Below are 57,671 nucleotides of genomic sequence, written 5' to 3'. Positions count from 1 at the left end.
GGTAGCTGGCGTATTGCCCCGTACTACCACCTGTTCGGTAGCGACGAGCTGTCCCAGCGTTCACCGGTCTTCCAGACCCGTATGCCGCAGCCGTACATCAAGCTTAACCCGGCTGATGCCGCGAAGCTTGGCGTTAACGCGGGTGCAAACATCGCCTTTAGCTATGACGGCCAGACCATCAGCCTGCCGCTGATTATTTCTGAAAGTCTGACAGCAGGGCAGGTGGGTCTGCCGATGGGTATGCCAGGCATCGCGCCGGTTCTGGCGGGTGCGCGTCTTGATAATCTGCAGGAGGCAAAAGCATGAGTTGGTTAACGCCGGATCTTATCGACATCCTGCTGAGCATTCTGAAAGCGATTGTTATCCTGCTGGTGGTGGTCACCTGCGGCGCGTTCATGAGCTTTGGTGAACGTCGTCTGCTCGGTCTGTTCCAGAACCGTTACGGACCGAACCGCGTGGGCTGGGGTGGTTCACTCCAGCTGGTCGCGGACATGATCAAGATGTTCTTTAAAGAGGACTGGATCCCGCGCTTCTCTGACCGCGTGATCTTTACTCTGGCACCGATGATCGCCTTCACCTCGCTGCTGCTGGCATTTGCTATCGTTCCGGTCAGCCCGACCTGGGTGGTCGCTGACCTGAACATCGGCATTCTGTTCTTCCTGATGATGGCAGGCCTCGCGGTTTACGCGGTGCTGTTCGCAGGCTGGTCCAGTAACAACAAATACTCGCTGCTGGGTGCGATGCGTGCTTCCGCGCAGACGCTGAGCTACGAAGTGTTCCTGGGTCTCTCCCTGATGGGCGTGGTGGCGCAGGCTGGTTCATTCAACATGACCGACATCGTCAACAACCAGGCCGACATCTGGAACGTTATTCCGCAGTTCTTTGGGTTTATTACCTTTGCCATCGCGGGCGTGGCAGTGTGTCACCGTCACCCGTTTGACCAGCCAGAAGCCGAACAGGAACTGGCCGACGGTTACCACATCGAATATTCCGGTATGAAATTCGGTCTGTTCTTCGTGGGCGAGTACATCGGTATCGTCACCATTTCCGCGTTGATGGTAACGCTGTTCTTCGGTGGCTGGCATGGCCCGTTCTTACCGCCGTTCATCTGGTTCGCGCTGAAAACCGCGTTCTTCATGATGATGTTCATTTTGATTCGCGCAGCGTTACCGCGTCCGCGTTATGACCAGGTAATGTCCTTCGGCTGGAAAGTGTGCCTGCCGCTGACGCTCGTCAACTTGTTGGTAACGGCCGCTGTCATTCTCTGGCAGCAGCCATAAGGGGCAATAGACCATGACCTTAAAAGAATTACTGGTAGGCTTCGGTACCCAGGTACGCAGTATCTGGATGATCGGCCTGCACGCGTTTGCCAAACGCGAAACCCGGATGTACCCGGAAGAGCCGGTATATCTGCCGCCGCGCTACCGTGGCCGTATCGTGCTGACGCGCGACCCGGACGGTTCCGAGCGCTGCGTTGCCTGTAACCTGTGTGCGGTAGCGTGTCCGGTAGGCTGTATCTCTCTGCAGAAAGCCGAGACGGTAGACGGCCGCTGGTACCCTGAGTTCTTCCGCATCAACTTCTCACGCTGCATTTTCTGCGGTCTGTGTGAAGAAGCGTGCCCAACCACGGCGATTCAGCTGACTCCAGACTTCGAGCTGGGTGAGTACAAGCGTCAGGACCTGGTGTACGAGAAAGAGGATCTGCTGATTTCCGGTCCGGGCAAATACCCGGAATATAACTTCTACCGGATGGCGGGTATGGCAATCGACGGCAAAGATAAGGGTGAAGCAGAGAACGAAGCTAAGCCTATCGACGTCAAGAGCCTGTTACCGTAAGGAGAGGGCAATGGAATTCGCTTTTTATATCTGTGGCCTTATCGCCATCCTGGCTACGCTGCGAGTGATCACGCACACCAATCCGGTGCATGCGCTGCTGTACTTAATCATCTCGCTGCTGGCCATTTCCGGGGTGTTCTTCGCACTGGGCGCGCACTTCGCCGGTGCGCTGGAAATCATCGTCTACGCCGGGGCCATCATGGTGCTCTTCGTGTTCGTGGTGATGATGCTGAACCTGGGCGGCTCTGAAATTGAGCAGGAACGTCAGTGGTTAAAACCGCAGGTGTGGATCGGCCCGGCAATTTTGTCGGCCATCATGCTGGTGGTGATCGTTTACGCCATTCTGGGTGTTAACGATCAGGGCATCGACGGCACGCCGATTGGCGCGAAAGAGGTAGGTATCACGCTCTTTGGCCCATACGTTCTGGCGGTTGAACTGGCCTCAATGCTGCTGCTGGCAGGTCTGGTTGTGGCTTTCCACGTTGGCCGCGAAGAGCGTGCTGGCGAGGTGCTGAGCAACCGCACTGACGACCGCGCGAAAAGAAAAACGGAGGAGCGCGCATGATCCCCTTAACACATGGACTGATCCTCGCTGCGATTTTATTCGTTCTGGGTCTGACCGGTCTGGTTATCCGCCGCAATCTGCTGTTTATGCTGATCGGGCTGGAAATCATGATTAACGCCTCCGCGCTGGCCTTCGTGGTCGCCGGAAGCTACTGGGGCCAGACCGATGGTCAGGTGATGTACATTCTCGCCATCAGCCTCGCGGCTGCCGAAGCGAGTATTGGCCTGGCGCTGTTGCTGCAGCTCCATCGTCGCCGCCAGAATCTGAACATCGATTCAGTAAGTGAGTTGCGTGGATGAACATGCTTGCCTTAACCATTATTTTTCCGCTGATTGGCTTCGTGCTGCTGGCGTTTTCTCGCGGCCGCTGGTCTGAGAATCTGTCTGCGACCGTCGGCATGGGCTCTGTTGGCCTGGCCGCGCTGGTGACAGCGTATGCGGGTATCGACTTCTTTAACAACGGGCGTCAGCCTTTCAGCGTACCGCTGTGGACCTGGATGTCGGTCGGTGATTTCAACATCGGCTTCAACCTGGTGCTGGATGGTCTCTCGCTCACCATGCTCTCCGTGGTCACCGGCGTTGGCTTCCTGATCCACATGTTCGCCTCCTGGTATATGCGCGGTGAAGAGGGTTACTCCCGCTTCTTCGCCTACACCAACCTGTTTATCGCCAGCATGGTGGTTCTGGTGCTGGCCGATAACCTGCTGCTGATGTATCTGGGCTGGGAAGGCGTAGGTCTGTGTTCTTACCTGCTGATCGGTTTCTACTATACCGATCCGAAGAATGGCGCAGCGGCCATGAAAGCGTTCGTCGTGACCCGCGTGGGTGACGTCTTCCTCGCTTTCGCGCTGTTCATTCTTTACAACGAACTGGGCACGCTGAACTTCCGCGAAATGGTGGAACTGGCGCCGGCGCACTTCGCGGCAGGCAACAACATGCTGTGGTGGGCAACGCTGATGCTGCTGGGTGGTGCCGTGGGTAAATCCGCGCAGCTGCCGTTGCAGACGTGGCTGGCCGACGCGATGGCGGGTCCAACCCCTGTCTCCGCGCTGATCCACGCTGCGACCATGGTTACCGCCGGTGTTTACCTGATTGCGCGTACCCATGGCCTGTTCCTGATGACCCCGGAAATTCTGCATCTGGTGGGTATCGTCGGTGCGGTCACGCTGGTGCTGGCAGGCTTTGCCGCGCTGGTGCAGACCGATATCAAGCGCGTTCTCGCGTATTCCACCATGAGCCAGATTGGTTACATGTTCCTGGCGCTGGGCGTTCAGGCGTGGGACGCGGCCATTTTCCACCTGATGACGCACGCGTTCTTTAAAGCGCTGCTATTCCTCTCATCCGGTTCCGTGATTCTGGCCTGCCACCACGAGCAGAACATCTTCAAGATGGGCGGACTGCGTAAGTCCATTCCGCTGGTTTATGTCTGCTTCCTGGTGGGCGGCGCGGCGCTGGCGGCACTGCCGCTGATCACCGCGGGCTTCTTCAGTAAGGACGAAATCCTTGCGGGTGCCATGGCGAATGGTCATATCAATCTGATGGTTGCGGGTCTGGTCGGCGCGTTCATGACCTCCCTGTATACCTTCCGTATGATTTTCATCGTATTCCACGGTAAAGAACAAATTCACGCTCACGCAGGGAAGGGGATTACCCATCACCTGCCGCTGATTGTGCTGCTGGTACTGTCCACCTTCGTTGGCGCGATGATTGTGCCACCGCTGCAGGGCGTACTGCCGGACACCACCGAGCTTGAGCACGGTCGCGTTCTGACGCTTGAAATCACCTCCGGTGTGGTCGCTATCGCGGGCATCCTGATCGCTGCATGGCTGTGGCTGGGCAAACGTACGCTGGTCACTGCCGTGGCCAACAGTGCGCCGGGCCGCCTGCTGGGCACCTGGTGGTACAACGCGTGGGGCTTCGACTGGCTGTACGACATGATCTTCGTTAAGCCGTTCCTGGGCATCGCGTGGCTGCTGAAGCGCGACCCGCTGAACAGCCTGATGAATATCCCGGCGATCCTTTCCCGCTTTGCAGGTAAAGGCCTGCTGTACAGCGAGAACGGTTACCTGCGCTGGTATGTGGCGTCCATGAGCATCGGTGCGGTTGTCGTGCTGGCGCTGCTGATGGTGTTGCGTTGATCGTTAAGTGAATTTTATTCGAATTCGTTGAAAATCAGGCCCCTGCTGGGGGCCTTAAAAAGGAATGTAAATCGCCATGTTACTACCCTGGCTAATATTAATTCCCTTCATCGGCGGCTTCCTGTGCTGGCAGACTGAACGCTTTGGCGTGAAGATGCCGCGCTGGATCGCGCTGATCACCATGGGATTGACGCTCGCGCTTGGCCTGCAACTGTGGTTGCAGGGCGGTTACTCACTGACCCAGTCTGCGGGCATTCCGCAGTGGCAGTCTGAGTTCATCCTGCCGTGGATCCCGCGTTTCGGCATTACGATCCACCTGGCGATTGACGGTCTCTCACTGCTGATGGTGGTCCTGACCGGTCTGCTCGGCGTTCTGGCGGTACTTTGCTCCTGGCGAGAAATCGAAAAATACCAGGGCTTCTTCCACCTGAACCTGATGTGGATCCTGGGCGGCGTAATCGGCGTGTTCCTTGCCATCGACATGTTCCTGTTCTTCTTCTTCTGGGAGATGATGCTGGTGCCGATGTACTTCCTGATCGCGCTGTGGGGCCACAAGGCGTCCGACGGTAAAACGCGTATCACGGCGGCAACCAAGTTCTTCATCTATACCCAGGCGAGTGGTCTGGTGATGTTGATTGCCATTCTGGCGCTGGTGTTTGTTCACCACAATGCGACCGGCACCTGGACCTTCAACTACGAAGACCTGCTGAAGACCCCAATGTCACACGGCGTGGAATATCTGCTGATGCTGGGCTTCTTCATCGCGTTCGCGGTGAAAATGCCGGTCGTTCCGCTGCACGGCTGGCTGCCAGACGCACACTCTCAGGCGCCAACGGCGGGTTCCGTTGACCTGGCGGGCATCTTGCTGAAAACGGCGGCCTACGGCCTGCTGCGTTTCGCTCTGCCGCTGTTCCCGAACGCCTCCGCAGAGTTCGCACCGATTGCCATGTGGCTGGGTGTGATCGGTATCTTCTACGGTGCCTGGATGGCTTTCACCCAGTACGACATCAAGCGACTGATTGCCTACACCTCCGTTTCCCACATGGGCTTCGTGCTGATTGCTATCTACACCGGCAGCCAGCTGGCGTACCAGGGCGCGGTGATCCAGATGATTGCGCACGGTCTGTCTGCAGCCGGCCTCTTCATCCTGTGCGGTCAGCTGTACGAACGTCTGCATACCCGCGACATGCGTATGATGGGCGGTCTGTGGAGCAAAATTAAGTGGCTGCCAGCGCTTTCCATGTTCTTCGCGGTGGCTACCCTGGGGATGCCGGGTACCGGTAACTTCGTCGGCGAATTTATGATTCTGTTCGGCAGCTTCAAAGTGGTACCGGTGATTACCGTGATCTCCACGTTTGGTCTGGTGTTCGCTTCCGTATACTCGCTGGCGATGCTGCACCGCGCTTACTTCGGTAAAGCGAAGAGCGAAATTGCTGCACAAGAACTGCCGGGGATGTCGCTGCGTGAGCTGTTCATCATCCTGCTGCTGGTCGTACTGCTGGTGCTGCTGGGCTTCTTCCCGCAGCCGATTCTGGATACCTCGCACAGCGCGATGGGTAACATCCAGCAGTGGTTTGTTAATTCTGCTTCTACTACAAGGCCGTAATTCGCCATGACAATAACTCCACAACAACTGATCGCGCTGCTACCGCTGCTGATCGTCGGATTGACGGTGGTGGTTGTGATGCTCTCCATTGCGTGGCGACGCAATCACTTCCTGAATGCCACGCTGTCGGTCATCGGCCTGAACGCCGCGTTAGTCTCTCTCTGGTTTGTTGGTCAGGGTGGGGCGATGGACGTCACCCCGCTGATGCGCGTTGACGGTTACGCCATGCTGTATACCGGACTGGTGCTGCTGGCAAGCCTGGCAACCTGTACCTTTGCGTACCCGTGGCTCGAAGGCTACAACGACAATAAAGAAGAGTTTTACCTGCTGGTTCTGATTGCCGCGCTGGGCGGCATTCTGCTGGCGAATGCGAACCACCTGGCCGCGCTGTTCCTCGGCATTGAGCTGATATCTCTGCCGCTGTTCGGCCTGATTGGTTACGCCTTCCGTCAGAAGCGCTCCCTGGAAGCAAGCATCAAGTACACTATTCTGTCTGCTGCTGCATCCTCGTTCCTGCTGTTTGGTATTGCGCTGCTGTACGCACAGTCCGGTAATCTCTCCTTCATGGCGCTCGGCAAGAGCCTCGGCGACGGCATGCTGCATGAGCCGCTGCTGCTGGCGGGTCTGGGCATGATGATTGTTGGCCTTGGCTTCAAACTCTCTCTGGTGCCGTTCCACCTGTGGACGCCAGACGTATACCAGGGCGCTCCGGCTCCGGTGTCGACCTTCCTGGCGACGGCGAGCAAAATCGCTATCTTCGGTGTGGTCATGCGTCTGTTCCTGTACGCGCCGGTAGGTGACAGCGAAGCGGTTCGCGTGGTGCTGGGCATTATCGCGTTCGTCTCCATCATCTTCGGTAACCTGATGGCGCTGAGCCAGACCAACATCAAGCGTCTGCTGGGCTACTCGTCTATTTCTCATCTGGGCTACCTGATGGTGGCGCTGATTGCGCTGCAGAGCGGCGAGATGTCGATGGAAACCGTGGGCGTGTATCTGGCCGGTTACCTGTTCAGCAGTCTCGGCGCCTTCGGCGTGGTGAGCCTGATGTCCAGCCCGTACCGTGGTCCGGATGCCGATTCACTGTTCTCCTACCGTGGTCTGTTCTGGCACCGTCCGATCCTGTCTGCGGTGATGACCGTGATGATGCTCTCTCTGGCAGGTATCCCGATGACGCTTGGCTTTATCGGTAAATTCTACGTGCTGGCCGTCGGTGTGCAGGCGCACCTGTGGTGGCTGACCGCGGGCGTGGTGATCGGTTCCGCGATTGGTCTCTACTACTACCTCCGCGTGGCCGTGAGCCTGTACCTGAGTGCGCCTCAGCAGCTCAACCGTGATGCCCCAACCAACTGGCAGTACAGCGCCGGTGGTATCGTAGTGCTTATCTCGGCGCTGCTGGTGCTGATCTTCGGTATCTATCCGCAGCCGCTGATTGATATCGTGCAGCGAGCGATGCCGCTGATGTAAAACAAAAAACCCGCCTCGGCGGGTTTTTTTATGGTTTTCGCCCTCTCCCTGTGGGAGAGGGACCGGGTGAGGGCACCAGCCCGCACCAGACTTAAGCCAGCTGCTTCCTGCTTATAAGCGGCCCGTCAATCTTCTTCATCGAGCGGTCCAGCACTTCCTCAATCACCGACGACAGCTCGTTTAGCTCAAACTTCGCCACATACCCGTCCGCTTTCACCTTACGAATATGGTCTTCGTTGGCGTTACCGGAAAGGGAAGAGTGGATCACCACCGGAATGTCCTTTAATACCGGGTCGGTTTTGATTTTGCGCGTCAGCGTAAAGCCGTCCATCTCCGGCATTTCAAGATCGGTCAGCACAAGCGCGATCTTATCGGTGATGGGAACTCCCTCGGCCTGCGCCTGAGCGGCCAGTACGCCAATTTTCTCCCACGCATCTTTGCCGGTGATATGCAGCTGCGCGGGGATCTCCATCGCCTGCAGACCTTTCTCCAGCATCGAGCGCGCTACCTTGGAATCTTCCGCAACGATGGCGACAGCGCCCGGCTTAATATGGAATTTGGTGGTCTTCAGATTCGTGGCGTGCAGATCGTGATTGGCCGGAGTGATGTCGTACAGGATCTGCTCAACGTCCAGCACCATCGCCAGATCGTTGGTATCCGTTTTCTCATCCAGGCAGGCGATGCTGGTGATGTAGCGACCGCTGACTGCGGTTTCCGCCGCGTGCACCTGCTTCCAGTCCAGACGCATGATGTTCTCAACCGACTCCACGGCAAACGCCTGCACGCTGCGCGCGTATTCGGTGATCAGCAGGATATTCAGCCCGGTGGTGGGCTTACAGCCCGCCACGGCGGCCAGGTCGATCACCGGGATCACCTGATCGCGAATATTCACCATTCCCATCAGCGGTGACTTCATCCCGGCAGGTTTCGTGAACTCCGGCATCGGCACAATTTCACGCAGCTTAAAAACGTTAATGCCAAACAGCTCGGATTTATTTTCGTTAAGAGAAGTGCCAAGACGGAACAGCAACAGTTCAAAACGGTTCGACAGGGTCAGATTCGCCCTGTCATCAATATCTTTCTGGAAATTATCCATTCTACCCTCGAGAGAAATGCTGACCTTTTAATCGTTATCGGCATCCTGAGGGAAAAATGAAGGACTAAACGCTGACCTGAGCGAAATCTTCGGCCAGCTCACATTCCGGGAACAGCGCGCGGCACTCTGCCAGCAGCTTTTCACAGCCCCGCGCGTCGTAGCGCGAGCTGACATGGGTGACGATGAGTCTCCCGACGCCCGCGTCACGGGCAAGCTGCGCCGCCTGACGTGTAGAGCTATGGCCCCGGCCATTGGCTTTTTCTTCCATCGCTGTTTCAAGCGTTGCTTCATGCACCATCACATCCACGCCCTGGGCAAGCTGAAGCGCTGCCGGGCACGGGGCCGTGTCGCCAAATATCGCCAGCTTTTTGCCGGGCTGCGGTGCGGCGAGATAATCCTGGCCGTTGATGACGCGCCCGTCCTCCAGCGTGACGGTCTCACCGTGCTTCAGGCGCTGGAACAGCGGCCCGGGTTTGACGCCATCGGCCATCAGCGCGGCGGCGTCCAGCGCGCCGGGTTTGTCATGCGCGTCAATGCGATAGCCATAGCACTCGACAGGGTGACTGAGCGGCTGAGCGCTCACCTTATAATCGTCGTCATCGAAAACCAGGCCTTCGCTAATTTCAACGACCTCCAGCGGATAATCCGTCCATGACCCGCTAAGGCGCAGCGTGGTTTCAACAAATTCACGAATACCCGCAGGCCCGTAAATCGTCAGCGGGTTGGCGTTACCGGCCATCGAGCGGCTGCACAGCAGGCCGGGAAGGCCAAACAGATGGTCACCATGCAGATGGGTGATAAAAATTTTATCCAGCTTGCCGGGGTGATAAGCGGTGTGTAACAGCTGATGCTGCGTCCCTTCACCACAGTCAAATAGCCACAGCCCGCCGCGGGTGGGATGTTTAAGATCCAGAAGGATCGCCGTCACGTTCCGTGAGCGGGTTGGCACGCCAGCGGACGTACCCAGAAAAATCAGTTCCATAACGCAATCAGCCCTTTGCCGAACGGGGAGGGGTTTAGTATAACGTGATGAACCCCAGGAAGGAGACTGACATGATCCAGTGGCAAGATTTACACCATAGTGACCTCACCGTTCATTCACTTTACGCCCTGCTGAAACTGCGCTGCGAAGTTTTTGTGGTTGAACAGACCTGCCCGTATCAGGACATCGACGGCGATGATCTCGTTGGCGAGAACCGCCATATACTCGGCTGGCGGAATAACGAGCTGGTGGCGTATGCGAGGATTCTGAAAAGCGAAGACGATTTTGAGCCTGTCGTCATTGGCCGCGTCATCATCAGCGGTAAGGCGCGCGGCGAAAAGCTGGGCTATCAGCTGATGGAAAAAACGCTGGATGCGTGCCGGAAACAGTGGCCTGACAAGGCGTTATACCTGGGCGCGCAGGCACACCTGCAGTCCTTCTACGGCCACTTTGGTTTCGTGCCGGTCACCGATGTGTACGATGAAGATGGCATTCCCCACGTCGGCATGGCGCGAGAAGCGAAGCAGGCGTAATAGCGAGTCGTTGGCTATAGTTAGCGGACTGGTGTACTAACATGGAGAAAAATATGTCATTTCAATCCTGGGATACCCGTATCGACGACGACCTGGCTTTACTGAGCGAAACGCTGGAAGAGGTGTTACGTTCCTCGGGCGACCCTGCCGATCAGAAATATATTGAGCTAAAAGCCCGCGCCGAGCAGGCGCTGCATGAAGTGAAAAACCGCGTCAGCCATGCGTCTGATACCTACTACTACCGCGCCAAAAAAGCAGTGTATCGTGCCGATGATTACGTGCATGAAAAACCATGGCAGGGTATTGGCGTGGGGGCTGCCGTAGGGCTGGTACTGGGGCTGCTGCTGGCCCGTCGCTAAACCGCTTAACCACTCCCTATACGTGGGTACTGCTATTTATCGTCAGTACCCCGTATAATACGAGGTTTTAACAGGGAGAGGTTCGCGTGAATTCGATTTTTCTCGCGCTGGAGCAATTGCGTACCCAGCTTTCGCAAGCGTTACCCGCAACACCCGGCTTACGTCATTTCGACGTCTCTTTCCCGTTAAACGACGCCTTCGACCCTCTCGCCTGGCTTGGGGCTCAGCAGTGCTATCCGCAGTTTTACTGGCAACAGCGTAACGGCGATGAAGAGCTGGCTGCGCTGGGGGCTGTTACACAATTTTCCTCTCTGGCGTTAGCCACGCAGTTTTTGCGCGAGCAAAACGCGGCACAAGATACCCGTATCTGCGGCCTGAACGCTTTTAATCCGGAGCAGGGGAGCCTCTTTTTACCGCGGCTGCTCTGGCGACGTACCGCCGGCAACGCCACGCTGCGCCTGCAGCTGTGGAGCAATTATTCTCTTCAGGAAGATGCCCGCGCCGCGCTGGATTTTTTACAGCAGCTCCGTCCTGCAAGGCCTATCCGCCCGCTGTCCGTTCAGGTAGAGCACGAAACCCATCTGCCGCAGCAGGCCGAATGGCTGACGCTTATCCGCAGGGCGACAGAGACCATTGCGTGCGGTGAATTTGAAAAAGTGGTTCTCGCCCGGGCAACCGATATTCGTTTTACACAGCGCGTAAACCCCGTCGCGCTGATGGCAGCCAGCCGGGCCCTGAATTTACATTGCTACCATTTCTGCATGATTTTCGACGCCAGCAACGCGTTTCTCGGCTCGACCCCCGAGCGTCTGTGGCGGCGGCGCGGCACGCTGCTGCGTACGGAAGCGCTGGCGGGCACCGTCGCCAGCCATAGCGATGATAGCCAGGCGCAGCGTCTCGGCGAGTGGCTGCTGAACGATGATAAAAACCAGCGTGAAAATATGCTGGTCGTGGAGGATATTTGCCAGCGTCTTCAGCACTCCACGCAGACGCTCGAGGTACTGCCCCCCCAGTTGGTACGTCTGCGTAAAGTGCAGCATTTGCGCCGCTGTATCTGGACCGAGCTTAAACAGGCTGATGACGAGCAGTGTCTGCTCATGTTGCAGCCGACCGCGGCCGTTGCCGGATTACCCCGACAGCCTGCGCGCGAGTTTATTCAGAAGGTTGAACCCTTTAACCGCGAATGGTACGCCGGTTCGGCCGGGTATTTATCCCCCGAGCAGAGTGAGTTCTGCGTGGCGCTGCGCTCCGCGCGCGTTCAGGAGGACTCCCTGCGGCTCTACGCCGGCGCCGGTATCGTCAGCGGGTCTGACCCGGAGCAGGAGTGGCAGGAGATTGAAAACAAAGCCGCCGGATTGCGCTCTCTGCTCCTAAGGGATTAATACAGATTCGCGCAATCCCGATTCATATCAAAATTCCATTTTTTTCTATTATTTATACTGTGTCGCATTCTTGATACCGGACAATCTCATGTCAGTAAGTTCTTTTAACCGACGCTGGGCGGCGGTGATCCTTGAAGCCCTGACGCGCCACGGCGTCAGGCACGTGTGTATTGCACCGGGTTCTCGCTCAACGCCGCTGACGCTGGCGGCAGCCGAAAACCGGGCGTTAATTCACCACACCCACTTTGATGAGCGCGGCCTCGGCCATCTTGCGCTGGGTCTGGCGAAAGTCAGCAAAGAACCCGTGGCGGTGATTGTCACTTCCGGTACCGCCGTGGCGAACCTCTATCCGGCGCTGATTGAAGCCGGGTTAACCGGTGAAAAATTGATCTTACTGACGGCCGATCGTCCCCCTGAGCTTATCGACTGCGGCGCCAATCAGGCCATTCGCCAGCCGGGACTCTTTTCTTCGCATCCTTCGCAGACGATTTCGCTGCCCCGTCCCACCCTGGATATTCCGGCAAGCTGGCTGGTCTCCACCGTCGATCACGCCATGGAGACGTTGCGTCGCGGAGCGTTGCATATCAACTGCCCGTTTGCCGAGCCGCTGTACGGTGAGCTGGACGACACGGGTCTTGACTGGCAGCAGACCCTCGGCGACTGGTGGGAGAGTGAAAAACCGTGGCTGCGCGAGCAGACGCACCTTGAGAGCGCGAAACAGCGCGACTGGTTCTTCTGGCGGCAGAAGCGCGGCGTGGTTATCGCCGGGCGCATTAGCGCCTCTGAAGGCAAGCTGGTTGCCGAATGGGCGCAAACCCTGGGCTGGCCGCTGATAGGCGACGTGCTTTCCCAGACCGGTCAGCCGCTGCCGTGCGCCGATCTCTGGCTGGGTAATGCCAAAGCGGTCACCGAACTGGCGCAGGCGCAGATTGTGGTCCAGCTTGGATCTAGCTTGACCGGCAAACGGTTACTGCAGTGGCAGGCGACCTGCACACCGGACGAGTACTGGCTGGTGGACGCGCTGGAAGGGCGGCTTGACCCGGCGCACCACCGCGGTCGTCGTCTCGTCAGCTCTATCGACGCCTGGCTGGCGCTCCATCCCGCTGAAAAACGCAAGCCCTGGGCGGTGGCCATTCCGGACCTTTCGCGCCAGGCGTGGGAACTAACCAAAGCGCACTGTGAAGCGTTTAGCGAAGCCGGGCTGGCGCACCGTATTCGCCAGTACCTGCCCGAGCAGGGGCAGCTGTTTGTCGGCAACAGCCTGGTCGTGCGGCTGATTGACGCTTTTTCGAAGCTGCCCGCGGGCTACCCGGTATACAGCAACCGTGGTGCCAGCGGCATCGACGGGCTGATCTCCACGGCGGCGGGCGTGCAGCGCGCCAGCGCGAAATCGACGCTGGCGATCGTGGGCGATCTCTCCGCGCTCTACGATCTCAACGCGCTGGCGCTGCTGCGTCAGGCGTCAGCCCCGTTTGTGCTGATTGTGGTCAACAACAACGGTGGGCAGATTTTCTCCCTGCTGCCTACGCCCCAGAGCGAGCGCGAGCGTTTCTATCTGATGCCGCAGAACGTGCAGTTCGAACACGCCGCGGCGATGTTTAGCCTGAAATACCATCGCCCGGAAAGCTGGGAACAGCTGGACGCGGCGTTAAACAGCGCATGGAAACAGCCGGGCGCGACGCTGATTGAGCTTGTGGTGAACGATGCTGACGGTGCGCAGGCCCTGCAAAGCCTGCTGGCGCAGGTGAGCCAGCTGTGATCCTTTCGGGCGTGCTGCAGGCCGGAAAACCAGGCTATCCCTGGCTGGTCTTTTTGCACGGTTTTTCGGGTGACTGTCGCGAGTGGCAGAGGGTCGGTGAAGGACTTAGCGATTATCCCAGGCTATATCTGGATCTGCCGGGGCACGGTGGATCCCGGAATCTGGGTGTGAAGGGGTTTGACGAGATGAGCGCGTTGCTCACCCGAACCCTGCTTAGTTACAACATACTTAAATTCTGGCTTGTCGGGTACTCCCTCGGCGGCCGCATTGCGATGTTCCATGCCTGCCAGCAGCCGAAGGGGCTGCAGGGCGTGGTGGTGGAGGGAGGGCATCCGGGCCTGCAGGATGCCGATGCGCGAAATGCGCGGCTGGCATCCGACCGCCGCTGGGCAACGCGTTTTCGTACCGAACCGCTGGAGAAAGTGTTCGCTGACTGGTACCAACAGCCCGTTTTCGCCTCCCTTACGGACGCCCAGCGCGACGCGCTGATTACCCTGCGCAGCCAGAACAGCGGCGCGACGCTGGCGCTGATGCTCGAGGCAACGTCGCTGGCCGTGCAGCCCGACCTGCGTGCTGCCCTGAGCGCGCGCGATTTCTCTTTTGATTATCTCTATGGCGAACGTGATGAGAAGTTTGCGGCCCTGGCCGCTGAGCTGAACGCCGTTCGCCATGCAATTCCCAACGCCGGACACAACGCCCACCGGGAAAATCCCGATGCGGTTACCGCAAGTCTGGCTCAGATACTGCGTCTTCGCATAAAGGACACTCTATGATCTACCCTGATGAAAACATGCTCTATGCACCGGTTGAATGGCAAGACTGCTCCGAAGGCTACACCGACATTCGTTACCACAAATCCACCGACGGCATTGCTAAAATCACCATTAACCGTCCGCAGGTGCGTAATGCCTTCCGTCCGCTGACCGTGAAAGAGATGATTCAGGCCCTGGCGGATGCGCGCTACGACGATAACATCGGCGTGATTGTCCTGACCGGCGAAGGCGATAAAGCGTTCTGCTCCGGCGGCGATCAGAAAGTGCGCGGTGACTACGGCGGATACCAGGACGATGCGGGTACACACCACCTGAACGTCCTCGATTTCCAGCGTCAGATCCGCACCTGTCCAAAACCGGTGGTGGCGATGGTGGCGGGCTACTCCATCGGTGGCGGTCACGTGCTGCACATGATGTGTGACCTGACCATTGCGGCCGAGAACGCCATCTTCGGCCAGACGGGCCCGAAAGTGGGATCCTTCGATGGCGGCTGGGGTGCCTCCTACATGGCGCGCATCGTCGGTCAGAAAAAGGCCCGCGAAATCTGGTTCCTGTGCCGTCAGTACAACGCGCAGGAAGCGCTGGATATGGGCCTGGTGAACACCGTGGTGCCGCTTGCCGATCTCGAAAAAGAGACCGTGCGCTGGTGCCGTGAAATGCTGCAAAACAGCCCGATGGCGCTTCGCTGCCTGAAGGCCGCGCTCAATGCCGACTGTGACGGTCAGGCGGGTCTGCAGGAGCTGGCGGGCAACGCCACCATGCTGTTCTACATGACCGAAGAGGGTCAGGAAGGGCGCAACGCGTTTAACGAAAAACGCCAGCCGGACTTCAGCAAATACAAACGGAATCCGTAATGCGTCGCGCGCAGGTTTACCGCTGGCAGATACCGATGGACGCGGGCGTGGTGCTGCGTGAGCGGCGGTTAAAAACCCGTGACGGCTTCTTCGTGCATCTGCAGCAGGACGAGCGGGAAGGCTGGGGCGAGATTTCACCGCTGCCGGGCTTTAGCCTCGAGTCGCTGGAAGACGCGCAGTCAGTATTGCTGACCTGGGCAGATGCGTGGCGTGAGGGCGCGGATCCGGCATTGCCGGAAGTGCCTTACGCAGCTTTTGGTATCAGCTGCGCGCTCGCGGAGCTGGACGGCAGCCTGCCGGAAGCGGGGAATTACCGCGCGGCACCGCTCTGCACGGGCGATCCGGACGAACTCTTCGCGCTGCTCTCCGCTATGCCGGGCGAGAAGGTCGCGAAAATCAAAGTTGGGCTCTATGAGGCGGTGCGCGACGGCATGGTCGCCAACCTGCTGCTGGAAGCGATCCCCGATCTTCATCTGCGTCTGGACGCCAACCGCGCCTGGACGCCGCTTAAGGCGCAGCAGTTTGCGAAGTACGTCAATCCGGCGTACCGCAGCCGCATTGCCTTCCTCGAAGAACCGTGCAAGACGCGGGAGGATTCGCGTGCGTTTGCCCGCGAAACGGGGATTGCCATCGCCTGGGATGAAAGCCTGCGCGAGGCCGATTTTGAATTTGTCGCCGAACCCGGCGTCAGCGCGGTGGTGATTAAACCAACGCTGACCGGCAGCCTGGCGAAAGTGCGCGAGCAGGTCGCGGCGGCGCACGCCTTAGGGCTGACGGCGGTCATCAGCTCGTCGATTGAGTCCAGCCTTGGGCTAACCCAGCTGGCGCGCATTGCCGCTTGGTTAACGCCTGACACGGTCCCTGGTCTCGACACGCTGAACCTGATGCAGGCTCAGCTTCTCCGCCCGTGGCCGGACAGCGCGCTGCCGTGCCTCGACGTTACGGCGCTGGAGCCGCTGCAATGAGTTTTACCGACTGGCCGTGGCGGCACTGGCGCGCGCTGTCTGCCGATAAGCCTGCCCTGAGGCTGAACGACGAGACGTTTACCTGGCAACAGCTGTGCGCGCGCGTCGACAGCCTTGCGGCGGGGTTTCACCAGCAGGGCGTGGAGGAGGGCGACGGCGTGCTGCTGCTGGCCTATAACCACCCGCAAACCCTGCTGGCGTGGCTGGCGCTGCTCCAGTGCGGAGCGCGTATTCTTCCCGTGAATCCGCAGCTGCCGCGCCCGCTGCTGGGCGTGCTGCTCCCGCAGATGACGCTGCGCTTTGCGCTGGTGCTGGATGGCAGCTACGACTGTCTTCCTGCCCTGAGCATGCGCGAGACCGCCGATGCGTATTGCACTGCGTGGCAACCGGCGCGGCTGGCGTCCATGACGCTGACCTCCGGCTCCACCGGGCTGCCGAAAGCGGCGGTCCATACCTGCGAGGCCCATCTTGCCAGCGCGCGCGGCGTTTTGTCGCTGATACCCTACGGTGAAGACGACGACTGGCTGCTTTCGCTGCCGCTGTTTCACGTTTCCGGCCAGGGGATTTTATGGCGCTGGCTGCAGGCCGGCGCGCGGTTAACCGTGCGCGAGAAACAGCCGCTGGCGGAGGCGCTGTGCGGCTGTACCCACGCCTCGCTGGTGCCAACCCAGCTCTGGCGTCTGCTTAATGCACACCAGCATGTTGCACTGAAAGCGGTGCTGCTGGGCGGGGCGGCCATCCCTGTTGAATTGACCGAACAGGCGCGAGAACAGGATATACGCACCTTCTGCGGCTACGGCCTGACCGAGTTTGCCTCTACCGTCTGCGCGAAAGAGGCGGACGGCGAGCCGGACGTGGGCTATGCGCTGCCGGGCAGAGAGGTTCAGGTGGTCAACGGGGAAGTCTGGATCAGGGCACAAAGCATGGCCTCAGGCTACTGGCGGGATGGCGAACTGATTCCGCTGACCAACGACCAGGGATGGTTCGCCACACGCGATAGCGGCGAATGGCATAACGGCCGTCTGACGATCCTGGGCCGCATGGACAACCTCTTTTTTAGCGGCGGAGAAGGGATCCAGCCGGAATCGCTGGAGCGCGTTATCGCCACGCACCCGCAGGTTAACCAGGTGTTTATTGTTCCGCTGGACGACGCCGAGTTTGGGCAGCGTCCGGTGGCGGTGGTGGAGTGTGAGCCGGGAACGGATATCACCTGTTTACCTGACTGGGTGAGGGATAAGGTGGCGCGTTTTGAGCAACCCGTCCGCTGGCTGCTGTTGCCGACCGAACTCAAAAATGGCGGTATTAAAGTCTCGCGCCGCGCGTTGCAGCAGTGGGTGAACGCATCGCTGAAGGGATAATAGCCGTTTCAAATAGTTACAATCTACCGTTCTGCCGCACGCAGAGTGCTTGCTCCCCGGGATACTCCGGTTAAAATCTCGCGGTTTTGGGACTCCTTTATAATAATTGTGCGGGATCACGACAATGAAAAAAGCGGCATTACTGGGCTTCGGCCTGATGGTTGTATCTGCGGCGGCTAACGCCATTAGCATTAACGGCTCGGCGGGTCAGGATTATACCCACCTGGGCTTTGGCATGGGTACCGAGACATCCGGTCTGGCGATGACCGGCGGCTGGACGCATAACGATGATGACGGCGACGCGGCAAGCCTCGGTCTGGGTCTCAACGTTCCTCTTGGCCCGTTCCTGGCCACCGTCGGCGGTAAAGGTATCTATACCAACCCAAATGACGGTGACGAAGGGTACGCGGCGGCAGTGGGCGGCGGCCTGCAGTGGAAAATTGGCGACAGCTTCGGCCTGTTTGGTGAGTACTACTATTCGCCGGACTCCCTCTCAAGCGGTATCGAAAGCTATGAAGAGGCTAACGCCGGCGCGCGCTGGACCATCATGCGTCCGATTACCATCGAAGCGGGCTATCGCTATCTGAACCTGGCCGGTAAAGACGGCAACCGCGACAACGCGCTGGCCGACGGCCCGTACGTGGGCGTTAGCGCAGGCTTCTAATCACTCCGGCGCGGCATTCTGCCGCGCCAGTTTCTCTCTTATCCACCCCGCGTTTGCGTTATAGTGTTTTGACCAAATAAGCGGGAGAACATAATGATTAACGTGGAGATGTTATCCACCGGCGACGAAGTGCTGCATGGACAAATTATTGATACCAATGCTGCCTGGCTTGCCGATCTTTTCTTTGAGCAAGGATTACCGTTAACGCGCCGCAATACGGTGGGCGACAATCTTGAGTCACTGGTCGCTATTCTGCGTGAACGCAGTGAGCACTGTGACGTGCTGATTGTGAACGGTGGGCTCGGCCCTACCAGTGACGATCTCAGCGCGCTGGCCGCCGCGACCGCAAAAGGCGAAGGGCTGGTGCTGCATGAGGCGTGGCTCTCGCAGATGGAGCGCTTTTTCTCCGAACGTGGCCGCGTCATGGCCCCCAGCAATCGCAAACAGGCTGAAATTCCCGCCAGCGCCGAGCTGGTCGATAACCCGGTGGGTACCGCGTGTGGATTTGCCATGCAGCTGAACCGCTGCCTGATGTTCTTCACGCCGGGCGTGCCCTCAGAATTTAAAGTGATGGTCGAGCAGCAGATCCTGCCGCGCCTTCGCCAGCGTTTTACCCTGCCGGAACCGCCGCTGTGCCTGCGTCTGACCACCTTTGGCCGCTCGGAAAGCGATCTGGCCCAGAGCCTCGATCACCTTCCGCTGCCGCCTGGCGTGTCCATGGGCTATCGCTCCTCCATGCCGATCATTGAACTTAAGCTGACAGGCCCGGCCGAGCAGAAAGAGGCGATGCTGGCGTTGTGGCCCGAGGTGCAGCGCGTGGCTGGCGAAAGCCTGATCTTTGAAGGTACGGAAGGGTTGCCCGCGCTGATTGCGAAGCAGCTGCAGGCGCGTCAGCTCAGCGTGACCTTAAGCGAGCAGTTCACCGGTGGCCTGCTGGCACTTCAGCTGTCGCGCGTCAACGCGCCGCTGCTGGCCAGCGAAGTGGTGCCGTTCCAGCAGGAGACTCTGGCGCAGACCGCCCGCTGGGCGTCCGAGAGAAGGGTGAAGCATTTTGCCGGTCTGGCGCTGTTCGTCGGCGGGCTGGATGAAGAACACCTCAACTTCGCGCTGGCGACGCCCGAGGGCACCCACGCCCTGCGGGTGAAAATGAGCATTACCCGCCACAGCCTGGCGGTGCGTCAGGAGGTATGCGCCATGATGGCGCTGAACATGCTGCGCCGCTGGCTGAATGGCAAAGAGGTGGCCAGCGAGCACGGCTGGATTAACGTGGTTGAGTCGCTGTTCGTGGAGTAACGCCTGTGCCGGGGCCTTTCGCCCCGGCCATGTTCAGCCGAGCGCCTTTGCCAGCAGCGTAATCGGATGTTCGCAGCGCTTGCTGGTGGACATCTCAATCTGCCATTTGCAGGTTTCGCAGTCCGTCACCACAATATCCGCGCCGCTCTCCTCAATCTGACAAAACAGCGGGGCGCCAATCGCCTGCGACGTTTCGTAGTTTTCACGCTTAAAGCCGTAGGTTCCCGCAATCCCGCAGCAGCGCGAGTCCAGCACCGTCAGCTCCAGCCCCGGGATTAACCGCAGCAGCTCCAGCGTATAGAGCGACCAGCCCATCTTCTCCATATGACAAGGTGTGTGATACACCACCTTCAGGGGTAATTCCCTCAGCGGCAATGTCTGCCCGCTGTCCAGCTTGCGCCACAGGAAACGTGTCGCCAGCTCGATGTGCTCGCGTAGTCCGGTGTTGTCCACGTCCAGCAGATGCGGGTACTCATCGCGCAGGGTAAAGGTACAGGTGGAAGAGGTCGCCAGCACCGGAATACCTTTATCGACAATCGCTTCGCGCAGGGAGGTGACATTGCTCTGAGCCTGCCTGCGCGCTTTATCGGTAAACCCGTTGGCGATCAGCGGTACGCCGCAGCACTTCTCTTTATTCAGTAGCTGAACGCCCGTTCCCATGGCGTTCAGCACCTTCAGCAGATCTTTACCCAGCTGCGGGTGGTTGTAGTTCACGTAGCAGCCGTGGAAAAAGGCCACCTGCTCGGCGTACTGAGCCTGTTTCGCCGCGACGGATTTATACCAGCGGCGGAAGGTTCCGTGAGAATATTTCGGCAGGCTGCGGTGATGGTCTATCTTCAGCGTGGCATCCAGCAGCTGGCGCACCGGTTTGAGAGAGGTCGCGGCATTCACCAGCGGGGCAAACGGCGTAGAGACGCTGCCCATCAGATCGGTATGGCTCAGGATTGCGTCACGAAGCGACGGCTTTTGCGTGCTGTAGCGCGCCCGGGCGCGCTGGATAATATCGCCGATTTTCACATCCGACGGGCAGGCGACTTCGCAGCGTTTGCAGTTGATGCAGTATTTCAGGGCTTCATCGTATAGCTTGCCGTCCTTCAGCCGCAGGCGCTCGCCGTCCGGTCCGGCCTGCTTTGGTCCGGGATAGCGTGGGTTCACGCCGCTGACCGGGCAGACGGTGGTACACACCGTGCATTTGATGCAGCTTTCAAAACGGGTATTGTTCATTGTTCAGCCTCCGTGCGCTGGCTAATCTGCTCTGCCACATACAGCGCCGTGACGGCGCAGACGCCGCCACCGCACCCCTGAGCAATAGGATCGTACCCGCCCAGCAGCGAGCCGATGGCAAAGAGATTACTGACGGGGTTACCGGCAAGCTGCGGATGCAGGTGGTTATCGACAATCACGCCGAACTGCTGCCAGGGCTGCGGCGAGAAGAAATCACTTTGATACCAGTCCGCGCGGGAGGCATGCTGGCGAACATCCAGTCCCATAATAGCTTCCCGGATACCCTCCCGGCTGCTCAGCAGCCCGTTGCTGAAGAAGCTGCCGCTTGCCAGCACCGTATAGCGCGCACGAAGCGGAATATCGTCGTGGTTGCGCGTCCAGATTTCGCTCACCGCGCCGTCGGTCAGGGTGATTTTTTTCACCTCATCACCCGCCATCCACACGCCGCCCTGTGCGACAAACTGGCGCTGGAGCTGGGTATGCAGACGAATGCCGGGTACGGACGGAGGCAGCGTTGGCAGCAGGCCGAGCGAGCAGGGCAGACGATCCGATAGCCAGCGCCAGAGCCGGTTGTCGCGTAAGCCAAAGCAGGCGGGCATCAGCAGGGCGTCACAGCTGTCGCTGAGGGGCCTGAGCGCGTCATACAGCAGCGGCCATTTGTCCTCGTTATCCAGAAATCGGGCGATATTCACCGCGCGAAACTCGCTCGGGTTATCGCGCAGGACATCAAGCTCAGGTAGTTCTATCTCTGCCGTTTCGGCATTGATCCCCTGGCGGCAAAGCGACGCCGCCGCGAGATGGGGCTGAAAATCCAAAAAACCGCTAATACCCACGACCCGGACGCGCGCGGCATTGAAGGGCGCAACGGGCACCTCCTCCGGGCTGAGCCAGGCAGAGCGTAAGGTACCGAGCGGCGTGACGCGCTGGTGATTGAGCCGGGCGCTCCCCTTCAGACGCGCGCCGCAGTCCGCCAGCAGCGCTTCGGTTTCCAGCGCAAAGCGGTCAACGTTGTGCGCGCCAATCAGGTGATAGGGGTGCTCCGGCGGCAGCTTATCGCGGTACGTTTCGTCCACCAGATCCAGCGAGCCCGACGAGAAGTGCAGGGCGCTCTGGCCCCGTGTGATAATGGCGCAGCGCAGCCCCTGCCTGGTGAGCCTGATGCCGCAGAGCAGGCCTGCCAGCCCGCCGCCGACGATTACGGTATCAAATTTCATCGCGTTGCTCCTTCTCAAGACCGCAAAGCCCCTGGTAGACCCAGCGGGTAAATTCGCTTTCGCGCAGGGCATCGCCCCAGGCGACAGGCTGGATGCCTTTCCAGCGCTCGTTTAAAAACGCGCTGAGCTGATCGAGCGACTGGGTAGCGGTGGTGGTATGAAAGCGCTGCAGCAGTCCGGCGGCACGACAGGCGCACAGCTCGCCCTGACAGGTACCCATTCCGACGCGGGTGCGGCGGCGAAGATCGAGCAGGCTGTTAACCGTCAGATTTTCCACCGCGTACTGCACCTCACCGGCGGTGACGGCTTCGCACTCGCACACCAGACTGCGGCTCAGGCGCCCTTCACCGAGCCACTGCGGCGTTCTGTCGCCGTGGCGGTAAATAGCGGATCCGCGCAGCGGCGCGGGCAGGGAGATGATTTTTTGCAGCGTTTTTTCGGTGGACTGACGCGAGCCGGGCAGGGGTTGTTCTGCCGTCACGCACCGTTCGGTATTGCCCAGCTTGCGGCAGACGGCATCGGTCGCCCACTCGGCCATCAGGCGGTAGGTCATCAGCTTGCCGCCGGTGATGGTGATAAACCCGTCCAGGCCGTCACGCCCGGCGTGATCGAGCAGCACAATGCCCCGGCTGACGTTACGCCCGCTCGGATCGTTATCGCTGGCGACCAGCGGACGCACGCCTGCGTAGGCGCGCAGAATACGCGTCTGCGCCATCACCGGGGCCAGTTTTTCCCCTTCGCGCATCAGGATGTCGACCTCTTCGGCGGTTACGCGGTTGTAGTCAATCTCGCTATAGTCCACGTGGGTTGAGGTCGTACCGATTAATGAGATGGTGTCACCCGGCACCAGAATATCGGCATCTGACGGTTTGCGGCAGCGGTTAATTACGTGGTTATTGATGCGGTGGTCGAGGATCAGCAGCGAGCCTTTCGCCGGGAACATGCGCACCGACAGGTCCGCGTATTCCGCGATGCGCTGCCCCCAGATCCCCGCCGCGTTGACCACCACGGCGGCATACAGTTCGCTGTGTTCGTTATATTGCGTATCAACAATCCGTACGCCGCAGATGCGGTTTCCCTCGCGGATAAGCCCGGTCACTTCGTGCCCGGTCAGGATGCGCGCGCCATGCTCGCGGGCGTCCAGCATATTGGCGGCCGTCAGGCGAAAGGGGTCAACGGTGCCGTCAGGCACTTTTACCGCGCCGATAAGCGCCGGGTTAACCGACGGTTCCAGCCGCCGCGCCAGCGCCGGGTCCATTACCTCAGCCTGAATGCCCGCCGCAGTGCAGGCGGTAATAAAGGTGTCCTGAAAGGCGAGATCATCTTCGGGAAGAGTAATAAAGAGGCCGTTGGTTGGCTCAATGCAGTGGCGGGCGATACGCTTGAGGATCTGGTTTTCAGCAATACATTCGCGCGCGGACTCACCGTCGGTAACCGCATACCGCGCTCCGCTGTGCAGCAGGCCGTGGTTACGCCCGGTTGCGCCCGTGGCGATATCGTGGCGCTCCAGCAGCGTGACGCTTAAGCCGCGAAGGGCGCAGTCGCGTGCGATCCCGGCGCCGGTTGCGCCACCGCCAATGATTATCACATCGCTGTAACGAGGATCGTGAATGGTCATTGTTTACCCTCTATGTTCGTTTTTTTATCATTTAGCCATATCAATTGTGTGGTTTGTTTGATTTCGAACATAAACGCGCGAAATTCGAAAGTGAAACGTGATTTCATGCGCTTTTTTGCGCATTCTGTCATATTTCTGTAACATTCTGTGCGTTGATTCACAGTAACAATCACCGTGATTTCTTAACATCCCCGCCTCTGGAATTCAGGTGCGAGCCACCTGCTCATTCATTTCAAGGCCACGGAGGCTGTTATGCTCAGTATCTTCAAACCTGCGCCGCACAGGGCGCGTCTGCCAGAGGCAGAAATTGATCCGCTATACCGCCGTCTGCGCTGGCAAATTTTCCTGGGGATCTTCTTCGGGTACGCGGCGTACTACCTTGTACGTAAAAACTTCGCGCTCGCCATGCCGTATCTGGTGGAGCAGGGCTTCTCCCGCGGCGATCTGGGGTTCGCGCTGTCGGGGATCTCCATCGCCTACGGTTTTTCCAAATTCATCATGGGCTCCGTGTCGGATCGCTCGAATCCGCGCGTGTTCCTGCCCGCCGGTCTGATCCTGGCGGCCGCGGTCATGCTGTTCATGGGCTTTGTGCCGTGGGCTACCTCCAGCATTGCCATCATGTTCGTGCTGCTGTTCCTCTGCGGCTGGTTCCAGGGGATGGGGTGGCCGCCGTGCGGGCGTACCATGGTGCACTGGTGGTCGCAGAAAGAGCGCGGAGGCATCGTGTCGGTGTGGAACTGCGCCCATAACGTGGGCGGCGGTATTCCGCCTCTGCTGTTCCTGCTGGGGATGGCCTGGTTCAACGACTGGCATGCGGCGCTTTATATGCCTGCCTTTGGCGCCATTCTGGTGGCGATTATTGCCTTCGCCCTGATGCGCGACACGCCGCAGTCCTGCGGCCTGCCGCCGATTGAAGAGTACAAAAACGACTATCCGGATGATTACAGCAAGGAGCACGAAGAAGAGCTGACCGCTAAACAGATCTTCATGAAGTATGTGCTGCCGAACAAGCTGCTGTGGTACATCGCGGTCGCGAACGTGTTCGTTTACCTGCTGCGCTACGGCATCCTCGACTGGTCCCCAACCTACCTGAAAGAGGTGAAGCACTTCGCGCTGGATAAATCCTCCTGGGCCTATTTCCTGTATGAATATGCCGGGATCCCGGGCACGCTGCTTTGCGGCTGGATGTCGGACAAGGTGTTTAAAGGCAACCGCGGCGCGACGGGCGTGTTCTTTATGACCCTGGTGACCATTGCTACCGTGGTGTACTGGCTCAACCCGCCGGGCAACCCATCAGTAGATATGGCCTGCATGATCGTCATCGGCTTCCTGATTTACGGTCCGGTGATGCTGATCGGTCTGCATGCCCTGGAGTTGGCGCCGAAAAAAGCGGCGGGCACGGCGGCGGGCTTTACCGGCCTGTTCGGCTACCTGGGCGGTTCGGTCGCGGCGAGCGCCATCGTGGGCTACACCGTTGACTTCTTCGGCTGGGACGGCGGCTTTATGGTGATGATAGGCGGTAGCGTGCTGGCGGTACTGCTGCTGATTGTTGTGATGATCGGTGAGAAACGTCACCACGCGGAAGTGCTGGCGCGTCGTCAATAAGGAGCTTAGCGGTGAAATTTACCCAACTTGCAACCGGCCTGCTGCTGGCGGGCCTGATGACAGGCTCCGCGCTGGCGGCGGATAAAATTGTTATTGCCCACCGCGGCGCCAGCGGCTATCTGCCGGAGCATACGCTCCCGGCGAAAGCGATGGCCTATGCCCAGGGCGCGGATTATCTGGAGCAGGATCTGGTGATGACGAAGGACGACCAGCTGGTCGTCCTGCATGACCACTATCTTGACCGCGTGACGGACGTGGCGGATCGTTTCCCGGACCGCGCGCGCAAAGATGGCCGCTTCTATGCCATCGACTTCACGCTGGCGGAGATCCGTTCCCTGAAGTTTACCGAAGGCTTCGAGATTGAAAACGGCAAGAAGGTACAGGTCTATCCGGGACGTTTCCCGATGGGCAAATCTGACTTCCGGATCCATACCTTCCAGGAAGAGATTGAGTTTGTTCAGGGGCTGAACCACTCAACCGGTAAAAACATCGGCATCTATCCGGAAATCAAAGCGCCGTGGTTCCACCATCAGGAAGGGAAGGACATTGCCGCGAAGACGCTGGAGGTGCTGAAACAGTACGGCTACACCAGCAAGAGGGACAAGGTCTACCTGCAGTGTTTTGATGCCGCCGAGCTGAAGCGCATCAAAACCGAGCTGGAGCCGAAGATGGGCATGAACCTCAACCTGGTGCAGCTGATTGCCTATACCGACTGGAATGAAACCCAGGAGAAGCAGCCGGACGGGAAGTGGGTTAACTACAGCTACGACTGGATGTTTAAGCCGGGCGCGATGAAGCAGATTGCGCAGTACGCCGACGGCATCGGGCCGGATTACCACATGCTGGTGGCGGAAGGTTCAACGCCTGGTCATGTGAAGCTGACTGCGATGGTGAAAGAGGCGCACGCCAGCAGGATGCAGGTGCACCCGTATACCGTGCGTGCAGACCAGCTGCCGCCATATGCCACGGACGTGAATCAGCTTTATGAAGTGTTGTATAAGCAGGCGGGCGTGGACGGACTGTTTACGGATTTCCCGGATAAAGCGGTGACGTTCTTAAAATAGAAAAAAGGGCCGTAAGGCCCTTTTTTACATCTCGATCTCTATATCGCCTTTTGCCCGGCAGCAGCAGGGCAAAATTTCCCCTTCATTGATAAAAGCCAGCGGCTCGGTCAGCCAGTCCACCTGGCCGGCGACCAGACGGCAGCGGCAGGAGCCGCAGTAGCCGGAACGACACTGGTACTCTACTTCTACCTGATGCGCCTCAAGAGCCACCAGCAGAGAAGGGTGCTCCTCCCGACACAGTACCTCAGTGCCGGAAAGACTTAACGTGACGCGTGACATCAGAGCTGGAAGTTGCTCAGGTCGTCGGTGTTGACTTCAGAATCAATCTGACCGACCAGATAAGAGCTGACTTCCACTTCCTGCGGCGCAACCTGCACGTTATCGGACACCAGCCAGGTGTTGATCCACGGAATCGGGTTAGAGCGCGTCTGGAACGGAAGGTCGAGACCAACAGCCTGCATGCGGATGTTGGTGATGTACTCAACGTACTGGCACAGGATGTCTTTGTTCAGGCCAATCATGGAGCCGTCGCGGAACAGGTAGTCTGCCCACTCTTTCTCCTGCTGAGCGGCCAGCACGAACAGGTCGTAGCACTCCTGCTTGCACTCTTCAGCGATTTCCGCCATCTCCGGATCGTCCGTACCGCTGCGCAGCAGGTTCAGCATGTGCTGGGTGCCGGTCAGGTGCAGGGCTTCATCACGGGCAATCAGACGGATGATTTTGGCGTTGCCTTCCATTAGCTTGCGCTCGGCAAAGGCGAAGGAGCAGGCGAAGCTGACATAGAAGCGGATCGCTTCCAGAGCGTTGACGCTCATCAGGCACAGGTACAGCTGCTTTTTCAGCGCGCGCAGGTTCACGGTGATGGTTTTACCGTTCACGTGGTGGGTGCCTTCGCCCAGCAGGTGCCAGTAGCTGGTCATCTCGATCAGCTCGTCGTAGTAGTGAGCAATGCCTTCCGCGCGCTTCTGGATCTGCTCGTTGGTGACGATATCGTCAAACACAACCGCCGGATCGTTCACGATGTTGCGGATAATGTGCGTGTAAGAGCGGGAGTGAATGGTCTCGGAGAATGCCCAGGTTTCCACCCAGGTCTCCAGCTCAGGAATCGAGATCAGCGGCAGCAGCGCCACGTTAGGGCTACGTCCCTGAATAGAGTCCAGCAGCGTCTGGTACTTCAGGTTGCTGATGAAGATATGTTTTTCGTGATCCGGCAGCGACTGGTAGTCAATACGGTCGCGGGATACGTCCACTTCTTCCGGACGCCAGAAGAAGGAGAGTTGCTTTTCAATCAGCTTTTCGAAGATGTCATATTTTTGCTGATCGTAGCGTGCCACGTTGACCGGCTGGCCGAAGAACATCGGCTCTTTGAGCTGGTCGTTTTTCGTCTGTGAAAAGGTGGTATATGCCATGAGTGTGTCCTGTCTTACGAAATAAAGGCGGGGATATCCCCGCCCTTCATTAGATCTTACATGCGCCGCTTTCGCAGCCATCGTCCTGAATTGACGGTACCAGGTCGTCCTGCGCGTCTTCCGCACCATCACGGGTGTTGTGATAGTACAGGGTTTTCACGCCAAATTTGTAGGCGGTGAGCAGGTCTTTCAGCAGCTGCTGCATCGGGACCTTGCCTGACGGGAAGCGCGTCGGGTCATAGTTTGTATTGGCAGAGATCGACTGGTCGATAAACTTCTGCATGATACCCACCAGCTGCAGGTAGCCGTCGTTGTTTGGCATTTCCCACAGCAGCTCGTAGTTGTCACCCAGCGTCTCGTAATCCGGTACCACCTGACGCAGCACGCCGTCTTTCGACGCTTTAATGCTGACGTGGCCGCGCGGCGGCTCAATACCGTTGGTGGCATTGGAGATCTGCGAAGAGGTCTCAGACGGCATCAGGGCAGAGAGCGTGGAGTTACGCAGGCCGTGAGTCTTGATGGACTCGCGCAGGCCTTCCCAGTCGAGGTGCAGCGGCTCGCTGACAATCGCATCCAGGTCTTTCTTGTAGGTGTCGATTGGCAGAATGCCTTTCGCGTAGGTGGTTTCGTTGAACCACGGGCACGCGCCTTGCTCTTTCGCCAGCTCGTTGGACGCTTTCATCAGGTAGTACTGAATCGCTTCGAACGTCTGGTGCGTCAGGTTGTTGGCGCTGCCGTCAGAGTAACGCTTGCCGTTTTTCGCCAGCCAGTAGGCGAAGTTGATCACGCCGATACCCAGGGTACGGCGGCCCATCGCACCGCGTTTAGCGGCCGGGATTGGGTAATCCTGGTAGTCCAGAAGGGCGTCGAGCGCACGAACCGCCAGCACGGCCAGCTCTTCCAGCTCGTCCAGGCTCTTAATCGCGCCCAGGTTGAACGCGGACAGCGTACACAGCGCGATTTCGCCGTTTTCGTCGTTCACGTCTTCCAGCGGTTTGGTCGGCAGGGCGATCTCCAGGCACAGGTTAGACTGGCGCACTGGCGCAACCACCGGATCGAACGGGCTGTGGGTGTTGCAGTGGTCAACGTTCTGGATGTAGATACGGCCGGTAGAGGCACGTTCCTGCATCATCAGGGAGAACAGGTCTACCGCCTTCACGCGCTGCTTACGGATGCTGTCGTCTTTTTCGTATTTGGTGTACAGACGCTCGAACTCGTCCTGATCGGCAAAGAACGCGTCATACAGGCCCGGGACGTCGGACGGGCTGAATAGGGTGATGTCTTCGCCTTTCAGCAGACGGGTGTACATCAGCTTGTTGATCTGCACGCCGTAGTCCATGTGACGCACGCGGTTGCCTTCCACGCCACGGTTGTTTTTCAGAACCAGCAGGCTTTCCACTTCCAGGTGCCACATCGGATAGAACAGGGTCGCAGCACCGCCGCGCACGCCGCCCTGAGAGCAGGATTTTACGGCCGTCTGGAAGTGTTTATAGAACGGGATACAGCCGGTGTGGAACGCTTCACCGCCGCGAATCGGGCTGCCCAGCGCACGGATGCGACCGGCGTTGATGCCGATACCGGCACGCTGGGAGACGTATTTCACGATGGCGCTGGAGGTGGCGTTGATTGAATCCAGGCTGTCACCACACTCGATCAGTACGCAGGAGCTGAACTGACGGGTTGGGGTACGCACGCCAGACATGATCGGCGTCGGCAGAGAAATCTTGAACGTGGAGACCGCATCGTAGAAACGCTTCACGTAATCCAGACGGGTATCACGCGGGTAGTTAGAGAACAGACAGGCAGCCACCAGAATGTAGAGGAACTGGGCGCTTTCGTAGATCTCACCGGTTACACGGTTCTGAACCAGGTATTTGCCTTCGAGCTGCTTCACCGCCGCGTAGGAGAAGTTCATGTCGCGCCAGTGATCGATAAACCCGTTCATCTGCTCGAACTCTTCTTCCGTATAGTCTTCCAGCAGATGCGTGTCGTATTTGCCCAGCTCAACCATTTTCACCACGTGATCGTAAAGCTTCGGCGGCTCAAACTGACCGTAGGCTTTTTTACGCAGGTGGAAAATCGCCAGACGTGCAGCCAGGTACTGATAATCCGGTGCTTCGCGGGAGATGAGGTCTGCCGCTGCTTTAATGATCGTTTCGTGGATATCAGACGTTTTGATGCCGTCGTAGAACTGAATGTGGGAGCGCAGTTCAACCTGGGAGATAGATACGTTGTTCAGTCCTTCTGCTGCCCAGTCGAGAACTCGATGGATTTTGTCCAGATTGATACGCTCGGTAGTACCGTCGCGCTTTGTCACCAGCAGACTCTGATTCATGTGGGTTTTACCTGTCCGTGAAATAAAAAATATCCCCCGTTTATCCACAGATCCGTCTTGTGACTAACTCTGTGGATAAATACTACATGTAGGGGGTTTGCGATAAGAAAAACGCTATATGGTGAGTATTCTAGTATCGAATCTTTTCAGCACAAGGGTTGATTTTGGCGTTAAATTGAGGTTGTGAAAGGGTAAAAAAGGCTAAGTCCTCGTACCGTAAGGCCTGGAAGACATGTCAATAATTAAGAAAAAAAATTCAAAATTTGATCGAGTGCTGATTTCTTCAACGGGAGGTCAGAATTGCGCAACATGATGTCGCGCAATCTTTATAAGAATAACGAATGACGTTAGTCGTTTTTGGCGGTTGTGTGCAACATATAGTTAACATCAACGCCCGGTGCGAGTTTGAATTTATTGGTTAGCGGATTGTAGTGCAGGCCGGTGATGTGCTGCTCTTTGAGCCACGTCTGGTCAACCCAGCTTAACAGCTCCGCAGGCTTGATGAATTTCTTCACGTCGTGCGTCCCTTTCGGCACCATGCGCAGTACATACTCCGCGCCAACGACGGCCATCAGCCACGCTTTACCGTTACGGTTGATGGTTGAGAAGAAGACCTGGCCGCCCGGCTTCACCAGTTTTGCACAGGCATGTACCACCGACTGCGGATCGGGTACGTGCTCCAGCATCTCCATGCAGGTCACCACATCGTACTGATGGGCGTGTTTTGCCGCGTGTTCTTCCACGGTTTCCTGCACGTAGTCTACCTGTATGCCAGACTCCAGCGCATGAAGACGGGCAACCTGCAGAGGTTCAAAGCCCATATCCAGGCCCGTGACGTTCGCCCCTTCGCGCGCCATGCTTTCCGCGAGGATGCCGCCGCCGCAGCCGACGTCGAGCACTTTCTTACCGAACAGGCCGCCGGAACGCTCCGCGATATAGCCCAGACGCAGCGGATTAATGCGATGCAGCGGTTTGAACTCACCTTCGAGATCCCACCAGCGGGACGCCACCGCTTCAAATTTGGCAATCTCTTCGTGGTCAACGTTGTGAGCCATCGGGGATTTTTCGGCATTCATGGGCGCTTTTACTCCTTATTTAGCAAGACAAAGGAGTATATCAGGCAATCCCCGTGAATAAAGCGTATAGGTTTACCTCAATCACCTCGGCTGTGTTATAATTTGCGACCTTTGAATCCGGGATACAGTAGAGGGATAGCGGTTAGATGAGCGACCTTGCGAGAGAAATTACACCGGTTAACATCGAGGAAGAGCTGAAGAGCTCCTATCTGGACTATGCGATGTCGGTCATTGTTGGCCGTGCGCTGCCGGACGTCCGCGATGGCCTGAAGCCGGTACACCGTCGCGTACTATACGCCATGAACGTATTGGGCAATGACTGGAATAAAGCCTATAAAAAATCTGCCCGCGTCGTCGGTGACGTCATCGGTAAATATCACCCGCATGGTGATACCGCCGTTTATGACACCATCGTTCGTATGGCGCAGCCATTCTCCTTGCGCTACATGCTGGTAGATGGTCAGGGTAACTTTGGTTCAGTCGACGGCGACTCCGCTGCGGCGATGCGTTATACGGAAATCCGTATGTCGAAAATCGCTCATGAGCTGATGGCCGACCTGGAAAAAGAGACCGTTGATTTCGTCGATAACTACGACGGCACCGAGCGCATCCCAGATGTGATGCCAACCAAGATCCCGAACCTGTTGGTTAACGGTTCTTCCGGTATCGCGGTCGGTATGGCAACCAACATTCCGCCGCACAACATCACGGAAGTGATCAACGGCTGTCTGGCCTATATCGACGATGAAGACATCAGCATTGAAGGGCTGATGACACACATTCCGGGCCCGGACTTCCCGACGGCGGCGATCATCAACGGTCGTCGCGGCATTGAAGAAGCGTACCGTACCGGCCGCGGCAAGATTTACATCCGTGCCCGCGCCGAAGTGGAAGCGGATGCTAAAACCGGCCGTGAAACCATTATTGTTCACGAGATCCCGTATCAGGTGAACAAAGCGCGTCTGATTGAAAAAATCGCCGAGCTGGTAAAAGAAAAACGTGTTGAAGGCATCAGCGCGCTGCGTGATGAGTCTGACAAAGACGGTATGCGCATCGTGATTGAGATCAAACGCGACGCGGTGGGTGAGGTTGTGCTGAACAACCTGTACTCCCAGACTCAGCTTCAGGTCTCCTTCGGTATCAACATGGTTGCGCTGCACCATGGTCAGCCGAAGATCATGAACCTGAAAGAGATCCTGAGCGCGTTCGTCCGTCACCGCCGTGAAGTGGTGACCCGTCGTACCATCTTCGAACTGCGCAAAGCGCGCGATCGTGCGCACATCCTTGAAGCGCTGGCGGTTGCGCTGGCCAACATCGACCCGATCATCGAACTGATCCGTCGTGCGCCAACCCCGGCAGAAGCGAAAACTGCGCTGATTTCCCGTCCGTGGGATCTGGGCAACGTCGCCGCGATGCTGGAACGTGCGGGCGATGACGCGGCGCGTCCTGAGTGGCTGGAACCTGAATTCGGCGTGCGTGACGGTCAGTACTACCTGACGGAACAGCAGGCCCAGGCGATTCTGGATCTGCGTCTGCAGAAACTGACCGGCCTTGAGCATGAAAAACTGCTCGACGAATACAAAGAGCTGCTGGAACAGATTGCTGAGCTGCTGCACATTCTGGGCAGCGCAGAGCGCCTGATGGAAGTGATCCGCGAAGAGCTGGAGCTGGTCCGCGATCAGTTCGGCGACGAGCGCCGCACCGAAATCACCGCCAACAGCGCGGACATCAACATCGAAGACCTGATCAACCAGGAAGACGTTGTTGTGACCCTGTCTCACCAGGGCTACGTGAAGTATCAGCCGTTAACGGACTACGAAGCACAGCGTCGTGGCGGTAAAGGTAAATCTGCAGCACGTATTAAAGAAGAAGACTTTATTGACCGACTGCTGGTGGCGAACACCCACGACACGATCCTCTGCTTCTCCAGCCGCGGTCGTCTGTACTGGATGAAAGTCTATCAGCTGCCAGAAGCAAGCCGCGGCGCGCGTGGTCGTCCAATCGTTAACCTGCTGCCGCTGGAAGCGAACGAACGTATCACCGCTATTCTGCCGGTACGCGAGTACGAAGAGGGCGTGAACGTCTTTATGGCGACCGCCAGCGGTACCGTGAAGAAAACCGCGCTGACCGAATTCAGCCGTCCGCGTTCTGCCGGTATTATCGCCGTGAACCTGAACGAAGGCGACGAGCTGATTGGCGTGGATCTGACCTCGGGATCTGATGAAGTCATGCTGTTCTCTGCGGCCGGTAAAGTGGTGCGCTTCAAAGAAGACGCCGTCCGTGCAATGGGCCGTACCGCGACGGGAGTTCGTGGTATCAAGCTGGCTGGCGAAGACAGCGTTGTTTCTCTGATTATTCCGCGCGGTGAAGGGGCTATCCTGACCGTGACGCAGAATGGTTACGGTAAACGTACGGCGGAAGGGGAATACCCAACCAAGTCTCGCGGTACGCAGGGCGTTATCTCCATCAAGGTGACCGAGCGCAACGGTTCCGTTGTCGGCGCGGTGCAGGTGGACGATGCGGATCAGATCATGATGATCACCGATGCCGGTACGCTGGTGCGTACCCGCGTGTCTGAGATCAGCGTGGTGGGTCGTAACACCCAGGGCGTGATCCTCATCCGTACAGCGGAAGATGAAAACGTAGTGGGTCTGCAGCGCGTTGCCGAGCCGGTGGATGACGAAGAGCTCGACTCCATCGACGGCAGCGTTGCGGAAGGCGATGATGATATCGCGCCGGAAGCCGACACCGACGATGACGTAGCGGATGACGCTGACGAGTAATGTCTCCTGATGCAAAAAAGGGCCGGATTCCGGCCCTTTTCTTTTGCATTAGCAGATAAGTCAACGTTGCGACCTGGCGCGTTTACCGCTACCTTAACCACATTCTTTTGACCCCGACGGCGGAGCCTCGCCCCCTTGAAATACCTCGTCTCCTTTCGTACTACGCTGAAAGTCTCTCGCTATCTGTTTCGGGCGCTGGCGCTCCTGCTTTGGCTGCTGGTGGCCCTGTTCTCGGTGTTTTACATCGTTAACGCCCTGCACCAGAAAGAAGCGGAGATCCGCCAGGAGTTTAACTTAAGCTCCGACCAGGCCCAGCGCTACATTCAGCGAACGTCTGACGTCATGAAGGAGCTGAAGTATATTGCCGAAAATCGTCTGACGGCGGAAAACGGCATCCTTGCGCTTCGCGGGCGTGATGACAAAACCGAGGTCCCGGACTTCCAGCCGCTGTTCCCGGATTCCGATTGCTCCACCATGAGCAATACCTGGCGCGGGTCGCTGGAATCCCTTGCCTGGTTTATGCGCTACTGGCGCGACAATTTCTCCGCCGCCTATGACCTGAACCGCGTCTTCCTGATTGGCAGCGAGAATCTTTGCATGGCTGACTTTGGCCTGCGCGATGTGCCCGTTGAGCGTGATGATGCGCTGAAAAGCCTGCATGAACGTATTGTGAAATACCGCAATGCGCCGCAGGACGAGCGCGGGAATAACATCTTCTGGGTGAGCCAGGGCCCGCGCCCGGGCGTGGGGTATTTTTACGCCCTGACGCCGGTCTATCTGGGCAATCGCCTGCAGGCGCTGATGGGGATTGAGCAGACCATTCGCATGGAGAACTTCTTCACCCCGGGCAGCCTGCCCATGGGGGTGACCATTCTGGATGAAAATGGTCATCAGCTGATCTCCCTTGCCGGGCCCGATAACCGTCTAAACGTCGAACCGCACTGGATGCAGGAGCGGTCGTGGTTTGGCTATACCTCGGGTTTCCGCGAGCTGGTCCTGAAGAAGAGCCTGCCGCCTTCGTCGCTGAGTATCGTCTATTCGCTGCCGGTGGATATGGTGCTTGAGCGGATACGCATTCTTATCATGAATGCGATTCTGCTGAACCTGCTGGCGGGGGGCGCGCTGTTCACGCTGGCGCGCATGTATGAGCGGAAAATCTTTATTCCCGCAGAAAGCGACGCCCAGCGGCTCGAGGAACACGAGCAGTTTAACCGCAAGATTGTCGCCTCGGCGCCGGTGGGGATCTGTATTCTGCGTACCCAGGACGGAACCAACATCCTGAGTAATGAACTGGCGCATAACTACCTGAACATGCTGACGCATGAAGACCGGCAGAGGCTGACGCAAATTATCTGCGGCCAGCAGGTTAACTTCGTCGACGTGTTGACCAGTACGCACACCAATCTGCAGATCAGCTTCGTGCACTCCCGCTATCGCAATGAAAACGTGGCGATTTGCGTGCTGGTGGATGTTTCCGCACGCGTGAAAATGGAAGAGTCGTTACAGGAGATGGCGCAGGCCGCAGAGCAGGCGAGTCAGTCGAAATCCATGTTCCTTGCGACCGTAAGCCACGAGCTGCGCACGCCGCTGTACGGGATTATCGGTAACCTCGATCTGCTGCAGACGAAGGAATTGCCGAAAGGAGTCGACAGACTGGTGACGGCGATGAACAACTCCTCCAGCCTGCTGCTGAAAATCATTAGCGATATTCTCGACTTCTCTAAAATTGAGTCTGAGCAGCTGAAAATTGAGCCGCGGGAATTCTCACCGCGCGAGGTGATGAACCACATCAGCGCCAACTATCTGCCGCTGGTCGTGCGTAAACAGCTGGGGCTCTACTGCTTTATCGAACCGGACGTGCCGCTGACGCTGCACGGCGATCCGATGCGCCTGCAGCAGGTCATCTCTAACCTGCTCAGCAACGCCATCAAATTCACCGATACCGGCTGTATTGTGTTGCACGTCTGCCGGGCAGGAGATTACCTGAGCATTCGCGTGCGCGACACGGGGGTCGGCATCCCGGCGAAGGAGGTGGTTCGTCTGTTCGACCCGTTCTTCCAGGTCGGTACCGGTGTGCAGCGTAACTTCCAGGGAACCGGACTGGGGCTGGCGATTTGTGAGAAGCTCGTCAGCATGATGGACGGCGATATCTCCGTGGATACCGAGCCCGGCATGGGCAGCCAGTTCACCATTCGCATTCCGCTTTATTCGGCGCAATATCCGGCTAAAGCGACGGTAGACGGGCTGAGCGACAAGCGCTGCTGGCTGGCGGTGCATAACGCCTCGCTGAATGACTATCTGACGGCGCTGCTTACCCACAGCGGAGTGAGAGTGTGCCGCTATGAAGGTCAAACGCCGGACGTGGACGATGTGCTGATCGCCGACGAGATGCTGGAGCTGCCGTGGCAGGGGAGAGGGTCAGTGCTCTTCTGCCGTCGCCACATCGGTATCCCGGTTGAGCGTGCGCCAGGAGAATGGGTACACAGTGTCGCAACCCCGCACGAGCTGTTGAGCCTGCTGGCGCGCATCTACAAAGTGGAACTGGAAGAGAGCGACGGCGCGGGCGGATTGCCGTCACCGGAGTCTCTGGCGTCGGTGAATGACGATATGATGATTCTGGTGGTGGATGACCATCCAATTAACCGTCGCCTGCTGGCTGACCAGCTTGGATCGCTGGGCTATCAGTGCAAAACCGCCAATGACGGCGTGGATGCGCTGAACGTGCTGAGTAAGAATCATATTGATATCGTGCTGAGTGACGTCAACATGCCTAACATGGACGGCTACCGTCTGACGCAGCGCATCCGGCAGCTTGGCCTGACGTTGCCGGTGGTGGGCGTAACGGCGAACGCGCTGGCGGAAGAGAAGCAGCGCTGTCTGGAGTCAGGGATGGACAGCTGTCTGTCCAAACCGGTGACGCTGGACGTGCTGAAGCAGACCTTGTCGATTTACGCGGAGCGCGTGAGAAAAACCAGAATATAAAAAAGGCCCGCAAGGGCCTTTTATGTTTTTCCCCTTCTCCCGGTGGGAGAGGGATGGGGTGAGGGCATCAGGCCGCACACCCGTCGGGATCAATCCTTGTCCGTTGCGCTCAGCGTGACGGAGGAGAGATAGTTCAGCAGTGCAATATCGTTGTCCACGCCCAGCTTCATCATCGCTGATTTCTTCTGGCTGCTGATGGTTTTAATACTGCGGTTCAGCTTCTTGGCAATCTCGGTCACCAGGAAACCTTCTGCGAACAGGCGCAGAACTTCACTCTCTTTCGGAGACAGACGTTTGTCACCGTATCCACCCGCGCTGATTTTTTCCAGCAGACGAGAAACGCTTTCAGGCGTGAACTTCTTGCCTTTCTGCAGCGCTGCGAGCGCTTTTGGCAGATCGGTCGGAGCGCCCTGTTTCAGCACAATCCCTTCGATGTCCAGATCCAGTACCGCGCTCAGGATCGCCGGGTTGTTGTTCATGGTCAGAACAATGATCGAGATATCCGGGAAGTGGCGTTTAATATATTTGATGAGCGTGATCCCATCACCGTATTTGTCTCCAGGCATGGAGAGGTCGGTAATGAGCACGTGCGCATCAAGCTTTGGGAGGTTATTGATCAGTGCTGTAGAGTCTTCAAATTCACCGACTACATTCACCCACTCGATCTGTTCAAGTGATTTGCGAATACCGAACAGTACAATCGGATGGTCATCGGCAATAATTACGTTCATATTGTTCATGTATAAGGCTACCTTGCTACAGCAAGCTTTTGACGTAGGCGTCAATGTCGCTGATGTATTTTTCAATGCCAGAGGCATCTTTCTCACGAATTAGATGTTCCAGCGTTTCACATAACTGCTTGCCGGGAACCAGATTAAGCATGGCAAACACCCCTTTAAGCCGGTGTGCTGTCTGTGCCAGCGCTGCAAAATCATTCGCAGCGGACTCAGTATACAACCGCTTAACATCATCTGGTACTGTATCAACAAAGAGTGAATAGTATCCGCTGGCGTGAAGCTCGGCATTTTCATTACCGCCAAGCGGGGATTCCGCTATCTCTTCCTGCGCCAGCTGCTCTTCTATTAGTTGTAGTACAGCTTCCTGCATCGCATTGCTTATATTAAAGTTGACGCGCAGCTGGCCAGGGCCGATTTTCCGCACGCCTGACTCATCATCGCTTAAAAGCAAGCCGGAGGCAGTAAGATTAGACGGATTATCAGTTAAAAACAGATCAAATTCTTGACTTGCAAGTCTTTCATCCGGCGTGATGCAGGCCGCCCCCCAGTTTTCTAACTGGCGAACGACAATATTGCGGATCTCGTTCGACGTTACATCGACCATCACCACGACATCATCCAGCAGACGTTCTTCATCTTCTTCCTGCGGATTGGCGGCCATTTTCACGTGCAGAGAATAGCGGGTGCCGAGAGATTCGCGGGCCTTGATATTGAGATGGCCGCCGAGCTTACGCGCCAGCTGATCGCATAGCCAGAAGGTAAGGGCATTTGCCTTGCCGTAGCGATCGCTTTGCGTGTCATTCAGGAACGGGAAGTGCAGATTATCAATTTCACTCGTGGTGACGCCTTCCCCGGTGTCCAGGATGCGGAACGTCAGGCGGTCTTCTGCCGACTCTTCCGTACTGACTTCAAGGGTGATCTTGCCAATCTGCGTGGTGGTCACCGCGTACTGAATAATCATCAACAGTATGCGGCGCAACGCTTCACGATCGCCGTGGCGTTCGTCATTTGCCGGGAGATTGTTATTGATCAGCAGCTGCAGCCCTTTGCGCTTAATCACGGGCAGGACTTCCGGAACCACTTCATCAATCAGAGCCTGAATAGAGAAGAGGCTTGGCGTTCCCTTCCAGAAATCATTCTCCAGCATGTTCGCCAGCTGGATCTCATCAACCATTCTGACCAGCGAGTCGGCCTGACAGGCAAGCTGGTGGCTTTCTGACGTATTTAACGCCGCCGCCTGGGTCGCCAGCGTTTTTAACGGCTGCTTGAAGGCATCGCCAATGTTCTGCATAAATGCGGCGCGCCCCTGCTGGTTTTTCTCATACAGCCTTTGCGCCTGCTTGAGCTTTTTATTCACCAGCACTTCGCGATCCTGATCGCGGATGATGAAGATTTGCGTGCGTGGAGCCACCTGGCTGCGGAACTGGCGGATCTCGTACAGTTCATTGTTGATGGTGGCCTGAATCACCCCCTGGTGCTGATCCGCCATGGTGGTGATATTCTGCAGGTTAAGATGCGGCAGCAGATGGTCGGCAATTTTGTTGCTCATCACCGTACGATTCGCTTCCTGGTCGTGAACTAAGACCCCAAGCGGCAGCACGGAAACAATCTCTTCATTCAGCGCGCGTAATACGCGCAGCTCATTGCTGGTGCCGGCAGGAACCGCAGAGGCGTCGCTTTGACGCCCCGACTGGAAACGGAAGGTGCTGTACCCAAACAGGGCCAGCGCCAGCAGACCGATATTCAGCAGCAGAGGCAGCAGGATATTTTGCAGGGTATCCAGCAGCAGCGTGCCAAACGGCACCTGCCACACCAGACGCATACCGGTCGAGTTCAGGGATGAGGCAATTTCGATTTTCGAGCCGTTAAAGGAGATCGATACGCTCTCTGCGGCCTCTTTGTCAGATGCCGCACGCATGTTTTGAGTGCTGCTGTCGGGCTCCAGACGGAAACTATCGAGCGGCATGTCCGGTGGGATTAAATCATTTATCGGTAAATCGAAGGCGACCACCGTCGCCAGATGTCCTGGCTGGTTGAACGTGGTGCGCAGAGTAAAATAATGACCGTTTTGCCATGCCAGACGGCGCAGAGAAGAGAAGCTCTCACGTTCATCCAGCGCATTCGCCTGTTGCAGCATCTCTGCCCGGCGGGAATCGACGATGCTGCCCACGGTGGTCTCTTTAAAACCGGAAGAGAGATCTTTTAACGGCAGCGTAGAGATCAGGATCATGCTGTTGTCCTGACCATTCAGATAATACATCGACCATGGCACCGTTTCGGCACCCCAGAGGGTATCCAGATAGGTCGAAATACGCTGCGTCATCTCAAGCGTCGCGCTGTCATGAGAGCCAAAAATAAGCGCCTCGGTTTTACGCTGCGGTTTTTCGAGGTAATAGACATCCTGCTTAAGCCGCGTCTCCTGAAGTCCATCTCCGGACGAGGAGGCAGGTGCGGCCGCGATATTGTCGTAAATCTGCCATGTGGCGTAGCGCCAGGTATCTATGCGCTTATGGACGGCGTGGGTGATATCGACGACCTGATAGCTCTTATCCTTCAGCCATGCATTAACCGCGCTTTGTACCATCACCCCCATGGTCACTAACAGCACAACGATCAAAAGAAGAAAGAAACGGGTGATGCTCCCGGGAAGGAGGGAGAATTTGCTCGGGGCGGTGGTTTCAGTCTGACTCATTGATATCTTTAACCCGTTGTGGTCGTGCTCTGTGGCGATAGGGCAGTATAAAGGGTAATAACTGAATTTCCAGCGCCACTGTCCGGGAAGAGGCGACTTTTTCACTGGACAATATCGGCGGTGGATGGAGCAATAAACGTGTACAAACTCGCCGTGCGCGTACAAATAATAAGTGCGCTAAGCCAGCAAATAGCACGAATTAACAAGAAATTAAGCGCTATATCATTTGCGTGCCAGAGAAGGATAGCCGGTGAGAAATTAGTTAATAGTCGTTACAATTTCGGATCGGTAGCACAAAAAATGAGAAGTTACGTAAAGAAAGGTAAAAAAAAACCGAATGCGAAGCATTCGGCTCAATTAGGGATAAACAGACATTCAAAATTGAATGACGGTAATAAATAAAGTTAATGATGATAGCGAGAGTTATTTTAGAGATTAGGTGCGATCTTGTTTTGTCATTCAGTGCTGTAACGGATTTTATTGTAAACTATTGATTTATATGCGTTGTATTTTTCGTTTGATTATAAGTGCTAATTTTCTAAGCTATTTGTGCTTTGTAAAAGTTCCTTGATATTTACATTTTGAAACATGTTGATAGATAAATGAAACATCTTCAAAGTTTTCGTATCATATTCGCATTGGATTATTCTGTAATTTTGCGGAGAATGAAATTGCCGACTGGTTAATGAGGGTTAACCAGTAAGCAGTGGCAATTATAAGGCATATAACAGAGGGTTAATAAAATGAAAGTTAAAGTACTGTCCCTCCTGGTACCAGCACTCCTGGTGGCAGGCGCAGCAAATGCGGCCGAAATTTATAACAAAGATGGCAACAAATTAGATCTGTACGGTAAAGTCGATGGTCTGCACTATTTCTCTGACGACAAGGGTGCCGACGGCGACCAGACCTACATGCGTCTCGGCTTCAAGGGCGAAACTCAGGTTAACGATCAGCTGACCGGCTACGGCCAGTGGGAATACCAGATCCAGGGCAACACCTCCGAAAGCGAAAATGATGCCTGGACGCGTGTGGCGTTTGCAGGTCTTAAATTTGGTGACGCGGGGTCTTTCGATTACGGTCGTAACTACGGCGTAATCTACGACGTAACCTCCTGGACTGACGTTCTGCCAGAATTTGGTGGCGATACCTACGGCGCAGACAACTTCCTGCAGTCCCGTGCTAACGGCGTTGCGACCTACCGTAACCAGGACTTCTTTGGTCTGGTGGATGGTCTGAACTTTGCTCTGCAGTATCAGGGTAAAAACGGCAGCGTAAGCGGTGAAAACGTGGGTGGACGCAGCCTGCTGAAACAGAACGGCGACGGCTACGGTGCTTCCGTGACCTATAACCTGGGCGAAGGCTTCAGCGTAGGTGGCGCAATGTCCTCCTCCAAACGTACCGCCGATCAGAACGGTGCAAGCGTTTACGGTCATGGTGATAACGCAGAAGTTTATTCTGGCGGCCTGAAATACGATGCCAACAACATCTATCTGGCAGCGCAGTACTCCCAGACCTACAACGCAACTCGTTTCGGTACCTCTAATGGCGACAGCCCGACTACCGCTTACGGTTTTGCTAACAAAGCGCAGAACTTCGAAGTGGTTGCTCAGTACCAGTTCGACTTCGGTCTGCGTCCATCCGTGGCCTACCTGCAGTCTAAAGGCAAAGACATCGAAGGTTACGGCGATCAGGATCTGCTGAAATATGTTGACGTTGGTGCGACTTACTACTTCAACAAAAACATGTCCACCTATGTGGATTACAAAATCAACCTGGTTGATGAAAATGAATTCACCCGTCAGGCGGGTATCGGTACTGACGATATCGTAGCGCTGGGCCTGGTTTACCAGTTCTAATCGCTTTATCGTGTGACGTAAGGGGCCTGATGGCCCCTTTTTGTGCTTCCCCGATTCTCACTACTCACCCGTTTTGGTGTACTCTTGCCGCCCTGGCATGAGGATAATAATGAATGGACATGACTTTTTTACGCGCCAGCTTTCTGGCTATGCTTTTTTTCCTGACCGCGTGTGACGATCCCGCGCCCGTGGCGAAAACCGATGCACCCGCCGCGACGGTGCTCGAAGGCAAAACGATGGGAACCTTCTGGCGCGTCAGCGTGATGAACCTCGATAAAACTCGCACGGATGAGCTTCGCGGCAAAATTCAGGCGCAGCTGGACGCCGACGATCAGCTGCTCTCAACCTATAAAAATGACTCGGCGCTGATGCGCTTTAATCTCTCCACCAGTACCTCTCTGTGGCCGGTGAGCGAGGCGATGGCCGATATCGTGACTGAATCCATACGCGTGGGTTACAAAACTAACGGGGCGATGGATGTGACCGTCGGCCCTCTGGTGAACCTCTGGGGATTTGGCCCGAATAAACAGCCGGTGAAGACGCCTGAACAGGCGGCCATTGATGACGCCCGCGCCCGAACGGGGCTGCAGCATCTGACGGTGATCAACCAGTACGGGCAGCAGTACCTGCAAAAAGATATCCCCGATCTGTTTGTCGACCTGTCGACGGTCGGGGAAGGCTATGCGGCGGATCATCTTGCTGCACTGATGGCGCAGGAAGGGATTTCCCGTTATCTGGTCTCGGTTGGCGGCGCGTTGGTCAGTCGGGGCATGAACGCCAGCGATAAGCCGTGGCGCGTAGCGATTCAAAAACCAACCGATCGGCAAAATGCCGTGCAGGCGATAGTGGATATCAACGGACATGGCATCAGTACATCCGGAAGCTATCGTAACTATTACGAGCTTGACGGGAAGCGTATTTCACATGTTATCGATCCGCAGACCGGGCGCCCCATCACGCATAATCTGGTCTCAGTGACGGTCATTGCCCCCACCGCGCTGGAAGCGGATGCCTGGGATACCGGGTTAATGGTTCTCGGCCCGGAAAAAGCTAAAGAGGTGGTCCGTCAGGAAGGGCTGGCGGTTTATATGATTGTTAAAGAGGGCGACGGGTTTAAAACCTGGAGCTCGCCGCAGTTCAACAGTTTCCTGGTCAGCGACAAAAATTAAAAAGCAAGGTTGCGGGTTTTTTATCGGTGGCGCTCAGGCACGCTCTATGTATGCTTATACGAGGAGCCGATCATGAAAAACCCAACCTTAATTACCGATGAGGATCGCTGGCAGGCCGTACTGGCCCGCGATCCGCTCGCTGACGATCAGTTTGTCTTCGCCGTGCAGACAACGGGTATTTTCTGCCGTCCGTCATGTCGCGCCCGCCACGCGCTGCGTAAAAATGTCCGTTTTTATCCTGATGCCCATCATGCCGCTCAGGCAGGGTTTCGCCCGTGCAAGCGCTGCATGCCGGACAAACGCGATCCGCAGGCGCAGAAGCTGGCAAAAGTGGAACATGCCTGCCGGCTTCTGGAGCAGGATCCTGCGTTAACCCTTGAGAAGCTGGCGGAGCAGGTTGCCATGAGTCCTTTCCATTTCCACCGCCTGTTTAAGTCGGTGACGGGCATGACGCCAAAAGCCTGGCAGCAGGCTGCGCGGGGTCAGCGCCTGCGCACCGCGCTTGCGCAGGGAGACAAAATTACCGATGCCGTGCTGGCGGCGGGATTTCCCGACAGCAGCAGCTATTATCGTAAAGCCAATGATGCATTGGGCATGACGGCGAAGCAGTACCGTAAAGGAGAGGTGGCCGTGCGGTATGCCATCGATGACTGTTCGTTGGGACGCTGTCTGGTCGCCGAAAGCGAGCGGGGGATCTGCGCGATTCTGCTGGGTGACACCGATGCTGAAGTAACCGCAGAGCTTGCCACGCAATTTCCAAAAGCTACGCACGCGCCGCTGGATGACGCCTTTGTGCAGCGGATCCACCAGGTCATTGCCAGTATTGATAATCGCGACGTACCGCTTGCGCTGCCGCTGGATATTCGTGGAACCGCTTTCCAGCAGCGCGTCTGGCAGGCACTTCGCAACATTCCCTGCGGCGAAACGGCAAGTTACCAGCAGGTGGCGCAGGCGATTGGCCAGCCCAGGGCGGTACGCGCCGTTGCCGGAGCCTGTGCGGCAAACACGCTGGCAATTGTGATCCCCTGTCATCGCGTGGTTCGCAACGACGGCGTGCTGTCGGGCTACCGCTGGGGAACGGCGCGAAAAGCGCTATTACTGAAACGTGAGGCGAAACGTCAGGAGGGATAATGCTCGATCTTTTTGCGGATGCTGAACCCTGGCAGGAGCCGCTTGCGCCGGGGGCGGTTATCCTGCGTCGCTTTGCTCTCTCCCGTGCGGAGGCGTTGCTTGCCGGAATTGAAGAGGTCACAGCGGTTTCACCGTTTCGCCATATGGTGACGCCGGGCGGCTACACCATGTCGGTGGCCATGGCCAACTGCGGCGAACTGGGCTGGGCGACGAACGAGCGGGGCTATCTGTATGCCCCGAACGATCCTGCGACCGGCCAGCCCTGGCCTCCGATGCCTGCGGTTTTTCAGGCGCTTTGCCATGAGGCCGCCGGGGCAGCCGAGTATCCTGATTTTCGGCCCGATGCCTGCCTGATTAACCGCTATGCCGTTGGCGCAAAGCTCTCGCTGCATCAGGATAAGGATGAACCCGATCTGCGCGCGCCTATCGTCTCGGTATCGTTAGGTCTGCCCGCCGTCTTCCAGTTTGGGGGATTACGCCGCAACGATCCGCTCAAACGCATCATGCTGGAACATGGCGATGTGGTGGTGTGGGGCAGGGAATCGCGGCTTTATTATCACGGCATTCAGCCGTTGAAACCCGGCGTCCACCCCCTCACGGGTGAGTACCGCTTTAATCTGACCTTCCGTCAGGCGGGGATGAATAAACTAAAATAAGAATTATTCTTGATGTCCGCGCAGGGCAGTTTACACTGCTGGCTGATTTTTATTGTCCGGATTGCCTGCATGCAACTACTTCTCCTCGTCTGGCGTCAGTATCGCTGGCCCTTCATCGCCGTTATGGCGTTAAGCCTTGCCAGCGCCGCGCTGGGTATTGGCCTGATCGCATTTATTAACGTGCGGTTGATAGAAATGGTCGACACCTCGCTCTCCGTATTGCCGGAGTTTCTTGGCCTTTTGCTGCTGTTGATGGCGGTTACGCTCGGCTCACAGCTCGCGCTGACCGCGCTCGGCCACCATTTCGTTTTTCGTTTGCGCAGTGAGTTTATCAAGCGGATCCTGGACACCCAAATAGAGCGCGTTGAGCAGCTCGGCAGCGCCTCCCTGCTGGCGGGGCTGACCAGCGACGTGCGCGCCATTACCATCGCGTTCGTTCGTCTGCCGGAGCTGGTGCAGGGGATCATTCTGACCTTTGGCTCGGCGGCCTATCTCGCCTGGCTCTCCACCAAAATGCTGGCGGTGACTGCACTGTGGATCGCCATCACCATCTGGGGCGGTTTTATGCTGGTGTCGCGCGTCTATAAACATATGGCGGTGCTACGCGAAACCGAAGATAAGCTCTATAACGATTACCAGACGGTACTGGAAGGGCGTAAAGAACTCACCCTGAACCGCGAGCGCGCCGAGTATATCTTTAACAATCTCTATATTCCGGACGCGCGCGAATACCGGCATCACATTATTCGCGCCGATACCTTCCACCTGAGCGCGGTGAACTGGTCAAACATTATGATGCTGGGTGCCATTGGCCTGGTATTCTGGATGGCGAACAGCCTGGGCTGGTCGGACACTAACGTAGCGGCAACATACTCACTGACGCTGCTGTTTTTGCGCACGCCGCTGCTCTCGGCGGTCGGCGCGTTGCCCACCTTACTGAGTGCGCAGGTGGCCTTTAATAAGCTCAAAAAATTCGATCTCGCGCCGTTCCAGGCAGAATTTCCGCGCCCGCAGGCCTTCCCGAACTGGCAGACGCTCGAGCTACGTAACGTCACGTTCCGCTATCAGGACAGCGCCTTCTCCGTGGGGCCGATCAACCTGACGATCCGCCGCGGCGAGCTGTTGTTCCTGATTGGCGGCAACGGCAGCGGTAAATCGACGCTGGCTATGCTGCTCACCGGGCTTTATCAGCCGCAGTCGGGCGAGATTTTGCTTGACGGCAGGGCGCTGAGCGCGGAGAAACCCGAAGATTACCGCAAGCTTTTCTCGGCGGTATTCACCGACGTCTGGCTGTTCGATCGGCTGCTGGGGCCGGATGGGCAGCAGGCTAATCCGGCGCTGGTGGAAAAATGGCTGGCGCAGCTGCAGATGTCGCACAAGCTGGAGTTACAGGACGGGAAGATCCTCGACCTGAAGCTTTCCAAAGGGCAGAAAAAGCGCGTGGCGCTGCTGCTGGCGCTGGCGGAAGAGCGTGACATCATCCTGCTCGACGAGTGGGCAGCGGATCAGGACCCGCATTTCCGCCGCGAATTTTATCAGGTGCTGCTGCCGCTGATGCAGGAGATGGGCAAAACCATTTTCGCCATCAGCCACGACGATCACTACTTCATTCATGCTGACCGCCTGCTGGAGATGCGCGACGGCAGGCTGAGCGAGCTGACCGGTGAAGAGCGCGATGCGGCATCGCGTGACGCGGTGGCGCGTACGGCCTGATGCCCTCACCCAAACCCTCTCCCACAGGGAGAGGGGAGAGATCGTGGCCGTAATGCCGCTTTTTTCTCCATCCCGGCCCGTTGTTTATTCTTATTTACATATCCCCGCGCTATGCTTAACCCCAACTCATTTAATGGATTTATGATTGATGTCGGTATTAAAGAAAAACAGCGCCAGACAGCGTGACCAGGAGCGCGCGCGACTCATCTGGCTCCTCACGACCGATAAAGCGGTCACTTCTACGCTATTAGGCAAACTCACCCTGGCTGAGCAATATGATGTCGGCACTCTGGCCGACGATATTGCTGAGGTAGGTGCGCTGGTTGCTCACTTACCCCCGCCGGATCTGGCGGACACCCTTGAAGCGCTTCCCTCGGAAGAACGTCACGCCCTCTGGCGTCTGGTACAGGATCACGAGCGCGGACAGGTGCTGCTTGAGGCCTCCGAAAACGTCTGGGACGACCTGATTGACGAGATGAGCGACCGGGATATTCTTGACGCTCTGCAAACGCTGGATATCGACGAGCAGATTTACCTCGTTCAGCACCTGCCGCGAAACCTGACCGGTCGCCTGCTGGCGTCACTGCCTGCGGAGGAGCGGGCGCGCGTGCGTCAGGTGATGCACTATGAGAAAAACAGCGTCGGCGCGATCATGGAGTTCGGCGTTATCACGGTGCGACCGGACGTGACGCTCGGTACCGTACAGCGCTATCTGCGTCGCCTGGGCAAAATGCCGGATAACACCGATAAACTGTTTGTCACCTCCCGGGACAAAACCCTGCTCGGCGAGCTGGAGCTGAAAACCATCCTGCTCAACAGCACCCAGCGGAAGGTGAGCGAGGTGATGGAAAACGAGCCGATGGTCTTCTCCCCGGAAGACGATGCGGAGAAAGCGGCGCGAACCTTCGAACGTGACGACCTCGTGAGTGCTGCCGTCGTGGATTCCGTCGGCAAACTGATGGGGCGTCTGACCATCGACGAGATCGTTGACGTGGTCTACGAAGAAACCGATAACGATCTGCGTGCGCTCGGAGGGATCAGCGCAGAAGATGACGTCCATGCCTCCGTCGGCAAGGCGGTGAAAACGCGCTGGGCGTGGCTGGCCATTAACCTGTGTACCGCGTTTATCGCCTCCCGCGTGATTGACGGCTTTGAACACACTATTTCGCAGCTGGTGGCGCTGGCCTCGCTGATGCCGATTGTGGCCGGGATTGGCGGCAACACCGGAAACCAGACCATCACCATGATCGTCCGCGCGCTGGCGCTGGAAAATATTCAGCCCGGCAACTTCGCCTTTCTGATTTTCAGAGAGATGGGCGTGGCGCTGATCAACGGCCTGGTGTGGGGCGGCATTATGGGCGGCATCACCTGGTGGCTGTATGACGATATGGCGTTAGGCGGAGTGATGATGCTGGCGATGGTGCTGAATTTGCTGGTGGCATCGATGATGGGCGTCATTATCCCGTTGACCATGACCAAACTGGGGCGCGACCCCGCGGTGGGGTCGAGCGTGATGATCACCGCCATCACCGATACCGGCGGTTTCTTTATTTTCCTTGGACTGGCGACGATTTTTCTTCTTTAAGCCGACGCTTAATGCGGGCGGGGAGGAGTGCCATGACGATAATCCCGCCCAGTACGCCAATTGCCAGATTGCTGGTTGATACCGTGGCGGCAACGGTGACCAGCATGACGACCGTTTCCGCTATCGGGGCCGTTTTCAGCGCGGCGGGCTGAAGGCTGTGCCAGCTGAAGGTTTTGACGGCGACGATCGCCATAATGCCCGCCAGCACCGCCATCGGGATGTTGGCCATCACCTCGCTGAGCGCCGTCACCAGGATCAGCAGCACGATGCCCGCAGCGAAGGTTGAAATGCGGCTTCGGCCTTTCCCCATCTCCACGTTAACGATGGTTTGTCCTATCATCGCGCAGCCTGCAATACCACCGTAAAATCCGGCCAGAATATTGCCGACGCCTAATCCAATGCTTTCGCGGCGTTTACTTGACGGTGTCGCGGTCAGTTCATCCACCAGCTTTGCCGTGAGCAGGGACTCCAGCAGGCCGACAAAGGCGATGCTCAACGCGCACGGCCAGATAATGCTCAGCGTCTGTAAATTGAGGGGGACCAGAAGTTCACTAAGTCCCGGCAAACTGCCGCTCATTGAGCCTTCATCGCCCACGGTCGGCAGGCTTTGCCCGGTTGAAACGGTAAACAAGGTTAACAGCAAAATCGCAATCAGCGGGGAAGGGATGCTTTTGATATATCGCGGCACCCAGAGCACGATCAGCAGCGTCAGCACGAACAGGCCCACAATCAGCGGGCTTCGGCTCCAGAAATGCGGCACCTGAGCTAAGAAGATCAAAATGCCCAGGGCGTTAACAAACCCGGTCATGACCGACTGGGGAATAAAGCGCATCAGCCTTGCCATGCCCAGCACGCCAAACAGAATCTGAATCACGCCAGCCATGAGCACGGCGGGAAGAATGTACTGCACGCCGTGCTGATGCACCATCGGGCCAATGACCAGCGCCACGGAACCGGCCGCTGCCGTGACCATAGCCGGACGACCACCGAGTACGGACAGGGCGAGACACAGCACTACGGAAGCGATCAGGCTGACCTTCGGGTCAACGCCCGCGACCACCGAAAACGAGATGACTTCGGGGATCAGAGCCAGGGCGGTAATCACGCCTGCCAGCGTTTCGCGCGTCAGCTTCTTAGGGGAACGCAGCACGTTGGCTACGCGCTCTTCGGGGGATACAGCAGAATGGGGTAAGGACATAACAGTTCGCTGGTTAGGGCAGGCTTCCGTGCGCGCGATCACAAAACGCAACATACTAGCCAGTAAAACCGCGCTTTACCAGACGCATCGCTAATTCCTCACAAACAATCCATCATTAAATTTCACAATTACAATAATTTCGTAACCTTTAAACAATATTTAAAAGTTGTTACCGTGCCCCCGCAGCTTTTTTCACCTGCAATTTCCACGCATCAAGCACTTTTACACTAAGGCATAAATTATGAAAAAAATGACTGCCATGCTCTTTTCTCTGGCCGTGGGGCTTAACACCGTCTCCATGGCGGCGAAAGCTGACGCACCAAAAGAGCAGGAAACGGACGTCCTTTTAATCGGTGGCGGGATCATGAGCGCCACGCTGGGAACCTATCTGCAAGAACTGCAGCCGGACTGGTCTATGACCATGGTCGAGCGCCTTGATGGCGTGGCGCAGGAGAGTTCGAACGGCTGGAATAACGCCGGTACCGGCCATTCGGCACTCATGGAACTGAACTATACGCCGCAGAAAAAGGACGGTTCCATTAGTATCGAGAAGGCAGTAGAAATCAACGAAGCGTTCCAGGTTTCTCGCCAGTTCTGGTCTCATCAGGTCAACAGCGGCGTGCTGCACGACCCGCACTCCTTCATCAACACCGTGCCGCACATGAGCTTTGTGTGGGGCGAGCAGAACGTCAACTTCCTGCGCGCGCGCTACGCCGCTCTGCAGCAGAGCACGCTGTTCCGCGGGATGAAATACTCTGAAGACCACGCGCAGATTAAAGAGTGGGCTCCGCTGGTCATGGAAGGTCGTGACCCGAACCAGAAAGTGGCGGCGACCCGAACCGAAATTGGTACTGACGTTAACTACGGCGAAATTACCCGTCAGCTGGTGACGTCTCTGAAGAAAAAAGAGAACTTCAATCTGCAGCTCAGCACCGAAGTGCGCGGTTTCAAGCGCAACGCGGATAATAGCTGGAGCGTGACCGTTGCCGATCTGAAAAACAATGAAGCTGAACACGTCATCAAGGCGAAGTTTGTCTTCATCGGTGCGGGCGGTGCGGCGCTGAAGCTGCTGCAGGAGTCCGGTATTCCGGAAGCTGACGACTACGCGGGCTTCCCGGTCGGCGGTCAGTTCCTGGTGTCCGATAACCCGGAAGTGGTGAATCGTCATCTGGCAAAAGTGTACGGTCAGGCTTCCGTGGGCGCGCCGCCAATGTCCGTTCCACACATCGATACCCGTATGCTTGACGGCAAACGCGTGGTGCTGTTTGGACCGTTCGCGACCTTCTCCACTAAATTCCTGAAAAACGGCTCCCTGTGGGATCTGCTGAGCGCAACCACCACCTCTAACGTCAAGCCGATGATGGACGTGGGTCTGGATAACTTCGATCTGGTGAAATACCTGATTAGCCAGGTGATGCTCTCTGACGACGATCGTTTCGAAGCGCTGAAAGAGTACTATCCTCAGGCTAAGAAAGAAGACTGGCGTCTGTGGCAGGCGGGTCAGCGCGTGCAGATTATCAAGCGCGATCCGAAAGAGGGCGGCGTGCTGCGTCTGGGTACCGAAGTGGTGAGCGATAAGGATGGCACAATCGCCGCACTGCTGGGCGCGTCACCGGGTGCGTCTACCGCTGCGCCAATCATGCTGCACCTGATGGAAAAAGTGTTTAAAGATAAAGTCGCCAGTCCGGAATGGCAGGCGAAGCTGAAAACCATTATTCCATCCTACGGCACGAAGCTGAACGGTAACGTGGACGCGACGGAGCAGGAGCTGGAATACACCAGCCGCGTACTGCAGCTGCAGTACATCAAACCGCAGGCTGCGGATGCTGCGCCGAAAGCGGAGCTGAAGCCTCAGCCGGAAAACAAACCGGTTGCGGATATCGCGCTGTAAGGTAAAAAAGCCGGGGGGCGCTGACGCCTACCCGGCCTATGTTCGGTGTTGTTTGTAGGTCTGGTAAGGCGAAGCCGCCACCCGACTTAATTTCAACGTACGACAGCCTGCTCAATCTTCTCTTCAGCCTTCCACACGCGATACTTCACTTCCACGTTTTCAGGCGTATAAACCACGATCGGCAACTTGCTGTTGTAGCGCAGCAGGCTATTGTCGCCCAGATACGCTGTCACAAATTTCTTCTCTTTCTTGCCGTCCGGGCAGGCCATCATGGTGGAGACCGGAGAGGTCACTTTATCAAAGACGTAGTAGTCATAACCCCAGCCTTCCAGCGTTTTGCTTTCCAGCTGACCGCCCAGACGATGCTGGTTGCAATCCACTTCCAGCGTCTTGCCAATCAACAGCTCCACTTTGAAATTCGCTTCATCCTGCTGTGCCGGTAGCTGGATCACCTGACGCTTCATCCCTTTATCCGCTTTCGGATACGGGGCGACTTTTTCCAGCGGCTGCTCTTTAGGGGTTTCGCTGGCGAAAGCACTGGTGCTGACACATGCGGCGGCGATGAGTGCGATGGCAAATTTAGGTGCGTTTTTCATTGTCATTCCTTTATGTCAAAACGATCCTGCACAGGTTAACATATCAACTATGAATGATTGGTGTTATTTACTTACATTTTCAATATGGATAGCGAAATAAACCACATATTTGCCACTTAAGTAGAGATTTGTACTGGCATGGAGTCCGGCAGGCGTTTGTGTTATTTTAGACCCTCTTTAATGTTATTCATCTGTAAAAGGGAAGAGAGATGGTTCGTGCAAAACTGAAAACGCCTGAAGGCCGCAAGTTCCTCCTGGCGCTGCTGGTTGTGTTTATGATTGCTGCCGCGTGCGTGGGGCGGGCCACGATTGTTGGCGTTATCGAACAGTACAACATTCCTCTCTCTGCCTGGACAACCAGCATGTATGTCCTGCAGTCGGCGATGATCTTTGTCTACAGCCTGGTGTTCACCGTTCTGCTGGCCATCCCGCTGGGCATTTTCTTCCTGGGCGGACGTGATAAACACTAGACGCCGATTTGCGATATCGAAGCCATCCTGCGGGGTGGCTTTTTTTATGTCTAATAATTTTTATTCGCATTTCCAGGATAATCTGTTTCGGACAAGACAGTGCAACATGAAGCAGGAGATGCGCAATGTTATCCCGGTTTGCAACGCTCAGCCGGATCCCGAAAGGAGTCTGGGTGGTGGGCGGCGTCAGTATGTTAATGGATATCTCCTCGGAGATTATCCACAGCCTGCTGCCGCTGTTTATGGTGACGACGCTGGGCGCCAGCGTTATTTTCATTGGTTTGATTGAAGGTCTGGCTGAAGCTACGGCGCTGTTTATCAAGGTGTTTTCCGGCGCCATCAGTGACTATCTGGGCAAGCGTAAAGGACTGGCGGTTCTGGGCTACGGTCTTGGCGCATTGAGTAAACCGTTGTTCGCTATCGCCTCTTCTTCCGGCATGATCCTTGGGGCGCGCTTAATCGACCGGGTCGGGAAGGGGATACGGGGAGCGCCGCGCGATGCGCTGGTTGCTGATGTTACGCCGCCGGAACTTCGCGGCGCGGCCTTTGGGCTGCGTCAGTCGATGGACACCGTCGGCGCATTTCTCGGGCCGCTGCTGGCCGTAGGATTAATGCTGCTGTGGAACGATGACTTCCGCACGATTTTCTGGATCGCGGTGATCCCCGGCGTGCTCGCCGTGGCGCTGCTTTTCTTCGGCCTGCATGAGCCGAAAACGCCCGTCGAACATAAACGCACGAACCCCATCAAAAAAGAGAACCTCAGGCGTCTCGGGAAAGGCTGCTGGTGGGTCATTGGCCTGGGAGCCATCTTCACGCTCGCACGTTTCAGTGAAGCATTTCTTGTGCTGCGCGCACAGCAGTCGGGGGTGCCGCTGGCGCTGATCCCGCTGGTGATGGTGGCCATGAATCTGCTCTATTTCCTCTCTGCCTATCCGTTTGGCAAGTTGTCGGACGGGATGAGCCACACCCGATTACTGCAGTGGGGCCTGGTGATGCTGATTGGGGCAGATATTGTGCTGGCGCTGAGCACCCACTGGGCTGGAATGCTTCTGGGCGTCGCGTTTTGGGGAGTACATATGGGTATGACCCAGGGATTACTGGCGGCAATGATCGCTAAAACCGCACCGCCCGATCTGCGCGGCACTGCTTTCGGTATTTTTAGTCTGGTCAGCGGCGTGGGATTATTAATCGCCAGCGTGGGAGCCGGCGCGATATGGGAAACGTTTGGCGCGGAATATACGTTTTATGCCGGAGCGGTGATTTGTCTGGCTACGCTGGTGTATCTGCGCAAAACCCCGGACGAGGCGAAATAAAAAAACCAGCCATCAGGCTGGTTTTCAGTATGTTTTTGGTCGGCACGAGAGGATTTGAACCTCCGACCCCCGACACCCCATGACGGTGCGCTACCAGGCTGCGCTACGTGCCGACGCATAAAAAGAATACTACTCGATTCCGTTTTGAATGCAAGGGAATCTGTCGCTAACTGGTTTATTATTAATCAGTTAGCGATGAAGCGCTTCTCATCCGTCAGGACCTGCAGCAGCAGGCTCAGCTGCGGTTTCTGGTCTTTCAACCGTTCACCCTGCAGATTATACGTCTGATAATTCCCGTTACTGTTCAGCACCAGCGTCAGCTTCGGTGTGGTCACCACCAGCGTGTCATTCCCGGCAGCCGTGACCCAGTTATGGCGGCGCGCAGCGCTGAAGAGATCCTGTCCCTGCGAATACTCGTTCGCTGGCGTGCTGACATGCAGCAGGCGTTGCATCAGGGTAGTCATCACATCTTTATGCTCGGTAAGCATATTGATGCGCTGTGCCGGGGTGCCAGGCCAGTGGATCACCAGCGGAACCTGCAGGTTCGGGCGTGACCAGCTCATGCTCTTCGTCTCGTCACCTAACGGGACGCCATGGCCTGCGGTCACGATCACCACGGTGTTATCCAGCTTGCCGGACTCACGTAGCGCGTCAAGCACGCGGCCAATCTGCGCATCAACATCACCCGCCGCGCGGCCGTAGCGGCGCGCGAAATCACTCTTATTGCTGTTAGCAAGCGTTGTGCCGTTAAAGGCAACCCATGAGAACCAGCGGTTATCTTCCTGCGCGTAGCGCTGAAGCCAGTTTATCCATTGGCCGGCGGTCTGCGCATCGGACTGATTTTGTGCCGCTGGCAGTGAGAAATCGGACAGCAGCGCCTGGCGGTAGAGCGGGCTGTTAAAGCCATCGGATGAGAACAACCCTAACTGATAGCCCTGCTGATTCAGCCCGGTGATCAGCGCCGCAGGCGTGCGGGTAGAGAGTACGCCGTCCATGTATCCGGCTGAAATGCCATAGAAGAGGCCAAAGATGCCCGCGTCGGTTGTGTTACCGGAGCTCATATGCTGAGTAAACGAGACGTTTTGACTCGCGAAATCGGCCAGCACAGGCATCTGCTTCTCGTAACGGGAATAGTTCAGGCCATCAACGGTGATCAGCAGGACGTTTTGCCCGCGCCCCATATCGCGATAGCGTAGATCGCTCAGAGGATACTGCACGCTGACGGCTTCCGGATTACCCTGCTCGATAAGACGGCGCTGGTACTCCTGAGCGTCAAGCAGGCCGTGTTTCTCGAGGAAACGACGGGCCGTCATCGGGTACGAGAGCGGCAGGTTCGCACGCTGCATGGTAATAGGGCGATAGAAGTTCGCATCCGCCCAGATATACATGATGTGCGAACTGATAAAGGAGACGAAAAAGAGCGCGGCGACGGGCTTCGCGTAATGGCGTCGCCGGGTCAGGCTGCGGAGCTTTTGCCAGCTCCACGTCGCAAACAGCATCTCAATCAACAGGATCACCGGGACGCTGATAAACATCAGCTGCCAGTCACGGGCCGTTTCGTTCTGGTCGGGGTTAATCACCAGTTCCCAGACGATGGGGTTAAGATGCAGGTGGAAGCGGGTGAACACTTCACTGTCGATAAGCAGCAGCGTCATCCCCACCGTCGCGAGGATGGCGGATAAGAACCGCATCAGACGCTGCGACATGACGATAAACGTCAGGGGGAACAGGATCAGCAGATAGGTGGCGAAAACCAAAAAGCTAAAGTGACCGACAACGCTTATCCAGGAGTAGACACGCCCGGTTAGCGTTGTTGGCCAGTCTGCGACAAACAGATAACGACAGCCAATGACCGTCGCCAACAGAATGTTGAACAGGGCAAACCAGTGCCCCCAGCTGACCATCTGGGAGACTTTTTCACGGTAGCGCTGACGATTCGTCACCATAAACTGTTGTTCGTATCCCTTAATGGGCCGGGTCGTTGCTGACGGACGACTGTAAAGCCTGGGCGAAAGATTTTGCGATCGCCTGACGCTGAGCCGGAGCAACGCTGGTGTTAATCAGGTTGGTGACCATATTTCCCAAAACCATCAGGGAGAGATCGGTCGGCGTTTTATGTTTTTCCAGTACGTTGACCAGCTCACTGAGCAGTTGTTCAACGTGTTCATCACTGTAGCGGGAATGTTGTGGCATAAATCAAAATCAGTTTGTTGATGAAAGGGCAACATATTACCGTAGCAACAGCTTTTTTTCCCCTTTTTTATCTGTTGTTGCACACATGTCCTGGTGGTGGTTGAATACCGCCCGGTCTAAAAGGAGAGTTTATCATGAGTCTGGAAATCAACCAGATTGCCTTGCACCAGCTTATCAAGCGTGATGAGCAAACCCTTGAAGTGGTGCTGCGCGATTCGTTACTGGAACCCACGGCGACCGTGGTGGAGATGATGGCAGAGCTGCATCGCGTCTACAGCGCCAAAAATAAAGCCTATGGTCTTTTCAGCGAAGACAGCGAACTGGCCGATAGCCTGCGCCTGCAGCGCCAGGGTGAAGAGGATTTCCTGGCGTTTAGCCGTGCGGCAACCGGGCGTCTGCGCGACGAGCTGGCTAAATATCCGTTCGCCGACGGCGGGATTGTCTTGTTCTGCCACTACCGCTATCTGGCGGTCGAGTATCTGCTGGTTACCGTGCTGAATAACTTAAGCAGCATGCGCGTGAACGAGCAGCTGGATATCAGCTCGACGCATTATCTGGACATTAACCATGCGGATATCGTGGCGCGTATTGATTTGACCGAGTGGGAAACCAACCCGGAGTCGACCCGCTACCTGACTTTCCTGAAGGGACGCGTGGGCCGCAAAGTGGCGGATTTCTTTATGGACTTCCTCGGTGCCAGTGAAGGGCTTAACGCCAAAGCGCAGAACAAAGGGCTGCTCCAGGCGGTTGACGATTTCACAGCAGAAGCGCAGCTCGATAAATCTGAGCGCCAGACGGTGCGTCAGCAGGTTTACAGCTACTGCAACGAACAGCTGCAGGCAGGGGAAGAGATTGAGCTGGAGTCGCTGTCAAAAGAGCTGGCGGGCGTCAGCGAAGTCAGCTTCCAGGAATTTACCGCAGAAAAGGGCTATGAGCTTGAAGAGAGCTTCCCGGCGGATCGCAGCACGCTGCGTCAGTTAACCAAGTTTGCCGGCAGCGGCGGTGGGTTAACCATTAACTTTGATGCGATGCTGCTGGGTGAACGTATCTTCTGGGATCCGGCCACCGATACGCTGACCATTAAGGGCACGCCGCCGAATCTGCGCGATCAGCTTCAGCGCCGCACCTCGGGCGGTAAATAGCAGGCACAAAAAACCCCGCAGAAGCGGGGTTTTTTTCGACAGGTTTGCGATTACGCGCGAACGAAGTCGATGTGAGTCAGTTTTGGCTTGAACGCGTGACGCTGAACAGCCTGAACTTTCACTTTTTCTTCTTTACCGCCAACAACGATGGTCAGAACTTCGCTGTAGAATTCAGCTTTGGTCTGCAGGTTCCACAGTTTGTCGTGATCCAGTTCGATTGCAACTGGAGCAGCTTCGCCACCGTAAACGATAGCCGGGAACTTGTTAGCGGTACGCAGGCGGCGGCTCGCACCCTTACCCTGCACGTTACGTACTTCTGCTTCGATAGTAAACATTGATTTCTCTCTGTATTTAAAACCCTACTACAGGCGACCCAGCAGCAGGTGAGTGTTC

The 57,671-nt window shown here is 56.9% G+C and carries 48 protein-coding genes and 1 tRNA gene (1 of these 49 cut by a window edge); 32 read left to right on the top strand and 17 right to left on the bottom strand.

Annotated features, from left to right (window positions below; genetic code table 11):
* From nuoG to nuoN, 8 genes are all read left to right on the top strand, one after another.
* A protein-coding gene (gene nuoG / locus FOY93_RS15450; protein ID WP_133294854.1) for an NADH-quinone oxidoreductase subunit NuoG crosses the window boundary here: on the top strand, positions 1 to 306 show its final stretch. Its footprint begins 2,418 nt before the window's first position; only the last 306 of its 2,724 coding nucleotides appear in the window; its start codon lies off the left edge, out of view; its stop codon occupies positions 304 to 306.
* Complete coding sequence (gene nuoH / locus FOY93_RS15445) at positions 303 to 1,280, top strand: NADH-quinone oxidoreductase subunit NuoH (protein WP_008500211.1); 978 nt, start codon at positions 303 to 305, stop codon at positions 1,278 to 1,280. Before nuoG ends, nuoH begins: the two co-directional genes overlap by 4 nt.
* A gap of 13 nt (positions 1,281 to 1,293) precedes the next feature.
* On the top strand, positions 1,294 to 1,836 hold the full coding sequence (gene nuoI, locus FOY93_RS15440; protein WP_003861491.1) for an NADH-quinone oxidoreductase subunit NuoI: 543 nt from the start codon (positions 1,294 to 1,296) through the stop codon (positions 1,834 to 1,836).
* Between the two features lie 10 nt (positions 1,837 to 1,846).
* The gene (nuoJ, locus tag FOY93_RS15435; protein WP_008500212.1) at positions 1,847 to 2,401 is read left to right on the top strand and encodes an NADH-quinone oxidoreductase subunit J; all 555 of its coding nucleotides are present in this window, start codon (positions 1,847 to 1,849) and stop codon (positions 2,399 to 2,401) included.
* Positions 2,398 to 2,700 (top strand): NADH-quinone oxidoreductase subunit NuoK, encoded by a 303-nt coding sequence (gene nuoK, locus FOY93_RS15430; protein WP_003861496.1) that lies wholly within the window; start codon positions 2,398 to 2,400, stop codon positions 2,698 to 2,700. Before nuoJ ends, nuoK begins: the two co-directional genes overlap by 4 nt.
* Complete coding sequence (gene nuoL, locus FOY93_RS15425; protein ID WP_023325763.1) at positions 2,697 to 4,538, top strand: NADH-quinone oxidoreductase subunit L; 1,842 nt, start codon at positions 2,697 to 2,699, stop codon at positions 4,536 to 4,538. The genes nuoK and nuoL overlap by 4 nt, the downstream gene beginning before the upstream one ends.
* 76 nt (positions 4,539 to 4,614) lie before the next feature.
* Positions 4,615 to 6,144, top strand: coding sequence for an NADH-quinone oxidoreductase subunit M (gene nuoM / locus FOY93_RS15420; protein WP_023312532.1), 1,530 nt, complete (start codon positions 4,615 to 4,617; stop codon positions 6,142 to 6,144).
* A 6-nt stretch (positions 6,145 to 6,150) separates the two neighbouring features.
* Positions 6,151 to 7,608, top strand: a complete 1,458-nt coding sequence (gene nuoN, locus FOY93_RS15415; protein WP_023312531.1) for an NADH-quinone oxidoreductase subunit NuoN — start codon at positions 6,151 to 6,153, stop codon at positions 7,606 to 7,608.
* 91 nt (positions 7,609 to 7,699) lie between these two features.
* On the opposite strand, the gene FOY93_RS15410 is transcribed toward nuoN, so the two are convergent.
* Both FOY93_RS15410 and rbn read right to left on the bottom strand, forming a co-directional pair.
* On the bottom strand, positions 7,700 to 8,704 hold the full coding sequence (locus FOY93_RS15410; protein WP_023312530.1) for a chemotaxis protein: 1,005 nt from the start codon (positions 8,702 to 8,704) through the stop codon (positions 7,700 to 7,702).
* A 64-nt stretch (positions 8,705 to 8,768) separates the two neighbouring features.
* Positions 8,769 to 9,686 carry a ribonuclease BN gene (gene rbn, locus FOY93_RS15405; protein ID WP_133294853.1) on the bottom strand — a complete coding sequence of 306 codons (918 nt, stop codon included), beginning with the start codon at positions 9,684 to 9,686 and terminating at the stop codon, positions 8,769 to 8,771.
* Positions 9,687 to 9,757: 71 nt separating this feature from the next.
* Between rbn and FOY93_RS15400 the strand changes: the two genes are divergently transcribed.
* The 10 genes from FOY93_RS15400 (at position 9,758) to FOY93_RS15355 (ending at position 19,626) form a co-directional block, all read left to right on the top strand.
* A complete protein-coding gene (locus FOY93_RS15400) occupies positions 9,758 to 10,219 on the top strand; it encodes a GNAT family N-acetyltransferase (RefSeq protein ID WP_143345349.1) in 462 nt (153 codons plus the stop codon).
* A gap of 53 nt (positions 10,220 to 10,272) precedes the next feature.
* Entirely contained in the window at positions 10,273 to 10,578 is a 306-nt protein-coding gene (gene elaB, locus FOY93_RS15395) for a stress response protein ElaB (protein WP_008500219.1), read from the top strand.
* Between the two features lie 86 nt (positions 10,579 to 10,664).
* On the top strand, positions 10,665 to 11,960 hold the full coding sequence (menF, locus tag FOY93_RS15390) for an isochorismate synthase MenF (RefSeq protein ID WP_143345348.1): 1,296 nt from the start codon (positions 10,665 to 10,667) through the stop codon (positions 11,958 to 11,960).
* An 88-nt stretch (positions 11,961 to 12,048) separates the two neighbouring features.
* A complete protein-coding gene (menD, locus tag FOY93_RS15385; protein ID WP_143345347.1) occupies positions 12,049 to 13,719 on the top strand; it encodes a 2-succinyl-5-enolpyruvyl-6-hydroxy-3-cyclohexene-1-carboxylic-acid synthase in 1,671 nt (556 codons plus the stop codon).
* Positions 13,716 to 14,492: a 2-succinyl-6-hydroxy-2,4-cyclohexadiene-1-carboxylate synthase gene (gene menH / locus FOY93_RS15380; RefSeq protein ID WP_143345346.1), complete on the top strand. Its 777-nt coding sequence runs from the start codon at positions 13,716 to 13,718 to the stop codon at positions 14,490 to 14,492. Before menD ends, menH begins: the two co-directional genes overlap by 4 nt.
* Positions 14,489 to 15,346, top strand: a complete 858-nt coding sequence (gene menB, locus FOY93_RS15375; RefSeq protein WP_045402731.1) for a 1,4-dihydroxy-2-naphthoyl-CoA synthase — start codon at positions 14,489 to 14,491, stop codon at positions 15,344 to 15,346. Before menH ends, menB begins: the two co-directional genes overlap by 4 nt.
* Positions 15,346 to 16,311 carry an o-succinylbenzoate synthase gene (gene menC, locus FOY93_RS15370; protein ID WP_143345345.1) on the top strand — a complete coding sequence of 322 codons (966 nt, stop codon included), beginning with the start codon at positions 15,346 to 15,348 and terminating at the stop codon, positions 16,309 to 16,311. The genes menB and menC overlap by 1 nt, the downstream gene beginning before the upstream one ends.
* Entirely contained in the window at positions 16,308 to 17,669 is a 1,362-nt protein-coding gene (gene menE, locus FOY93_RS15365; RefSeq protein ID WP_143345344.1) for an o-succinylbenzoate--CoA ligase, read from the top strand. Before menC ends, menE begins: the two co-directional genes overlap by 4 nt.
* A gap of 124 nt (positions 17,670 to 17,793) precedes the next feature.
* Positions 17,794 to 18,333: a YfaZ family outer membrane protein gene (locus FOY93_RS15360; protein ID WP_115875883.1), complete on the top strand. Its 540-nt coding sequence runs from the start codon at positions 17,794 to 17,796 to the stop codon at positions 18,331 to 18,333.
* 93 nt (positions 18,334 to 18,426) lie between these two features.
* Positions 18,427 to 19,626 (top strand): nicotinamide mononucleotide deamidase-related protein YfaY, encoded by a 1,200-nt coding sequence (locus FOY93_RS15355; protein WP_143345343.1) that lies wholly within the window; start codon positions 18,427 to 18,429, stop codon positions 19,624 to 19,626.
* A 33-nt stretch (positions 19,627 to 19,659) separates the two neighbouring features.
* Here FOY93_RS15355 and glpC read toward each other — a convergent pair whose 3' ends face one another.
* The 3 genes from glpC to glpA are packed head-to-tail and all read right to left on the bottom strand — an operon-like array spanning position 19,660 to position 23,682.
* Complete coding sequence (gene glpC, locus FOY93_RS15350) at positions 19,660 to 20,850, bottom strand: anaerobic glycerol-3-phosphate dehydrogenase subunit GlpC (RefSeq protein WP_143345342.1); 1,191 nt, start codon at positions 20,848 to 20,850, stop codon at positions 19,660 to 19,662.
* The gene (gene glpB / locus FOY93_RS15345; RefSeq protein WP_143345341.1) at positions 20,847 to 22,064 is read right to left on the bottom strand and encodes a glycerol-3-phosphate dehydrogenase subunit GlpB; all 1,218 of its coding nucleotides are present in this window, start codon (positions 22,062 to 22,064) and stop codon (positions 20,847 to 20,849) included. Before glpB ends, glpC begins: the two co-directional genes overlap by 4 nt.
* Entirely contained in the window at positions 22,054 to 23,682 is a 1,629-nt protein-coding gene (gene glpA, locus FOY93_RS15340) for an anaerobic glycerol-3-phosphate dehydrogenase subunit A (RefSeq protein ID WP_143345340.1), read from the bottom strand. Before glpA ends, glpB begins: the two co-directional genes overlap by 11 nt.
* Positions 23,683 to 23,934: 252 nt before the next feature.
* On the opposite strand from glpA, the gene glpT reads away from it, so the two are divergent.
* Both glpT and glpQ read left to right on the top strand, forming a co-directional pair.
* Positions 23,935 to 25,287, top strand: a complete 1,353-nt coding sequence (gene glpT, locus FOY93_RS15335; RefSeq protein ID WP_045354273.1) for a glycerol-3-phosphate transporter — start codon at positions 23,935 to 23,937, stop codon at positions 25,285 to 25,287.
* Positions 25,288 to 25,298: 11 nt separating this feature from the next.
* Positions 25,299 to 26,351, top strand: coding sequence for a glycerophosphodiester phosphodiesterase (gene glpQ, locus FOY93_RS15330; RefSeq protein WP_143345339.1), 1,053 nt, complete (start codon positions 25,299 to 25,301; stop codon positions 26,349 to 26,351).
* 24 nt (positions 26,352 to 26,375) lie between these two features.
* Here the strand turns inward: glpQ and yfaE are convergent, their stop codons facing one another.
* The 4 genes from yfaE to ubiG all read right to left on the bottom strand — a co-directional run bounded on the left by yfaE (position 26,376) and on the right by ubiG (position 31,171).
* Positions 26,376 to 26,630: a class I ribonucleotide reductase maintenance protein YfaE gene (gene yfaE, locus FOY93_RS15325; RefSeq protein WP_008500234.1), complete on the bottom strand. Its 255-nt coding sequence runs from the start codon at positions 26,628 to 26,630 to the stop codon at positions 26,376 to 26,378.
* On the bottom strand, positions 26,630 to 27,760 hold the full coding sequence (nrdB, locus tag FOY93_RS15320; RefSeq protein ID WP_047074992.1) for a class Ia ribonucleoside-diphosphate reductase subunit beta: 1,131 nt from the start codon (positions 27,758 to 27,760) through the stop codon (positions 26,630 to 26,632). The genes yfaE and nrdB overlap by 1 nt, the downstream gene beginning before the upstream one ends.
* Before the next feature lie 49 nt (positions 27,761 to 27,809).
* A complete protein-coding gene (gene nrdA, locus FOY93_RS15315) occupies positions 27,810 to 30,095 on the bottom strand; it encodes a class 1a ribonucleoside-diphosphate reductase subunit alpha (RefSeq protein ID WP_045908710.1) in 2,286 nt (761 codons plus the stop codon).
* A gap of 347 nt (positions 30,096 to 30,442) precedes the next feature.
* A complete protein-coding gene (ubiG, locus tag FOY93_RS15310; RefSeq protein ID WP_133294841.1) occupies positions 30,443 to 31,171 on the bottom strand; it encodes a bifunctional 2-polyprenyl-6-hydroxyphenol methylase/3-demethylubiquinol 3-O-methyltransferase UbiG in 729 nt (242 codons plus the stop codon).
* Positions 31,172 to 31,317: 146 nt separating this feature from the next.
* On the opposite strand from ubiG, the gene gyrA reads away from it, so the two are divergent.
* Positions 31,318 to 33,954 carry a DNA topoisomerase (ATP-hydrolyzing) subunit A gene (gene gyrA / locus FOY93_RS15305; RefSeq protein ID WP_111965289.1) on the top strand — a complete coding sequence of 879 codons (2,637 nt, stop codon included), beginning with the start codon at positions 31,318 to 31,320 and terminating at the stop codon, positions 33,952 to 33,954.
* Positions 33,955 to 34,089: 135 nt separating this feature from the next.
* On the top strand, positions 34,090 to 36,936 hold the full coding sequence (rcsC, locus tag FOY93_RS15300; RefSeq protein WP_127731758.1) for a two-component system sensor histidine kinase RcsC: 2,847 nt from the start codon (positions 34,090 to 34,092) through the stop codon (positions 36,934 to 36,936).
* Positions 36,937 to 37,025: 89 nt separating this feature from the next.
* On the opposite strand, the gene rcsB is transcribed toward rcsC, so the two are convergent.
* Both rcsB and rcsD read right to left on the bottom strand, forming a co-directional pair.
* A complete protein-coding gene (gene rcsB, locus FOY93_RS15295; RefSeq protein ID WP_003859405.1) occupies positions 37,026 to 37,676 on the bottom strand; it encodes a response regulator transcription factor RcsB in 651 nt (216 codons plus the stop codon).
* A gap of 16 nt (positions 37,677 to 37,692) precedes the next feature.
* Positions 37,693 to 40,365: a phosphotransferase RcsD gene (rcsD, locus tag FOY93_RS15290; RefSeq protein ID WP_111965291.1), complete on the bottom strand. Its 2,673-nt coding sequence runs from the start codon at positions 40,363 to 40,365 to the stop codon at positions 37,693 to 37,695.
* 743 nt (positions 40,366 to 41,108) lie between these two features.
* Between rcsD and FOY93_RS15285 the strand changes: the two genes are divergently transcribed.
* From FOY93_RS15285 to mgtE, 6 genes are all read left to right on the top strand, one after another.
* On the top strand, positions 41,109 to 42,221 hold the full coding sequence (locus FOY93_RS15285; protein ID WP_033146057.1) for a porin OmpC: 1,113 nt from the start codon (positions 41,109 to 41,111) through the stop codon (positions 42,219 to 42,221).
* A 113-nt stretch (positions 42,222 to 42,334) separates the two neighbouring features.
* Positions 42,335 to 43,390: an FAD:protein FMN transferase ApbE gene (gene apbE, locus FOY93_RS15280; RefSeq protein ID WP_133294839.1), complete on the top strand. Its 1,056-nt coding sequence runs from the start codon at positions 42,335 to 42,337 to the stop codon at positions 43,388 to 43,390.
* 72 nt (positions 43,391 to 43,462) lie between these two features.
* A complete protein-coding gene (gene ada / locus FOY93_RS15275) occupies positions 43,463 to 44,521 on the top strand; it encodes a bifunctional DNA-binding transcriptional regulator/O6-methylguanine-DNA methyltransferase Ada (RefSeq protein ID WP_133294838.1) in 1,059 nt (352 codons plus the stop codon).
* Positions 44,521 to 45,177 carry a DNA oxidative demethylase AlkB gene (gene alkB, locus FOY93_RS15270; RefSeq protein ID WP_133294837.1) on the top strand — a complete coding sequence of 219 codons (657 nt, stop codon included), beginning with the start codon at positions 44,521 to 44,523 and terminating at the stop codon, positions 45,175 to 45,177. Before ada ends, alkB begins: the two co-directional genes overlap by 1 nt.
* Positions 45,178 to 45,246: 69 nt before the next feature.
* A complete protein-coding gene (locus FOY93_RS15265; RefSeq protein ID WP_143345338.1) occupies positions 45,247 to 46,890 on the top strand; it encodes a multidrug ABC transporter permease/ATP-binding protein in 1,644 nt (547 codons plus the stop codon).
* 148 nt (positions 46,891 to 47,038) lie between these two features.
* Positions 47,039 to 48,475 (top strand): magnesium transporter, encoded by a 1,437-nt coding sequence (gene mgtE / locus FOY93_RS15260; RefSeq protein ID WP_069303099.1) that lies wholly within the window; start codon positions 47,039 to 47,041, stop codon positions 48,473 to 48,475.
* Here mgtE and FOY93_RS15255 read toward each other — a convergent pair.
* Entirely contained in the window at positions 48,438 to 49,727 is a 1,290-nt protein-coding gene (locus FOY93_RS15255; RefSeq protein WP_133294835.1) for a SulP family inorganic anion transporter, read from the bottom strand. The genes mgtE and FOY93_RS15255 overlap by 38 nt on opposite strands.
* 187 nt (positions 49,728 to 49,914) lie before the next feature.
* On the opposite strand from FOY93_RS15255, the gene mqo reads away from it, so the two are divergent.
* Positions 49,915 to 51,564, top strand: a complete 1,650-nt coding sequence (gene mqo / locus FOY93_RS15250; RefSeq protein ID WP_047652540.1) for a malate dehydrogenase (quinone) — start codon at positions 49,915 to 49,917, stop codon at positions 51,562 to 51,564.
* A 92-nt stretch (positions 51,565 to 51,656) separates the two neighbouring features.
* Here mqo and eco read toward each other — a convergent pair whose 3' ends face one another.
* On the bottom strand, positions 51,657 to 52,160 hold the full coding sequence (gene eco, locus FOY93_RS15245; protein WP_045351839.1) for a serine protease inhibitor ecotin: 504 nt from the start codon (positions 52,158 to 52,160) through the stop codon (positions 51,657 to 51,659).
* 209 nt (positions 52,161 to 52,369) lie between these two features.
* Here eco and FOY93_RS15240 point away from each other — a divergent pair, with 209 nt between their 5' ends.
* Together FOY93_RS15240 and FOY93_RS15235 are read left to right on the top strand one after the other, a co-directional pair.
* On the top strand, positions 52,370 to 52,630 hold the full coding sequence (locus FOY93_RS15240) for a DUF2534 family protein (protein WP_010433451.1): 261 nt from the start codon (positions 52,370 to 52,372) through the stop codon (positions 52,628 to 52,630).
* Between the two features lie 125 nt (positions 52,631 to 52,755).
* Positions 52,756 to 53,943, top strand: coding sequence for an MFS transporter (locus tag FOY93_RS15235; RefSeq protein WP_115875869.1), 1,188 nt, complete (start codon positions 52,756 to 52,758; stop codon positions 53,941 to 53,943).
* 36 nt (positions 53,944 to 53,979) lie between these two features.
* On the opposite strand, the gene FOY93_RS15230 is transcribed toward FOY93_RS15235, so the two are convergent.
* From FOY93_RS15230 to FOY93_RS15220, 3 genes are all read right to left on the bottom strand, one after another.
* Positions 53,980 to 54,056: transfer RNA gene (locus tag FOY93_RS15230), tRNA-Pro, on the bottom strand.
* A 72-nt stretch (positions 54,057 to 54,128) separates the two neighbouring features.
* The gene (yejM, locus tag FOY93_RS15225) at positions 54,129 to 55,889 is read right to left on the bottom strand and encodes an LPS biosynthesis-modulating metalloenzyme YejM (protein WP_115875868.1); all 1,761 of its coding nucleotides are present in this window, start codon (positions 55,887 to 55,889) and stop codon (positions 54,129 to 54,131) included.
* Between the two features lie 19 nt (positions 55,890 to 55,908).
* On the bottom strand, positions 55,909 to 56,136 hold the full coding sequence (locus FOY93_RS15220) for a YejL family protein (RefSeq protein ID WP_008500958.1): 228 nt from the start codon (positions 56,134 to 56,136) through the stop codon (positions 55,909 to 55,911).
* Between the two features lie 134 nt (positions 56,137 to 56,270).
* On the opposite strand from FOY93_RS15220, the gene yejK reads away from it, so the two are divergent.
* Positions 56,271 to 57,278, top strand: coding sequence for a nucleoid-associated protein YejK (gene yejK, locus FOY93_RS15215; RefSeq protein ID WP_109845346.1), 1,008 nt, complete (start codon positions 56,271 to 56,273; stop codon positions 57,276 to 57,278).
* A 50-nt stretch (positions 57,279 to 57,328) separates the two neighbouring features.
* Here yejK and rplY read toward each other — a convergent pair whose 3' ends face one another.
* Positions 57,329 to 57,613, bottom strand: a complete 285-nt coding sequence (rplY, locus tag FOY93_RS15210) for a 50S ribosomal protein L25 (protein WP_008500956.1) — start codon at positions 57,611 to 57,613, stop codon at positions 57,329 to 57,331.
* Positions 57,614 to 57,671: the final 58 nt, after the last annotated feature.

Origin of the sequence: Enterobacter sp. 18A13, assembly GCF_007035975.1 — a bacterium.
Taxonomy (GTDB): Bacteria; Pseudomonadota; Gammaproteobacteria; order Enterobacterales; family Enterobacteriaceae; genus Enterobacter; species Enterobacter vonholyi.
The sequence above is the reverse complement of the archived record's forward strand: the minus strand, read 5'-3'. Positions and strand labels throughout refer to the sequence as shown.

Excerpts from the sequence above, each read along its gene's own strand:
- nuoH (WP_008500211.1), top strand. The coding sequence starts at position 303 with ATGAGTTGGTTAACGCCGGATCTTATCGACATCCTGCTGAGCATTCTG.
- nuoI (WP_003861491.1), top strand. The coding sequence starts at position 1,294 with ATGACCTTAAAAGAATTACTGGTAGGCTTCGGTACCCAGGTACGCAGT.
- nuoJ (WP_008500212.1), top strand. The coding sequence starts at position 1,847 with ATGGAATTCGCTTTTTATATCTGTGGCCTTATCGCCATCCTGGCTACG.
- nuoK (WP_003861496.1), top strand. The coding sequence starts at position 2,398 with ATGATCCCCTTAACACATGGACTGATCCTCGCTGCGATTTTATTCGTT.
- nuoL (WP_023325763.1), top strand. The coding sequence starts at position 2,697 with ATGAACATGCTTGCCTTAACCATTATTTTTCCGCTGATTGGCTTCGTG.
- nuoM (WP_023312532.1), top strand. The coding sequence starts at position 4,615 with ATGTTACTACCCTGGCTAATATTAATTCCCTTCATCGGCGGCTTCCTG.
- nuoN (WP_023312531.1), top strand. The coding sequence starts at position 6,151 with ATGACAATAACTCCACAACAACTGATCGCGCTGCTACCGCTGCTGATC.
- FOY93_RS15410 (WP_023312530.1), bottom strand. The coding sequence starts at position 8,704 with ATGGATAATTTCCAGAAAGATATTGATGACAGGGCGAATCTGACCCTG.
- rbn (WP_133294853.1), bottom strand. The coding sequence starts at position 9,686 with ATGGAACTGATTTTTCTGGGTACGTCCGCTGGCGTGCCAACCCGCTCA.
- FOY93_RS15400 (WP_143345349.1), top strand. The coding sequence starts at position 9,758 with ATGATCCAGTGGCAAGATTTACACCATAGTGACCTCACCGTTCATTCA.
- elaB (WP_008500219.1), top strand. The coding sequence starts at position 10,273 with ATGTCATTTCAATCCTGGGATACCCGTATCGACGACGACCTGGCTTTA.
- menD (WP_143345347.1), top strand. The coding sequence starts at position 12,049 with ATGTCAGTAAGTTCTTTTAACCGACGCTGGGCGGCGGTGATCCTTGAA.
- menB (WP_045402731.1), top strand. The coding sequence starts at position 14,489 with ATGATCTACCCTGATGAAAACATGCTCTATGCACCGGTTGAATGGCAA.
- menC (WP_143345345.1), top strand. The coding sequence starts at position 15,346 with ATGCGTCGCGCGCAGGTTTACCGCTGGCAGATACCGATGGACGCGGGC.
- menE (WP_143345344.1), top strand. The coding sequence starts at position 16,308 with ATGAGTTTTACCGACTGGCCGTGGCGGCACTGGCGCGCGCTGTCTGCC.
- FOY93_RS15360 (WP_115875883.1), top strand. The coding sequence starts at position 17,794 with ATGAAAAAAGCGGCATTACTGGGCTTCGGCCTGATGGTTGTATCTGCG.
- FOY93_RS15355 (WP_143345343.1), top strand. The coding sequence starts at position 18,427 with ATGATTAACGTGGAGATGTTATCCACCGGCGACGAAGTGCTGCATGGA.
- glpC (WP_143345342.1), bottom strand. The coding sequence starts at position 20,850 with ATGAACAATACCCGTTTTGAAAGCTGCATCAAATGCACGGTGTGTACC.
- glpB (WP_143345341.1), bottom strand. The coding sequence starts at position 22,064 with ATGAAATTTGATACCGTAATCGTCGGCGGCGGGCTGGCAGGCCTGCTC.
- glpA (WP_143345340.1), bottom strand. The coding sequence starts at position 23,682 with ATGACCATTCACGATCCTCGTTACAGCGATGTGATAATCATTGGCGGT.
- glpT (WP_045354273.1), top strand. The coding sequence starts at position 23,935 with ATGCTCAGTATCTTCAAACCTGCGCCGCACAGGGCGCGTCTGCCAGAG.
- yfaE (WP_008500234.1), bottom strand. The coding sequence starts at position 26,630 with ATGTCACGCGTCACGTTAAGTCTTTCCGGCACTGAGGTACTGTGTCGG.
- nrdB (WP_047074992.1), bottom strand. The coding sequence starts at position 27,760 with ATGGCATATACCACCTTTTCACAGACGAAAAACGACCAGCTCAAAGAG.
- nrdA (WP_045908710.1), bottom strand. The coding sequence starts at position 30,095 with ATGAATCAGAGTCTGCTGGTGACAAAGCGCGACGGTACTACCGAGCGT.
- ubiG (WP_133294841.1), bottom strand. The coding sequence starts at position 31,171 with ATGAATGCCGAAAAATCCCCGATGGCTCACAACGTTGACCACGAAGAG.
- gyrA (WP_111965289.1), top strand. The coding sequence starts at position 31,318 with ATGAGCGACCTTGCGAGAGAAATTACACCGGTTAACATCGAGGAAGAG.
- rcsB (WP_003859405.1), bottom strand. The coding sequence starts at position 37,676 with ATGAACAATATGAACGTAATTATTGCCGATGACCATCCGATTGTACTG.
- rcsD (WP_111965291.1), bottom strand. The coding sequence starts at position 40,365 with ATGAGTCAGACTGAAACCACCGCCCCGAGCAAATTCTCCCTCCTTCCC.
- FOY93_RS15285 (WP_033146057.1), top strand. The coding sequence starts at position 41,109 with ATGAAAGTTAAAGTACTGTCCCTCCTGGTACCAGCACTCCTGGTGGCA.
- apbE (WP_133294839.1), top strand. The coding sequence starts at position 42,335 with ATGGACATGACTTTTTTACGCGCCAGCTTTCTGGCTATGCTTTTTTTC.
- ada (WP_133294838.1), top strand. The coding sequence starts at position 43,463 with ATGAAAAACCCAACCTTAATTACCGATGAGGATCGCTGGCAGGCCGTA.
- alkB (WP_133294837.1), top strand. The coding sequence starts at position 44,521 with ATGCTCGATCTTTTTGCGGATGCTGAACCCTGGCAGGAGCCGCTTGCG.
- FOY93_RS15265 (WP_143345338.1), top strand. The coding sequence starts at position 45,247 with ATGCAACTACTTCTCCTCGTCTGGCGTCAGTATCGCTGGCCCTTCATC.
- mgtE (WP_069303099.1), top strand. The coding sequence starts at position 47,039 with ATGTCGGTATTAAAGAAAAACAGCGCCAGACAGCGTGACCAGGAGCGC.
- FOY93_RS15255 (WP_133294835.1), bottom strand. The coding sequence starts at position 49,727 with ATGTTGCGTTTTGTGATCGCGCGCACGGAAGCCTGCCCTAACCAGCGA.
- mqo (WP_047652540.1), top strand. The coding sequence starts at position 49,915 with ATGAAAAAAATGACTGCCATGCTCTTTTCTCTGGCCGTGGGGCTTAAC.
- eco (WP_045351839.1), bottom strand. The coding sequence starts at position 52,160 with ATGAAAAACGCACCTAAATTTGCCATCGCACTCATCGCCGCCGCATGT.
- FOY93_RS15240 (WP_010433451.1), top strand. The coding sequence starts at position 52,370 with ATGGTTCGTGCAAAACTGAAAACGCCTGAAGGCCGCAAGTTCCTCCTG.
- FOY93_RS15235 (WP_115875869.1), top strand. The coding sequence starts at position 52,756 with ATGTTATCCCGGTTTGCAACGCTCAGCCGGATCCCGAAAGGAGTCTGG.
- yejM (WP_115875868.1), bottom strand. The coding sequence starts at position 55,889 with ATGGTGACGAATCGTCAGCGCTACCGTGAAAAAGTCTCCCAGATGGTC.
- FOY93_RS15220 (WP_008500958.1), bottom strand. The coding sequence starts at position 56,136 with ATGCCACAACATTCCCGCTACAGTGATGAACACGTTGAACAACTGCTC.
- yejK (WP_109845346.1), top strand. The coding sequence starts at position 56,271 with ATGAGTCTGGAAATCAACCAGATTGCCTTGCACCAGCTTATCAAGCGT.
- rplY (WP_008500956.1), bottom strand. The coding sequence starts at position 57,613 with ATGTTTACTATCGAAGCAGAAGTACGTAACGTGCAGGGTAAGGGTGCG.